The organism is Pseudoalteromonas sp. SR45-4 (assembly GCF_014163535.1).
Lineage (GTDB): Bacteria > Pseudomonadota > Gammaproteobacteria > Enterobacterales > Alteromonadaceae > Pseudoalteromonas > Pseudoalteromonas nigrifaciens.
On record NZ_JACJDO010000004.1, the window covers coordinates 34,179 to 74,585 of the forward strand.

General features: G+C 39.9%; 36 protein-coding genes and 10 tRNA genes. 28 read left to right on the forward strand and 18 right to left on the reverse strand.

Annotated features, from left to right (window positions below):
• Positions 1 to 38 precede the first annotated feature (38 nt).
• The 11 genes from H5058_RS03005 to lolB all read right to left on the reverse strand — a co-directional run bounded on the left by H5058_RS03005 (position 39) and on the right by lolB (position 5,966).
• Positions 39 to 123 (reverse strand) — tRNA-Leu (locus tag H5058_RS03005).
• A 92-nt stretch (positions 124 to 215) separates the two neighbouring features.
• Positions 216 to 292 (reverse strand) — tRNA-Met (locus H5058_RS03010).
• Between the two features lie 5 nt (positions 293 to 297).
• Positions 298 to 372: transfer RNA gene (locus H5058_RS03015), tRNA-Gln, on the reverse strand.
• Positions 373 to 408: 36 nt separating this feature from the next.
• Positions 409 to 493, reverse strand: a tRNA-Leu gene (locus H5058_RS03020).
• Between the two features lie 65 nt (positions 494 to 558).
• Positions 559 to 635, reverse strand: a tRNA-Met gene (locus H5058_RS03025).
• A 319-nt stretch (positions 636 to 954) separates the two neighbouring features.
• Positions 955 to 2,046, reverse strand: a complete 1,092-nt coding sequence (gene ychF / locus H5058_RS03030) for a redox-regulated ATPase YchF (RefSeq protein WP_011327737.1) — start codon at positions 2,044 to 2,046, stop codon at positions 955 to 957.
• A 52-nt stretch (positions 2,047 to 2,098) separates the two neighbouring features.
• Positions 2,099 to 2,683: an aminoacyl-tRNA hydrolase gene (pth, locus tag H5058_RS03035; protein ID WP_011327738.1), complete on the reverse strand. Its 585-nt coding sequence runs from the start codon at positions 2,681 to 2,683 to the stop codon at positions 2,099 to 2,101.
• Positions 2,684 to 2,701: 18 nt separating this feature from the next.
• Entirely contained in the window at positions 2,702 to 3,316 is a 615-nt protein-coding gene (locus H5058_RS03040) for a 50S ribosomal protein L25/general stress protein Ctc (protein WP_182676834.1), read from the reverse strand.
• A 170-nt stretch (positions 3,317 to 3,486) separates the two neighbouring features.
• Entirely contained in the window at positions 3,487 to 4,434 is a 948-nt protein-coding gene (locus H5058_RS03045) for a ribose-phosphate pyrophosphokinase (protein WP_011327740.1), read from the reverse strand.
• An 87-nt stretch (positions 4,435 to 4,521) separates the two neighbouring features.
• The gene (ispE, locus tag H5058_RS03050; RefSeq protein WP_011327741.1) at positions 4,522 to 5,376 is read right to left on the reverse strand and encodes a 4-(cytidine 5'-diphospho)-2-C-methyl-D-erythritol kinase; all 855 of its coding nucleotides are present in this window, start codon (positions 5,374 to 5,376) and stop codon (positions 4,522 to 4,524) included.
• Between the two features lie 2 nt (positions 5,377 to 5,378).
• Entirely contained in the window at positions 5,379 to 5,966 is a 588-nt protein-coding gene (gene lolB, locus H5058_RS03055) for a lipoprotein insertase outer membrane protein LolB (RefSeq protein ID WP_182676836.1), read from the reverse strand.
• Positions 5,967 to 6,049: 83 nt separating this feature from the next.
• Here lolB and hemA point away from each other — a divergent pair, with 83 nt between their 5' ends.
• The 11 genes from hemA (at position 6,050) to rlmM (ending at position 15,919) form a co-directional block, all read left to right on the forward strand.
• On the forward strand, positions 6,050 to 7,306 hold the full coding sequence (gene hemA / locus H5058_RS03060) for a glutamyl-tRNA reductase (protein ID WP_182676838.1): 1,257 nt from the start codon (positions 6,050 to 6,052) through the stop codon (positions 7,304 to 7,306).
• A 6-nt stretch (positions 7,307 to 7,312) separates the two neighbouring features.
• Positions 7,313 to 8,398 (forward strand): peptide chain release factor 1, encoded by a 1,086-nt coding sequence (gene prfA / locus H5058_RS03065; protein WP_011327744.1) that lies wholly within the window; start codon positions 7,313 to 7,315, stop codon positions 8,396 to 8,398.
• 5 nt (positions 8,399 to 8,403) lie between these two features.
• A complete protein-coding gene (gene prmC, locus H5058_RS03070; protein WP_182676840.1) occupies positions 8,404 to 9,243 on the forward strand; it encodes a peptide chain release factor N(5)-glutamine methyltransferase in 840 nt (279 codons plus the stop codon).
• 83 nt (positions 9,244 to 9,326) lie between these two features.
• Positions 9,327 to 9,701: a SirB2 family protein gene (locus H5058_RS03075; protein WP_179808147.1), complete on the forward strand. Its 375-nt coding sequence runs from the start codon at positions 9,327 to 9,329 to the stop codon at positions 9,699 to 9,701.
• A 149-nt stretch (positions 9,702 to 9,850) separates the two neighbouring features.
• Positions 9,851 to 10,681 carry a tetratricopeptide repeat protein gene (locus H5058_RS03080; protein ID WP_182676843.1) on the forward strand — a complete coding sequence of 277 codons (831 nt, stop codon included), beginning with the start codon at positions 9,851 to 9,853 and terminating at the stop codon, positions 10,679 to 10,681.
• Between the two features lie 14 nt (positions 10,682 to 10,695).
• On the forward strand, positions 10,696 to 11,949 hold the full coding sequence (locus H5058_RS03085) for a DUF819 domain-containing protein (protein WP_011327748.1): 1,254 nt from the start codon (positions 10,696 to 10,698) through the stop codon (positions 11,947 to 11,949).
• A 9-nt stretch (positions 11,950 to 11,958) separates the two neighbouring features.
• Entirely contained in the window at positions 11,959 to 12,813 is an 855-nt protein-coding gene (gene kdsA, locus H5058_RS03090) for a 3-deoxy-8-phosphooctulonate synthase (protein ID WP_011327749.1), read from the forward strand.
• A 108-nt stretch (positions 12,814 to 12,921) separates the two neighbouring features.
• Entirely contained in the window at positions 12,922 to 13,818 is an 897-nt protein-coding gene (locus tag H5058_RS03095; protein ID WP_011327750.1) for a transcriptional regulator GcvA, read from the forward strand.
• Between the two features lies 1 nt (position 13,819).
• Positions 13,820 to 14,455: an alpha/beta family hydrolase gene (locus H5058_RS03100; RefSeq protein ID WP_182676845.1), complete on the forward strand. Its 636-nt coding sequence runs from the start codon at positions 13,820 to 13,822 to the stop codon at positions 14,453 to 14,455.
• Positions 14,456 to 14,824 carry a DUF423 domain-containing protein gene (locus H5058_RS03105; protein WP_041454382.1) on the forward strand — a complete coding sequence of 123 codons (369 nt, stop codon included), beginning with the start codon at positions 14,456 to 14,458 and terminating at the stop codon, positions 14,822 to 14,824.
• A 9-nt stretch (positions 14,825 to 14,833) separates the two neighbouring features.
• On the forward strand, positions 14,834 to 15,919 hold the full coding sequence (gene rlmM / locus H5058_RS03110; protein ID WP_011327753.1) for a 23S rRNA (cytidine(2498)-2'-O)-methyltransferase RlmM: 1,086 nt from the start codon (positions 14,834 to 14,836) through the stop codon (positions 15,917 to 15,919).
• A 72-nt stretch (positions 15,920 to 15,991) separates the two neighbouring features.
• On the opposite strand, the gene cysZ is transcribed toward rlmM, so the two are convergent.
• Positions 15,992 to 16,705 (reverse strand): sulfate transporter CysZ, encoded by a 714-nt coding sequence (cysZ, locus tag H5058_RS03115; protein ID WP_182676878.1) that lies wholly within the window; start codon positions 16,703 to 16,705, stop codon positions 15,992 to 15,994.
• A gap of 352 nt (positions 16,706 to 17,057) precedes the next feature.
• Here cysZ and H5058_RS03120 point away from each other — a divergent pair, with 352 nt between their 5' ends.
• The 17 genes from H5058_RS03120 (at position 17,058) to msrB (ending at position 37,288) form a co-directional block, all read left to right on the forward strand.
• On the forward strand, positions 17,058 to 17,411 hold the full coding sequence (locus tag H5058_RS03120; protein WP_011327756.1) for a YkgJ family cysteine cluster protein: 354 nt from the start codon (positions 17,058 to 17,060) through the stop codon (positions 17,409 to 17,411).
• A 569-nt stretch (positions 17,412 to 17,980) separates the two neighbouring features.
• Positions 17,981 to 19,546 (forward strand): BCCT family transporter, encoded by a 1,566-nt coding sequence (locus tag H5058_RS03125; protein ID WP_182676847.1) that lies wholly within the window; start codon positions 17,981 to 17,983, stop codon positions 19,544 to 19,546.
• A gap of 1,354 nt (positions 19,547 to 20,900) precedes the next feature.
• Positions 20,901 to 21,071 (forward strand): hypothetical protein, encoded by a 171-nt coding sequence (locus tag H5058_RS03130; protein WP_167376930.1) that lies wholly within the window; start codon positions 20,901 to 20,903, stop codon positions 21,069 to 21,071.
• Positions 21,072 to 21,272: 201 nt separating this feature from the next.
• Entirely contained in the window at positions 21,273 to 21,716 is a 444-nt protein-coding gene (locus tag H5058_RS03135) for a hypothetical protein (RefSeq protein WP_011327760.1), read from the forward strand.
• Between the two features lie 374 nt (positions 21,717 to 22,090).
• Positions 22,091 to 24,004 carry a biosynthetic arginine decarboxylase gene (gene speA, locus H5058_RS03140; protein WP_011327761.1) on the forward strand — a complete coding sequence of 638 codons (1,914 nt, stop codon included), beginning with the start codon at positions 22,091 to 22,093 and terminating at the stop codon, positions 24,002 to 24,004.
• Positions 24,005 to 24,006: 2 nt separating this feature from the next.
• The gene (gene speB, locus H5058_RS03145) at positions 24,007 to 24,930 is read left to right on the forward strand and encodes an agmatinase (protein ID WP_011327762.1); all 924 of its coding nucleotides are present in this window, start codon (positions 24,007 to 24,009) and stop codon (positions 24,928 to 24,930) included.
• Between the two features lie 233 nt (positions 24,931 to 25,163).
• On the forward strand, positions 25,164 to 25,373 hold the full coding sequence (locus H5058_RS03150) for a DUF1656 domain-containing protein (protein WP_011327763.1): 210 nt from the start codon (positions 25,164 to 25,166) through the stop codon (positions 25,371 to 25,373).
• On the forward strand, positions 25,373 to 26,233 hold the full coding sequence (locus H5058_RS03155; protein WP_086997979.1) for an HlyD family secretion protein: 861 nt from the start codon (positions 25,373 to 25,375) through the stop codon (positions 26,231 to 26,233). Before H5058_RS03150 ends, H5058_RS03155 begins: the two co-directional genes overlap by 1 nt.
• Positions 26,233 to 28,284, forward strand: a complete 2,052-nt coding sequence (locus H5058_RS03160; protein ID WP_089367979.1) for an FUSC family protein — start codon at positions 26,233 to 26,235, stop codon at positions 28,282 to 28,284. The genes H5058_RS03155 and H5058_RS03160 overlap by 1 nt, the downstream gene beginning before the upstream one ends.
• A 67-nt stretch (positions 28,285 to 28,351) precedes the next feature.
• On the forward strand, positions 28,352 to 29,083 hold the full coding sequence (locus H5058_RS03165) for an RNA methyltransferase (protein ID WP_182676849.1): 732 nt from the start codon (positions 28,352 to 28,354) through the stop codon (positions 29,081 to 29,083).
• Positions 29,084 to 29,136: 53 nt separating this feature from the next.
• A complete protein-coding gene (locus H5058_RS03170) occupies positions 29,137 to 32,550 on the forward strand; it encodes a chromosome segregation SMC family protein (protein WP_089367981.1) in 3,414 nt (1,137 codons plus the stop codon).
• A 68-nt stretch (positions 32,551 to 32,618) separates the two neighbouring features.
• The gene (zipA, locus tag H5058_RS03175; protein ID WP_182676852.1) at positions 32,619 to 33,365 is read left to right on the forward strand and encodes a cell division protein ZipA; all 747 of its coding nucleotides are present in this window, start codon (positions 32,619 to 32,621) and stop codon (positions 33,363 to 33,365) included.
• Positions 33,366 to 33,446: 81 nt separating this feature from the next.
• A complete protein-coding gene (gene ligA, locus H5058_RS03180) occupies positions 33,447 to 35,468 on the forward strand; it encodes an NAD-dependent DNA ligase LigA (protein WP_089368944.1) in 2,022 nt (673 codons plus the stop codon).
• On the forward strand, positions 35,461 to 35,805 hold the full coding sequence (locus H5058_RS03185; protein ID WP_089367983.1) for a DUF3392 family protein: 345 nt from the start codon (positions 35,461 to 35,463) through the stop codon (positions 35,803 to 35,805). The genes ligA and H5058_RS03185 overlap by 8 nt, the downstream gene beginning before the upstream one ends.
• Entirely contained in the window at positions 35,802 to 36,317 is a 516-nt protein-coding gene (locus tag H5058_RS03190) for a DUF2919 domain-containing protein (RefSeq protein WP_011327771.1), read from the forward strand. The genes H5058_RS03185 and H5058_RS03190 overlap by 4 nt, the downstream gene beginning before the upstream one ends.
• A 2-nt stretch (positions 36,318 to 36,319) precedes the next feature.
• Positions 36,320 to 36,760 carry a hypothetical protein gene (locus H5058_RS03195; protein ID WP_011327772.1) on the forward strand — a complete coding sequence of 147 codons (441 nt, stop codon included), beginning with the start codon at positions 36,320 to 36,322 and terminating at the stop codon, positions 36,758 to 36,760.
• A gap of 87 nt (positions 36,761 to 36,847) precedes the next feature.
• Entirely contained in the window at positions 36,848 to 37,288 is a 441-nt protein-coding gene (msrB, locus tag H5058_RS03200) for a peptide-methionine (R)-S-oxide reductase MsrB (protein WP_089367984.1), read from the forward strand.
• Between the two features lie 5 nt (positions 37,289 to 37,293).
• On the opposite strand, the gene H5058_RS03205 is transcribed toward msrB, so the two are convergent.
• The 6 genes from H5058_RS03205 to H5058_RS03230 form a co-directional block, all read right to left on the reverse strand.
• Positions 37,294 to 38,934, reverse strand: a complete 1,641-nt coding sequence (locus H5058_RS03205; protein WP_011327774.1) for a tetratricopeptide repeat-containing response regulator — start codon at positions 38,932 to 38,934, stop codon at positions 37,294 to 37,296.
• A 269-nt stretch (positions 38,935 to 39,203) separates the two neighbouring features.
• A tRNA-OTHER gene (locus H5058_RS03210) sits at positions 39,204 to 39,295 on the reverse strand.
• 57 nt (positions 39,296 to 39,352) lie between these two features.
• Positions 39,353 to 39,443: transfer RNA gene (locus H5058_RS03215), tRNA-OTHER, on the reverse strand.
• Positions 39,444 to 39,966: 523 nt separating this feature from the next.
• Positions 39,967 to 40,042 (reverse strand) — tRNA-Val (locus H5058_RS03220).
• A 56-nt stretch (positions 40,043 to 40,098) separates the two neighbouring features.
• Positions 40,099 to 40,174 (reverse strand) — tRNA-Val (locus H5058_RS03225).
• A 150-nt stretch (positions 40,175 to 40,324) separates the two neighbouring features.
• Positions 40,325 to 40,400, reverse strand: a tRNA-Val gene (locus H5058_RS03230).
• Positions 40,401 to 40,407 lie beyond the last annotated feature (7 nt).

Below are 40,407 nucleotides of genomic sequence, written 5' to 3' on the forward strand. Positions count from 1 at the left end.
ACAAAGAATAATTGATAGTTTTATTTCTTATCAAGAAATGGTGCGGAAAGAGAGACTTGAACTCTCACAACCGAAGTTACTGGAACCTAAATCCAGCGCGTCTACCAATTCCGCCACTCCCGCATTACTTTGTGTTATTAAACACTAGGTAGTTATTTTAAACTCTTCATTGAGCTGCAATTTAACTCTTGCAGAGCCATTTCTAAAAGAAGAAATGGTGGCTAAGACGGGATTTGAACCTGTGACCCCATCATTATGAGTGATGTGCTCTAACCAGCTGAGCTACTTAGCCATTGTTGGCTGGGATACCAGGATTTGAACCTGGGAATGCCAGGATCAAAACCTGGTGCCTTACCGCTTGGCGATATCCCAACAAAAACAATTGATAGTTTTAATTCTTATCAAGAATGGTGCGGAAGGAGAGACTTGAACTCTCACATCCTAAGATACTGGAACCTAAATCCAGCGCGTCTACCAATTCCGCCACTCCCGCATTACTTTGTGTAATTAAACACTAGGTAGTTATTTTAAACTCTTCATTGAGTAACAAAAAAATAATGGTGGCTAAGACGGGATTTGAACCTGTGACCCCATCATTATGAGTGATGTGCTCTAACCAGCTGAGCTACTTAGCCATATTTTTTCGTTAGCACTTCATCGCTGAGTGCGGGGCGTATTATGCTGATATGGCCCAAATTCGTCAACACCTTTTTTGCAAAAAAACACTTAACTTGGTTTGTTTGCAGGAAAAGTAAGCTAAGCGGCTAAAATTTAGCATAAATGCTGTTTTTTTAGCTGCATTAAAAACACTAAACTTAAACTTATTCGCAGTTCTTCAATTTTGCTAAACAAATACAGACGTTAAAAAACCACAGCAGGTATTAAAGAAATAAAAAAGGCTCGTAAAAACGAGCCTTTAAAATCATCACCACACTAAATTTGGGTAATGTATATTTATACGTTGAACAAGAAGTTCATTACATCGCCGTCTTTTACAATGTACTCTTTACCTTCTTGGCGCATTTTACCTGCTTCTTTTGCGCCGCTCTCACCCTTAAAGGCAATAAAGTCGTCAAAAGCAATCGTTTGTGCGCGAATAAAGCCACGCTCAAAGTCGGTATGAATTTTACCTGCTGCTTGTGGCGCAGTTGCACCTACAGGAATAGTCCATGCGCGTACTTCTTTTACGCCTGCTGTAAAGTAGGTTTGTAATTGCAGTAATTCATAGCCACCACGAATAACAAGGTTAAGGCCTGGCTCTTCTAAACCAAGATCAGCCATAAACTCAAGCTTGTCTTCTTCATCTAGCTCAGAAAGCTCAGATTCAATAGCAGCACATACAGGAACAACAATCGCATCTTCTGCTGCGGCAATAGCGCGTACAACATCAAGGTATGGGTTGTTTTCAAAACCATCTTCAGCAACGTTAGCAATATACATTGTTGGTTTGATAGTTAAAAAGTTAATAGAGCTGATAGCTGCTTTTTCTTCTTTAGTTAACTCTAAAGAACGTAATGTTAAGCCTTCATCAAGGTGTACTTTTACTTTTTCAAGTACTGCATTTTGCTCTTTTGCGTCTTTATCGCCACCTTTAGCTTTTTTAGCATTACGGAACGATGCTTTTTCAGCGCTGTCCATATCGGCAAGCACTAATTCAGTGTTTATAACGTCAATATCATCAGCAGGGTCAATAGTGCCAGCTACGTGAATAATATTATCATCATTAAAACAGCGAACTACGTGGCCAATGGCGTCAGTTTCACGAATATTAGCTAAAAACTGGTTACCAAGACCTTCACCTTTAGATGCGCCTTTTACTAAACCGGCAATATCTACAAACTCCATACTTGTTGTAAGAATGCGCTGTGGGTTTACAATTTTAGCAAGTGCGTCTAGGCGAGGATCAGGCACTGGTACCACACCTGTATTAGGCTCAATGGTACAAAAAGGAAAGTTAGCGGCTTCAATACCCGCTTTTGTTAATGCATTAAAAAGTGTCGATTTACCCACATTAGGCAAGCCAACAATGCCACATTTAAAACCCATAGTAAGATACCTTGTTTAGATTCGTTTAAACGGCGAACTTGTACCCAAGTTACTAGGGTTTAAACGAATGTAGTCTGTTTTGTGCTTTTAACACACCATCTTTTGCAAGTATTTCCATGCAGCGTACCGCTTCATCAATGGCAGCATCCATTTTTTCTTGGTCTGCTTTGGCCGCTTTTCCTAGCACCCAACCAGTTACCATTTCACGATGCCCCGGATGACCTACACCAATGCGCAAGCGCATAAAGTCTTTTTGATTTGCCATTTTTGCAATAATGTCTTTTAAGCCATTATGACCGCCGTGTCCGCCGCCTTTCTTTAATTTGGCAACGCCAGGTTCTAAGTCTAATTCATCGTGGGCAACTAAAATGCTTTCCACAGGAATTTTGAAAAAATTAGCTAAACTACCGACCGCTTTACCACTTAAGTTCATATAAGTAGTGGGGATCAATAATTTGAATTCTTGATCTTGAATAATCACTTTACCTGTAAGGCCGTGATATTTAGGATCGTGTTTTAGAGTGCAGTTATAGCGTGCAGCGAGTTGCTCAATGAACCAAGCACCTGCATTGTGGCGTGTGTTTGCGTATTCGGGGCCTGGATTAGCCAGGCCCACAAGCATTTGAATAGAATTCAAGGTGTTAAGCCTTAAATATTATTCTGCAGCGTCTTCAGCTTCATCTTCAGTTGGAGCTGATTTGTTAGCTTTAACAATTAGGATAGACTGATCGTGACCAGGACCTTTTGCTAAATCTATTGATGAAACGCCAGCTGGTAATGCAACATCAGAAATATGTAGAGAATCGCCTGCAACTAATTTTGAAACATCTACTGTTACGAAATCAGGGATTGCTTTAGGGAAACAAGAAATTTCGATTTCAGTTAACTGACGAACAACAGTTGTACCAAGTTTTTCTACAACGTCTTCACCAACAAAGTGGATTGGAACAATAGTATGTAGCTTTTGGTTTGCATCGATACGTTGGAAATCAAGGTGTGTAACTTTAGGCTTGAAAGGGTGACGTTGAATATCTTTTAGGATAGTTTCAACAGACTCGCCGCCAATGTTAAGTGTAAGAATTTGCGTGTAAAAACCTTCGCTTTCTTGAGCTTTAATCACATCTTTATGTTCTAAAGTGATTGAAGTAGCTTCTTTGTTTGCGCCGTAAACGATAGCAGGCACTTTGTCTTCGCGACGTAGGCGGCGGCTCGCACCAGTACCAGTTTGCTCGCGAAGTTCTGCGTTATATACATAAGTTTTGTTTGACATAATAGTTTCCAATAATTAAAAGTATAGGGCCTTTGCGACCAAGGTCCCTAGCCAAAAGGCGCGCTATCATAACATCGCCCCCCAGCAAAATATATAACAGTTACGAAAAAAGCGCCAAAAGGCGCTTTTTTAAATTAAAGTTACTTAGCTTCGCTAAAGTAGATCTTTAATTAATGCTCAAACATTGCTGAGATAGACTCTTCGTTACTAATACGACGAATAGTTTCTGCAAGCATGTCGGCAAGTGTAAGTACTTTAACAATATTAAGTGCTTTAAGCTCTGCAGACAGTGGAATAGAGTCAGTTACAATAACTTCGTCAATCACTGAATTGCGCAAGTTTTCAGCCGCTTTTCCCGAAAGAATAGGGTGAGTAGCATATGCAAATACGCGCTTAGCACCGTGTTCTTTAAGTGCTTCAGCTGCTTTACATAATGTACCGCCGGTATCAATCATATCATCAACGATAATACAATCACGACCTTCAACATCACCAATAATATGCATCACTTGAGAAACGTTTGCCTGTGGGCGACGTTTATCAATAATAGCTAAATCGGTATCGTTTAGTAGTTTTGCAATAGCACGCGCACGTACAACGCCACCAATATCTGGAGATACAACAACAACGTCGTCAAAATGACGTGCTTTCATATCTTCAAGTAAAACAGGGCTACCAAATACGTTATCTACAGGTACATCAAAGAAGCCTTGGATTTGCTCAGCGTGTAAATCAACCGTAAGAACGCGGTCAACACCTACACTAGATAAGAAATCGGCAACGACTTTAGCGGTAATGGGTACACGGGCAGAACGTACACGACGATCTTGACGAGCATAACCAAAATAAGGAATAACGGCAGTAATACGACCGGCAGATGCACGACGTAGAGCATCAACCATAACGATAAGTTCCATAAGGTTATCGTTTGTAGGGGCACAGGTTGATTGTAAGATGAAAACATCCGATCCACGAACATTCTCATTAATTTGAACACTGATCTCACCGTCGCTAAAACGGCCAACAACAGCATCGCCTAATTCAATATATAAACGTTTTGCAACTTTTTGAGCTAACTCAGGTGTTGCGTTACCAGCGAAGAGCTTCATGTCAGGCACGGTAGGGTTCCTCAGGCACTGAATTTTTGGACTAACAGGCAATAATTAAACCACTGCGTGTTAACTTATGACTACTTGTACGTTACTTCAATCAAATATGGCGGCTAACTCCGTATGAGCGGGAGAAGTATTAACGCTTGATGCGATAAACCCCTGCCAAGTATGGGGGAGATTAGCAAGTACATCTTGTGCTTGAACTTGCGTAGCAAATTCTACAAAACAACATGAACCTGTTCCGGTCATCTTTGATGGAGCGTATTTTAGCAACCACTGCAGGGTTTTTTCAACCTCGGGACACAGCTTTTTCACTAAAGATTCGCAATCGTTAGTTAAAATATGCTGTTGCCAGTCTCCTGAAATTTTTGGCGTGTCGCGTTTTAGTTCAGGATGAGTAAATATTTTAGCAGTACTTACATGTTGATTAGGGAAGACCACACAATACCACTTTTGCTCAAGCATTACTTGTTCTAATTGCTCACCAATCCCATGCGCTATGGCGCTTTTACCATGTATGAATACGGGTACATCGGCACCTAGTTGTAAGCCTAAATGAGCTAATTCATCTAAACTGAGGGCTGTTTTCCACAACTTATTTAAGGCTAATAATGTGCTGGCAGCGTCTGATGATCCACCGCCAACACCGCCGCCCATTGGCAAACGTTTAATTAAATTTATTTTCACGCCTTGCTTTATTTTGCACTGTGTTTGCAATAATAAAGCCGCTTTATAGATAAGGTTGTCGGTTGTGGCTATGCCATTTGTGTCGCCGGTAACAATAATTGCAGGTAAATCGCTTAACTCAAAACTAAGTTCGTCGCCATAGTTTAAAAACGTAAACAGGGTTTCTAGTTCATGGTAACCGTCATCTCGGCGGCCATTAATATGTAAAAAAAGATTGAGCTTTGCCGGCGCAATAAGTGAAAATGAAGTGATATTATTCATGGTTAATTAAACTGCCAATCGTAGAGTTGAATTTTAATTTTAATTTTTTGATGGGTTAAGGTTAGTCTGCTGGGAAGCCAGTAGCCGCTTTTTTGCACAAAGCTAGCGTACTCAATTTGCCATTTTTTACCTGTACTATCAAACCATAATACGCTTTTAGCGCGGCCTAATTGATCAACCTTTAAAGTTTGGTCATCAATGGTGCCTTTTAACCAACTGTCGGCGTTATTTACCGGTAAAGCAAAACCGGTTAAACGTTTTAGTAATGCCGTTGCATTGGTGTCAAAATACTGCTCGCCATCATAGTTTAGTTCTGCCGTATTTGCAGTTTGTTTGAGTGACAATATACGTGTACCAATAAAAGTGGTGAGCACTAAATTATTGTTATTTTGGCTCTGTTGCCAGTTTAAGTTTGCAGATTGGCGCTCATCGGGGCTAATAAAAGCAAGTTTACCTTCTACTTGCCAAATACTTTGCTCGGCAAGATGTGTTTTCCAGTTTTCGTAAGTGGTTGTTTCTAAATTTCTTTTATGAGCGCAGCCGGCTAAAAACAAGAAAAACATAGCTAAAATAAAATATTGTCGAATCAAATGTTGCTCCTTACTTTCCATATTCCTGAGATTTTTGATAAAATTGCGGCCTTTAAAGTAGGGCTCATCAATATTTGGCAAATATGACCATAATCGCACTTGGTATTAATCACAAAACCGCTCCCGTAGAATTACGTGAAAAAGTGGCTTTTTCCCCTGAGCAAATTTCAGAGGCGCTACAGCAATTAAGTGGCCACGCCCATTTTAATGAGGCAGTGATTGTTTCCACCTGTAATCGAACTGAAGTGTATTGTAGCCTTGCACAGCAAAATTCCCAAACACTGTTGCAGTGGTTATCTAGTTTCCATGGTTTGGATGAACATGAACTGAGTAAAAACATTTACTGCCATGAAGGTAGTGATGCTATAAATCACTTAATGCGTGTAGCCTGTGGCCTAGATTCACTCGTACTGGGCGAGCCGCAAATTTTGGGGCAAATAAAGCAAGCGTATAACAGTGCTAAAACTCATAATGCTGTGGGCGTGACGTTTGATAGATTATTTCAAAAAACGTTTTCAGTTGCTAAGCAAGTACGTACTGAAACCAACATTGGTGCCAGTGCAGTGTCGGTTGCTTATGCGGCGGTTAATTTAGCTAAACATATTTATGGCAAGCTCGATAAAACCAATGTACTTCTCATTGGTGCCGGTGAAACAATTGAGCTAGTAGCCAAACATTTGTACCAAAATGAGCCGCAAAACATTACGGTTGCGAACAGAACCCTTGAGCGTGCACGTAGTTTAGCGGATCAAGTATCGGGTGATGTAATTGCACTTGCTCAGCTACCTGAGCGTTTACATAAAGCCGATATTGTTATTAGTTCTACCGCCAGCACACTGCCTATTATTGGTAAGGGTGTGGTGGAGCAAGCACTTAAACAGCGTCGTTATAAGCCTATGTTGTTTATTGATATTGCGGTTCCTCGCGATATTGAAAGCCAAGTGGGTGAACTTGACGATGCTTATTTATATTCTGTTGATGACTTACAAACCATTGTTAGCGAGAATATGAGTGCCCGAGAAGAAGCCGCTGAGCAGGCTGAAGTTATTATTACCGAGTGCACTAAAGAGTTTTTAATGTGGATACGCTCACTCGATTCGGTGGATTTAATTCGCCACTATCGAAACGATGTACAAACAATAAAGTCCGAACTTGTAGAGCGAGCAGTGAGTCAGCTCAATACAGGTAAAGATGCCGAAAAAGTTATTTTAGAGCTGGCCAATAAGTTAACCAATCGCTTAATGCACGCGCCTACCCGTGCTATTCAAGATGCAGCGAAAAAAGGTGAAGTGGCTCAGTTAAACCAATTGAAAAAAATGTTAGGTATTGATCAGGAATAGCAGTTAATGAAAGAATCCGTTTATCATAAGTTAGAAATCTTAGTTGAGCGTTATGAAGAAGTACAAGCGCTACTAAGCGACCCATCGGTCATTCGTGATCAAAACCGCTTTCGTGCACTTTCAAAAGAATACTCAGATTTAGAAGAGGTAGTAAAAACGTTTTTAAGCTACCAACAAGCGCAACAAGATGTAATAAGCGCAGAAGAAATGCTGAAAGATTCAGACCCAGATATACGTGAAATGGCGCAAGAAGAATACAAAGAAGCTAAAGCACAAATACTGACCATAGAAGATGAAATTCAAGTATTAATGCTGCCAAAAGATCCTAAAGACAATAATAACGTGTATTTAGAAGTGCGAGCGGGCACTGGTGGCGACGAAGCGGCTATATTTGCCGGCGACTTATTTAGAATGTACAGCCGTTATGCCGAAACTAAAAAATGGAAAGTAGATGTGGTGACCACCAACGAAGGTGAGCACGGCGGCTATAAAGAAATAATTGCTAATATTAGTGGTGAAGGCGTTTTTGGTCAGCTGAAATTTGAATCTGGCGTGCATCGTGTACAACGTGTACCAGAAACCGAATCGCAAGGTCGAGTTCATACCTCGGCGTGTACGGTTGCGGTAATGGCTGAAGTACCAGAAGCTGAAGCAATTGAAATTAATTCGGCCGATCTTAAAGTTGATACGTTTCGTGCATCAGGCGCGGGTGGTCAGCACGTAAATAAAACCGATTCTGCTATTCGTATTACTCATATACCTACCGGTGTGGTTGTAGAGTGTCAGGATCAGCGCTCGCAACATAAAAACCGTGCTAAAGCTATGTCGGTACTTGCAGCGCGTTTGCAACAAGCTGAAGACGAAAAGCGTGATGCAGCAGAAGCCTCTGAGCGTCGTAACTTAGTCGGCAGTGGCGATCGCTCTGAGCGTATTCGTACTTATAACTATCCGCAAGGTCGTATTACCGATCACCGTATTAACTTAACCCTATATCGCTTAAACGAAGTGGTAGCCGGTGATTTAAGCTGTATTGTAGAGCCATTAATGCAAGAGCATCAGGCCGACTTACTAGCGGCCATGGGCGACGAGTAATAATAGTGACCCAAACCCTCGAACAAGCAATTGCTGCAGGCGCTAATTTATTAGCACCTAGCAGCGAAAGCGCTAAATTAGACGCGCAAGTTTTACTACTGCATATACTGCAAAAACCTCACAGTTACCTTTTTACTTGGCCAGAAAACACGCTTAGTACAGAGCAACAGCTGCAATTTGATACATTTTGCCAAAGGCGTTTAAATGGCGAGCCAGTTGCACATATTACAGGGCAACGTGAGTTTTGGAGTTTATCGCTAGAGGTTAATGCCACCACTTTGATACCGCGTCCAGATACCGAAATCTTAGTAGAGCAAGCGCTTGAAATGGCGGTGCCAAGTAATGCAAAGGTACTCGATTTAGGCACAGGCACTGGCGCAATCGCGTTAGCACTGGGGAGCGAAATGCCCACTTGGCAAATTACTGCAGTAGATAGAGTAAGCGATGCTGTTGCACTTGCTACACGTAACCAGCAGCGATTAGCCATTAATAATGTGCAAGTAAAGCAAAGTAATTGGTTTAGCGCGCTTGATGGTGAAAAGTTTGATTTAATTGTATCTAACCCGCCGTATATAGAAACAACCGATATACATCTTAAGCAAGGTGATGTGCGCTTTGAGCCGCTCTCAGCACTTGTTGCCGATGATGATGGACTGGCTGATATAAAACAAATAATTACCCAATCACGTGACTATCTTCACGCTAAAGGTTATCTTTTGATCGAACATGGTTTTGAGCAAAGTGGTGCGGTTAGCCAGTGTTTTGCACTAATGGGATTTATAAATATTAAAACAGTGAAAGACTTAGGCAATAACGATCGCGTTACACTTGCACAGTGCTCTTAAACTAAATTACAGCAGTGTAATATTTGCGCTGCTTATTCGTTTTTAAAAATAAAAACATTTAACTAAACAGAAGTATTAAAACTATGGATTATTTAGCAGTTAAACATTCACACATGGCGATTGCGATGTTGAGTGTAATTTTATTTTATGTACGCTCATTTTCACGTATGGGTAGTGGTAAGTTGGCAAAAAATAAACTGGTGTTTATTGGCAGCCACGGCATAGACACTTTGTTACTTGTGTCAGCATTAATGCTAATGGGGATCGCTAAAATTAATCCGTTTGAGCAATATTGGTTACTAGAAAAAATAGTGCTAGTGATTATTTATATTGCCGTTGGTATTGTTAGCTCAAAACAAACAAAAACAGCACCCAAAGTAGCTTATACCATTTTTAACACTTTGGTTATTTTAGCTATCGGTTATTTAGCAACCGCTAAATCGGCACTGCTTTTATAAGTAATAAATAGTCCAATTGAGCTTTGTATAATTGTGTACAAAGCTCAACTATTTCTAAACATAAGTTCACATTCAAGCCCCTCTACATTGGTATCTAGCTTAAAAAGTAGGTAAACTACGCCTTCGTTTTCTAAAATGTTGTAGTATGAATGACCACCCTCGGGTTTGATGAACACGATGACTCTTATTTTGATGAAGCTTATGATGATTTTTTGCCACCGGCGATTTATCGTTGTATTCAAGCCGAATCTAAATGGGACCCTCAGATTGACTTAACGCCTAGCTATGAAATTTTAACTTCCTTTGAACAGGAAATAGATGCTTTGTGCCTGCAAACATCTGACGAACATGTGCGTTTAGATAAGCTACTAGATCGTTTTTATAGTGAATGGCTATTTAGTGCTTCTAGCTTAAAGGTGCCAGAGTACAAGTTAAATTGCATAAGCTATACATTAACTATGCGCAGTGGTTCACCAACAACACTTGCTATTTTACTCAGCCATTTTTTACAACATGCCAAACTAGACGCTTGCGTAAGTATTACCCAAGGTGAAATTGGTATACATGTAGCTATGAGTGATGAAGAAGGCTATACCATTGAGCCAAGCAGTGGCCAACAAAGCTGGTATATCATTCCTGAAAACGTTGATGAAGATAACGCCCAAGAGCAAGAGCCACTTGAGCTTATTTTTGACGACGAAGTATATAAATTATTTTTAGCCCAGCAAAAGTGGTCGTTTATTAGCGAAAATAAATTTGGTCATGCGTTAAACTGTGTCGAAATGCTGATGGATATAATTGGTGATGACCCTTATGAGCGACGCGACAGAGGGTATTTACTCAATCAGTTAGGTTGCCCTAAAATGGCACGTGACGATTTACAGTTTTTTGTAGATGAATGCCCAGACGATCCTGCAATAGAGATTATTCAACACCAAATAGAAGAACTAGAAGACAAAAATAATAAAACTCACCATTAAAAATAGGAATAACTATGGTTGAAGCCCAAACTGCATTAATTACTAACGATGCTGTGGTACTTGGTTTACTGGCTATTATTTTAGGGTTTGTGTTTAAAACCTCTAACAGCCAGCACCCAGGTTTTAAAGCATTTTATAAATATGTACCCGCTTTGCTGTTATGTTACTTTTTGCCCTCATTACTTAATACCTTTGGTATTGTTGATGGCAATAAATCAAACGTATATTACGTAGCGTCACGCTATTTACTACCAGCGTGTTTAATACTGCTGACTATAAGTATTGATTTAAAAGCCATTATAAACTTAGGCCCCAAAGCACTTATTATGTTTTTAACCGGTACTACAGGTATTGTTATTGGTGGCCCTTTAGCTATTTTAATTATGAGCGCAGTGTACCCAGAAGCAATTGGCGGACATGGCCCCGATGCCGTATGGCGCGGTATGACCACGGTAGCGGGTAGCTGGATTGGTGGCGGTGCTAATCAAGCATCAATGAAAGAAATGTTTGAAGTTGGCGGTGATATATTTTCGGCCATGGTGACGGTAGATGTCATTGTTGCTAACTTATGGATGGCCGTTTTATTATTAATGGCAGCGAATCATAAAGCCATTGATGCAAGAACAGGTGCCGATACCAGCGCCATTGAAGATCTTAAAAACCGGGTTGAAAAATATCATGCTGAGCATGCGCGCATGCCAACGCTTAACGATTATATGATGATTATTGCCATTGCCTTTGGTATTACCGGCTTGGCACATTTTTGTGCTGACTTTTTAGGCCCTTACTTTGGTGCTAATTTCCCATGGGCACAAGAGTACAGCTTAAACAGTAAGTTTTTTTGGTTAATCGTGATCTCAACCACTATTGGTATTAGTTTATCGTTTACTAAAGTACGCCATATAGAATCGTTTGGCGCGTCGAAAGTTGCTTCTACATTTTTGTATATTTTGGTTGCATCAATCGGCTTACACATGAATATAACGGCGATTTTTGAAACACCAATGTATTTTGTAATTGGCATTATATGGATGCTTACCCATGCGAGCTTAATGTTAATTGTAGCTAAACTAATTAAAGCACCGTTATTTTATATGGCGGTAGGCTCACAAGCCAACGTAGGCGGCGCGGCATCTGCACCCGTTGTTGCCGCTGCATTTCACCCGTCGCTTGCTCCTGTAGGTGTATTATTAGCGGTACTTGGCTATGGCGTAGGTACTTATATGGCTTATATTTGTGGATTAATGATGCAAGCAGTTGCACCATAAGGAATAAAAATGAACAACCAAATTATTAAAATTAATGACATAGAACTTGCAAACAACAAACCGTTTGTATTGTTTGGCGGTATTAATGTATTAGAGTCTCGTGATTTAGCCATGCGTGTTGCAGAGCATTACGTAGAAGTAACCACTAAATTAAATATCCCTTATGTATTTAAAGCGTCGTTTGATAAAGCTAATCGCTCATCAATCAACTCTTACCGCGGCCCGGGTTTAGACGAGGGTTTAAAAATATTTGAAGAAATTAAAAAAACATTTAATATTCCGTTAATTACCGACGTACACGAACCACATCAAGCAGCACCTGTTGCTGAAGTAGTTGACGTTATTCAGTTACCGGCATTTTTAGCCCGCCAAACAGATTTGGTTGTTGCTATGGCAAAAACCGGCGCAATTATAAACGTAAAAAAACCACAGTTTTTAGCCCCACACGAAATGCGCCATATTATTACTAAATTTAACGAAGCAGGTAATAACAACGTGGCACTGTGTGAGCGTGGTTCAAGCTTTGGATATAATAACTTAGTGGTTGATATGCTCGGCATGGACGACATGAAAGTAATGGCACCTGTTATTTTTGATGCTACCCATGCACTACAACGCCCAGGTGGCCGTGCAGATTCGGCTGATGGTCGTCGCGCCCAAGCAGCAGAGCTTGCTCGCAGTGGTATGGCACTTGGTATTGCGGGCTTATTTATAGAAGCACACCCAAATCCAAATGAAGCAAAATGCGATGGCCCATGTGCACTAGCATTGAGTAAATTAGAAGGCTACTTAACGCAAATGAAAGCCGTAGATGATTTAATTAAAAGCTTCGCACCGCTTGATACCAGTGCCAGCGATTTATAATTTATAACCTATATTAGGTAATATTTAAAAAGCGACTAAGGTCGCTTTTTTTACACCTTAAATATATAATTCCATGCATAAGAAAAACTAATTCAAAGCGTGGTTATCATGTCAAGACGGGTCCCTCCATTAAACGCGCTTAAAGCCTTTGAAGCAGCAGCACGTCATTTAAGTTTTACCAAAGCTGCAGAAGAGCTATATGTAACGCAAGCCGCTGTAAGTCATCAAATAAAAACATTAGAAGAACATTTAGGCTTAAAGCTATTTATACGCAGAAACCGCTCGTTATTATTAACCGAAGAAGGGCAGGGTTACTTTCTCGATATAAAAGAAATATTTACCCAACTAATAGACGCCACTGAAAAATTACTAGCACGGGGTGCAAAAGGCTCTTTAACGGTAAGCTTAACGCCAAGCTTTGCGATTCAGTGGTTAGTACCCAGATTAAGTTTATTTAATGAGTTACACCCAGAAATAGACGTGCGAATAAAAGCGCAAGATCTAGACGAAAACTCTTTAACCGACGATGTCGACGTTGCTATTTATTATGGCCGTGGGCATTGGAGTGGGGTGCAAACTTTTAAGTTACATACCGAGTATTTAGTGCCGCTATGTAGCCCGCTATTATTAAATGGCATTAAGCCACTTAATCAACCCAGTGATTTAGCGCACCATACCTTATTGCACGACACCACACGTAAAAATTGGAAAACATGGATGAAAACCGCCGGTGTGCGTAATGTGCAAGTTAACCAAGGGCCTATTTTTAGTCACTCATCTATGGTGTTACAAGCCGCAGTGCATGGCCAAGGTGTGGCTATAGGCAATAGTGTACTCGCTAAGCCCGATATTGACGCCGGACGATTAGTGATCCCGTTTAATCATAGTTTAGAGAGTAAAAACGCTTATTATTTAGTGCTGCGCGAGTCGCAAACAGAAATGGGTAAAATAGTGTCATTTAAAGAATGGATGCTGAGCTTAGTAGAGCAAGAACAAGAGTATTAATATGATTAAATGGTTTAAAAGTACGCAGCAGCCAGCTATAGCACAGTTTATTTTTGCCCATGGTGCAGGAGCAGGTAGCGACCATGAGTTTATGCAAAATATAGCACAACTCATTAGTGAGCAAGGGATTGATGTTGGCTTATTTGATTTTGAATATATGCAAATAGCGAAACAAACCAATAAACGCCGCCCACCCGATCGCGCACCTAAATTGCTTAGCTACTATGAGCAAATACTTAGCCATGCACAGCCAGGGTTGCCGTTATTTATTGGTGGTAAATCTATGGGGGGGCGAATGGCGTCAATGCTTGCCTGTACTAGCGAGCATGCTATTTTAGGTGTATTAGCGTTTGGTTATCCGTTTCATCCGCCAGGTAAGCCAGAAAAACTACGCACCGATCACTTTGCTGATATAGGCTGCCCATTTTTAGTATTACAAGGTGAGCGCGATACGTTTGGTACTCGTGAGGAGCTAGCTACTATGTTAATGCCCAAGCAACCAGAATATTGCTGGCTACCCGATGGCGACCACTCACTAAAACCGCGTAAAAAAAGTGGCGTTAGTGAGGCGCAAAATCGAGCAACTGCAGTGCAAAGTGCTGTGCGCTTTATAAATAAGTATTCGAGAGAGCAATAAATGATTAAATTATTTTTAATGACCGGGAGCTTTTTTTGTATGCTGTCGGTAATGTTAGGGGCATTTGCCGCCCACGGTTTAAAAAGCCGACTGTCGGAGTACTCATTAGGTGTGTTTAAAACCGCGGCCGAGTACCAAATGGTGCATGGATTGGCGCTAATAGCTGTGGCGGTGTTAATTAAGTGGGGTATAAACCTCAATTGGGCTGGCGGTTTTTTTATTGCGGGCACACTGCTTTTTAGTGGCAGTTTATACTTACTTGCCATAACAGGCATGAAGTGGCTAGGCCCAATAACCCCATTGGGTGGTTTATGCTTTATTATTGGTTGGATTGTTATTTTAGTGCAAGTTGCACGATTTAAGTTTTAAAGGGTTAATATGTCTAGTGTTGTAATTTACTGTCGTAGTGGGTTTGAAAACGATGCCGCTGCTGAAATAACGTTCCACGCTGCCGAGCAAGGTTTTGCCGGTTATGTTAAAGCAAAGCCAAATACCGGTTATGTTATTTATGAGTGTTTTGACGCGCAGCATGGCGACGAAATAATTAAAAAAGTCGATTTTAAAAACATGGTGTTTGCTCGTCAATGGTTTGCCGGTACGCTGATCGAAAACATGCCAGTAGAAGATCGTGTAGGGGCCGTTGTAGAGGCTGCTAAAGATTTTACCTTGTGCTCTGAGCTTCGTGTAGAAACCCCCGATACCAATGAGGGCAAAGAGCTTTTAACCTTTTGTAAAAAAATATCAACACCCCTTAAAAAAGCCCTCGAAAAACGTAATATTGTACTGCGCGAGCCAAAAGCAAACCGCCCAGTAATGCATGTACTGTTTTTAACTAACAACACCGCTTATGTGGGTTACTCGTATAGCTTTAATAACTCGCCATTTTTTATGGGTATTTTGCGTTTACGTATGCCAAGCGATGCACCAAGCCGCTCTACTTTAAAATTAGATGAAGCATTTAATGTGTTTATTCCAGAACAACAACGTGAGTCGCGCGTTGCAGCCGGCATGCGCAGTGTTGACTTAGGGGCGTGCCCAGGTGGCTGGACTTATCAGTTAGTACGCCGTGGTATGTTTGTAAGCGCGATAGATAATGGCCCAATGAACGACGATTTAATGCAAACAGGGCAGGTAAAACATTTTAGAGCCGATGGTTTTAAATATCGCCCAGAAAAACGCAACATTACTTGGTTAGTATGCGACATGGTAGAAAAGCCAACTAAAGTAACCAGCCTAATGATTGACTGGGCAGTAAATGCATATGCTAAAGAGCTTATTTTTAACTTAAAGCTGCCAATGAAAAAACGCTTTGATAGTGTTTACGAGTGTTTAAGCATGATCAGAGCTGAACTAGAAAAATACGGTATAAGCTATGAGTTACAAGCTAAGCATTTATATCATGATCGCGAGGAAGTGACCGTGCATTTAAATGTGACCAAAGTGCCACAAAGCTTGTATAGCTAATGATGAATTAGTAAATAACCAGAGTTAAGGTTAAATAAAAAATGGGTCAAGTGACCCATTTTTTATTTCATATTATTGAGTTCGGTATTGGCTGCGAAAGTTATCAACCCATAACTTGGTGCCACCACAAACAGCAACAGGCATTACAATTAAATTTACCAACGGAATGGCTGTTAGCAACATTACTGCAAAACCAAACCCGTACGATAAACCTTGCTTGCTTTGTAAATCGGTTTTCATTTGCTTAAAGCTGATTTTATGATTATCGAACGCGTAATCTTGGTATTGCACGGCAAACATCCAACACGAAAAAAGCACCCACAGTATTTGCCCTATAACCGGCAACACCCATAACAATATAAAAAAGCCAATGGCGCGGGGAAGGTAATAGCAAAGTTTTGTCCACTCTCGGCCAAGCATGCGTGGCACATCTTTTAATAATTCAGCCAAGCCATCATCATTAATTTTTTGACCTGTTAAATGCAACTCAACTTTTTCACTGAGTAAACCATTAAAAGGTGCGGCAATAAAGTTTGTGATTACAGTAAATAACATACTGTAGCTAAACAGCACTATTAACAGGGCAATGGGCCACATTAACCACTCAAGCCAGCTTAACCACTCGGGTAGCATATTATTTATGTAGCTAAAACTGTCGCTTAACCAGCCAAATAAAAAAAACAACGAGCTACCAAAAAGTAAAATATTAATTAACAACGGAATAAACACAAAACGCTTTAATCCCTTTTGAGTAATTAATTTAAAACCCGAAAAAAAATACTCCATACCTTGTATGATCTGCACAACTACCTCAAAAAATATTTTTCATTTACACTAGTATAAATAGCTGAGTAATTTTAAACAGTATTTTTAGGTAACAAAGTGTTTAAGTAAAATAATAACAACAGCCAGCTTACTACTTTATTCATCCTGCTTAATAAATAATATTTAGTTTATAAGCTGTGTATATTAGCGCTATGGCGTAACTAAATGCTAACTTAGCTTGATTTTTGGGCAGTGCAAAGCGTACTATAGCTGATCTAGCCACTCTAGGCTTAGGCATCGCTTTGATGCGTTGTGGAGAAATTAGTAAAGTTGCCGCGTCAGTGCGTTGCAAAAATAAAGGGTATAAATAGTGATGTACAAAAATCAGGAAGTAATTTTACGATTACGCGCTAATATTCCAGCGTTTGAATGCGTAAAAGGATGCCACGACTGTTGCGGGCCAGTAACAACGTCTTCAGAGGAAATGTCGCGCTTACCGGTAAAAACAGATGCCGAGCATGAAGCGGCGTTAAACGAGTTCAATTGTGTACATCTTGGTCCCAATGGCTGCACTGTATATGACGAGCGTCCATTAATTTGTCGCTTATTTGGTACTACGCCAAGAATGCCTTGCCCGAATGATCGTCGACCAGATGAGCCTGTTGACCCTAAAATTGAGCGTGAAGTACATCACTTTATAGCAAACACGCGTCAAGTATTAGTGTAAGTATCGGTATTTATTAAAGTAATAGAGCGCTTATTAAGCGCTTTTTTTATGTATGTTATACGCGTTGCTAATAATTTAAAAACCATCAATAAGTTTATTCAAAACACTCTCTTAGTTATTTTACAAAAATACTATCAATACATATTAAATTTATTACGAGATTAATTATGCATTTGACTATTAATATACTTAGCCTTATGCAGCTTGTTTTACAGCTACACTTTTGCATCTCTTTATTTATATTGCCATTTCTGTTTGCCCAGTTCCTTCAAAATTGTTGTTTTATATTTGTTTATTATTAAAAATAGCTGTAAGCAAGGCTTTGCTATTGTGTAAATTCACTATTAATAATTAGAGTACCGTTGGATTAGGTTGCTGAAAAGGGTAAAATATTCACAAATTGGCAGTTAAGATATTTGTTATGGCATTTTCTAAACTCGAAATAAAGCAAGATCAATAGGTAATTTAACCTTTTGATTAGCGTCGCTTCATTGTGTAATTTCGTATTTAGGGTGGGTGTTGTGGTATGTCGCTATGTCGGTAACTAAAAATCCATCAGGAGACGATAAATGAGTACCACTGGAGTAACAAAACAACATGAGGATGAGCATTCATCTACAATAAAGTATTTGGCAGGGGTTGATATACCGGTATTTTTAATCAGTGGTGGCATTCTTGTGCTATTTGCTGTGCTAGCACTTTATGATATTGATTTGATGTCGGGTTGGATCAATACCGCCTTTGCTTTTTCTACTAAAACGTTTGGTGCCTTTTGGCAAATATTATTGCTTTCGACCTTTATAATTGGGTTGTTTTTAGCCTTTGGACGTACCGGGAAAGTGGTATTAGGTGGCTTAAAAAAGCCAGAAATTACTACCTTTAAGTGGATCAGCATTATTATGTGTACACTCCTTGCTGGTGGCGGGGTGTTTTGGGCTGCTGCTGAGCCAATGGCACATTTTATTTCGCCGCCGCCAATTTTTGGTGGTGAATCAGGCACTAAAGAGGCTGCATTTAATGCTTTAGCGCAAAGCTTTATGCATTGGGGTTTTTTAGCCTGGGCTATTTTAGGCAGCCTGACTGGCATAGTGTATATGCATTTACATTACGAAAAAGGTTTACCGCTTAAGCCGCGTACTTTGTTGTATCCGGTATTTGGCGATCGCGTAATGAAAGGCGCATTTGGTGCTATTGTCGATTCGTGTTGTGTTATAGCTGTAGTGGCAGGCACGGTAGGCCCTATTGGCTTTTTAGGCTTGCAAGTAAGTTTTGGTTTAGAAAAACTATTTGGTATTCCAGATACTTACACCACTCAAGTGGCCATTTTATTTAGTTTAATTGCAATTTATACTCTATCTGCCGTAAGTGGTGTTACTAAAGGAATTCAATTACTCAGTCGCTTTAATGTAATTTTAGCCGTGGCGTTAATGCTGTTTATTTTGCTGATGGGGCCTACTGCCTTTATTTTTGATAGCTATATTCATTCGTTTGGGCTTTATATTAATAACTTTATTCCTATGGCCACCTTTCGTGCCGATTCCGCTTGGTTAGATTGGTGGACAGTATTCTTTTGGGGCTGGTTTTTAGGTTACGGACCTTTAATGGCTATGTTTGTTGCACGAATTTCGCGCGGCCGTACTATTCGTGAAATGATCACGCTTATCTCAATAATTGCTCCTGTTATTACTTGTTTTTGGTTTACGATAGTGGGTGGTTCAGGAATATTTTTTGAGTTAGCAAACCCGGGTGTTATTTCAGAACCCTTTGCGGGCTTAAATTTACCCGCTGCGCTGTTGGCCATTACTGAGCAGCTGCCTATAGGCTTTGTTATATCGGTGTTGTTTTTAATTTTAACCACAATATTTGTAGCAACCACGGGTGACTCTATGACCTACTCGGTATCTATGGTAATGACAGGTAACGATCATCCGCAAACACCCATTAGAGTGTTTTGGGGCATTATGATGGGAGTTATGGCAGCAATATTAATTTCGATAGGTTCAGGTGGTATTTCTGCATTGCAGTCGTTTATTGTAGTAACCGCCGTACCAGTATCTTTTGTGTTGTTACCATCACTTTGGACGGCTCCACAAATTGCGAAAAAAATGGCTACTGAGCAAGGTTTATATAAATAATACAGCTTATGTTAGAGCATAAAAAAGGGCGCCAATGTTATTGGCGCCCTTTTTTGTTATTACTTAGATTTTCTCTTTCTTGGTTTTGCAACTTCAACAGTATTTGATTCTTTCAGTTTACGTTTTTCTTTTAACGATAAAGCGGGTTTTTTCTTATCATTTTTAGACATATTCACCACCTAAACAATAAATAATAGATTAATTTAAAATGCTTTTTTCACAAACTAAAACCCTAACAACAATCAAGGTAAGTTACCTCCAGACTTTGTCGAAAATAAACGTTAGTTACTTATAAATTATTCGCATTAAAAGTGGAGCGGGGTTAGTTTCTTTCTACCGATAAGCCGGCTGATCCACGTTCGGCTTCATCGTAAATAACCACCGCAGCTCACTTTATTTGCCTAATTAAAGGCATAGCTAATAACATTAAAAGTTAGCGTTACTTAAAGTAACTTAAGCCTTTCTCTTTTTCCTTGGCTTTGCTACTTCTGTTGTATTCGATTCTTGTTTTAACTTACGTTTTTCTTTTAACGATAACTGTGGTTTTTTCATATCATTTTTAGACATATCATCACCTATTAATAAATAACAAATTAATTACTTCTGCTTTTAGTAAACTAAAAATTAAAGAAACAATATCAATCGGCTATTCACCTCCTTTAATAAGATTAAATAATTACTGATCTTCGTTTATATTGCTTAAAACTAAACGAAGAAACTTTATGCTTTTACTGTATTTAATAACCAAATTTGCCACACGCTAAACAATAGCGCATAAATAATATTGATAATAAAAACACAGTAATATTTAAATCTCACTTTAATCTAGGCGATAGAGAGCTTGCCGAGAATGGCCTAAATTAAAAGTTAAATTAAAAATTAATAGTAAATTCTGTGAAACAGATGGACGCAGAGAAGCGTCCGCTTAAGCGGGGAATTTTAGGGCGAAGCTCCCCAAACAAATAATATAATTAAATAAAAAAATATATGTTTTCATAGCTCCAATATAGCAGCTTAAATAATAACTTCAAGCTCTCTTAGATGCTTTAATTAAAGATTAAATTTATGGGTTAAATAACCATTATTTTTAAACTGAAAGCAGTACTCATTTAAGTATTAATTTAGTTAAGGTATTGTTTTAAATTGGTTTATATTCTACGCGTTTGGCTTGTAAGGGGGCGGTAATATTAACCAACACTTTTAAAGAGTATGACAGCCTTGAATGTAATACGTAATTATAGCGGAAAAATATTTTTAGATTATTTAAAAATGATTACGTAGCAATACTTTAAGTTATTTGTTAAAACTATTAAATTATTATCCTAGGTATAAATGTGAGTATAAGGAGTATTTTATGTCGAAAAAAGTAGTAACTTTTGAATACGAAAAAGAAACAAAAAACAGTGTTCGTTACAAAGAAGTCCCAGATGAAGGCGTTGCCCCTATTGTTGGATCTTTGTATGTTCAGAAGTGGTTTGCTGGGAATAGCAAAACGCTTGAAATAACGATAGATAAAAAAGACTAATTAGCGGCATTATTTTTGCGCCATGTGTTTGTTTAGGTAAAAGCGACTAATAAATACTACGTTTTATTTAAGGGCGCATAATATATTTTTAAACTAATAAAGTTGCTTATAGCGTATTATAGTAGCTCATTTATTATTAATATTAGGCTTAAGTAAAAGTACGCTAGCCTCACAAATTTGATTAACAAGGAAGTTGTATAGATGAAGTATTTTGTTTTAATTTCTATTTTAATTCTTAGTGGGTGTACATCAACACCTAAAGTTATATCTAACTCGGATATAACCAGCACTATGAATTTAATTGCCCTCACCGAAGAAGTCGCTCCTGCAGGAATAAAAGGCGTATTTAAGTTATCAATAAAGGCGGCGGGCATTCAAAACAGTGGTATCTATTTAAATACAGAATTGGATTATAGAGATAGAAGAAATGTGAGTGTCGCTATTCACCCTAGAACAGTAAATGCTTTTATAAAAAAGTATGGAACTTCGCCCGATTTATATTTTATTAATAAAACAGTTGAAGTTACGGGCGAGGCTAAACGTATGATAATTGATTTTTACGCTATGGGTAAAAAAACAGGAAAGTACTATTTTCAAACGCATATAAATATAACATCACTCAATCAGATAAAAGTATTGGACTAGGTGAGTTATTAAATAAGCTATAATTTGTCGGGTGGCGCTGCGTTTATCCGACTTTAGCTTGTACCCTGTTTTTATTTTAATATCGCTAATATTGGCTTTTCAAGCCGCAATTTAGCAACTAATTTTACGCTATATATCTGCAATCCTTAATAACAAAAGTTGTAATAAAAGCCGTATATTAAGCGCAATTTAGATTCTTCCTTTATGTTACCTGCCTCTGAGGCGCTATGATCTTTAGCGTTACTTTGTTTCTAATTTTTAACATTAAAATTTACTCGTTACGAGTAAAAATTCTTGTTGGACTTAAACCGCTATTTTTCTTTTAATGCGCGCAATTAGCCAGTTCGGCATTTCTAAATAAAAGAGAAAGATAAATGAAAGAAACAACATCACTAGAACAAGCTCGTACGAGCTACAATGTTCGTCATTGGAGCCAAGGTTTTTTTGGTATTAATGAACAAGGTGATGTATATGTTGCCCCTAAAGCCGATGCGCCAGAGCAAACTATTGCACTGACGGACATTGCTAAGCAACTAGAAGATAAAGGCTTAAGTTTGCCTGCATTAGTACGTTTTCCGCAAATATTACATCATCGTGTGCACAGCTTATGTGCTGCATTTAATACCGCGATTGCAGATTACGGCTACCCTAAAGATTATTTATTAGTTTACCCAATTAAAGTAAACCAACAGCGTGAAGTGGTTGAAGAAATTGTTGCCAGCCAAGCACAACTAGAAAAAAAACAACTAGGTTTAGAAGCAGGTAGCAAACCAGAGTTATTAACCGTACTTGCATTGGCTGAAAAAACCAGTGCGGTGATTGTATGTAACGGTTACAAAGACAAAGAATATGTACGCTTAGCGCTAATAGGCGAAAAGCTAGGCCATAAAGTATACATAGTGCTTGAAAAGCTCTCTGAACTCGACATGGTTCTTAGCCAAGCTAAAGAATTAAATGTAAAGCCACGCATTGGTATTCGCGTGCGCTTGGCATCGCAAGGTAAAGGTAAATGGCAAGCAAGTGGCGGCGAAAAATCAAAATTTGGTTTATCGGCATCACAAGTTTTGCATGTGGTTAATCGTTTGAAAGAATCGGATCAACTTGATTTAGTCCAGTTGGTGCATTTTCACTTAGGTTCGCAAATGGCGAATATTCGTGATGTACGTTTAGGTGTAAGCGAAGCAGCACGTTTTTACTGCGAGTTACGTAAACTAGGTGCAAAAATTGAGTGTCTTGATGTGGGCGGTGGTTTAGCTGTTGACTACGATGGTACTCGTAGCCAGTCACATAACTCAATGAACTATAGCTTAGCTGAATACGCTAACAATATTGTGTACACCATAGGCGACATTTGTAAGCAGTATGAACAGCCGTTTCCAACTATTATTTCGGAGTCGGGGCGGGCATTAACCGCGCACCATGCTGTGCTTATTTCAAATGTGATTGGTACTGAAAGTTATACACCTGAAGAAATTGAAGCACCGGCTGATGATGCCCCGCAGTTACTTAAAAATATGTGGATGTCGTGGCAGCAATTGCATGTATTAACTGATGACCGTGCATTAATTGAGATTTATCACGATAGCCAAGGGGATTTAGCCGAAGCACATAATCAGTTTGCAATGGGGTTACTAAACTTAACCCAGCGTGCGTGGGCTGAGCAAACAAATTTACGCGTGTGTTATGAGCTTAATAAGCACATGGACAACAAAAACCGTTTTCATCGGCCAATAATTGACGAGCTTAATGCACGTTTAGCCGATAAGTTTTTTGTAAATTTCTCGTTGTTTCAATCACTGCCAGATGCGTGGGGAATTGATCAGGTGTTTCCGGTGTTGCCATTAAGTGGCTTAACCGAAGCGCCAAAAAAACGTGCAGTATTACTGGATATTACTTGTGATTCTGACGGTGCACTTAATCATTATGTTGATGGTCAAGGCATTGAAAGTACACTACCAGTACCTGAGTTTAGTGCAGATAAACCATATTTAATGGGGTTTTTCTTGGTGGGTGCTTATCAAGAAATATTAGGTGATATGCATAATTTATTTGGCGATACGCACAGCGCTATGGTGAATATGGATGAGCACGGCGTAGCCAGCATTACCGAAATAAACCAAGGCGATACAGTAGCCGATATGATGCGTTACGTGCATTTAGACGTTGAGAGTTTTCAGCAGTCGTATCAGCAGTTGGTAAGTAGCAAAATTGCAGAACACGAACAGCAAAGCGTTTTAGACGAATTGCAAAATGGCCTTGATGGCTACACTTATTTAGAAGAGCTATAAGTATGTCGACTTTGTTTGATCATCCAGATCACTCATTGTATTCCAATGGGATGACCTTTTTACGTTGTCCTATGGTGCAAAATATTACCGCGATTGACGCTGATGTAGTAGTGCTTGGTTTACCATTTGATATGGCGACCTCGGGCCGCCCAGGTGCACGTTTAGGCCCAGACGCGATTCGTCGTGCATCGGTGCATTTAGCGTGGGAAGGCACTAAGTATCCATGGACGTTTCCATTATTTGAGCATTTAAAAGTGGCCGATGCTGGAGACTTTACTTATCCGGTAGGCGACGCTGAGTATTTTACGGCGCAGCTTGAACAAGCCGCGAGTAAAATATTAAGCCAAGGTAAAACCTTGTTAGGGCTAGGTGGCGATCATTTTGTGACTTTACCATTGCTACGTGCGCATGAAAAACAACATGGCAAAATGGCTTTGGTGCACTTTGATGCCCACACAGATACTTACAGTAATGGCTCACGCTACGACCACGGTACCATGTTTTATCATGCACCAATGGAAGGGTTAATTGATTTAGAGCACAGTATTCAAATTGGTATTCGCACCGACTTTGATCAAAGCAAGCATGGGTTTGCAGTGATTGATGCCATGCAAGCCAACGATTTATCGGCAAACGATATTGCTGCGCAAATAATTGCGCGAGTAGGCGATTTACCGGTTTATTTAACCTTTGATATTGATTGCCTTGATCCTGCGTTTGCACCTGGTACAGGCACTCCCGTGTGTGGTGGTTTAACATCAGACAAAGTGCTTAAAATATTACGTGCTTTAAAAGGCATTAATATGGTAGGTATGGATGTAGTAGAAGTATCGCCAGCGTATGATCAAAGTGAAGTAACCGCCATTGCTGCAGCAACCATTGCGCATGAGCTTTTGCACTTATGGGCATATAAAAATAAGTATTAAACTAAAGAAAATACTAATGAATAGGGCACCCTTAAAGCGTGCCCTATTTTTTTGCGTCCCATAAAAGTAGTATAATTTTTTAGTCGTGTTTATTTAATACCGTTATGCAGTAATTTGGTGTTATTTAACCTGAATTTAGGTTATTTACATATCATTCTATTATAAGCTCGTCAGGCTCAGTCTATACTGAGCTTAATTATCCACTTATAAAAACTAAAATAGGATACCTTTTTATGCTTCAGGCTGTTGTTTTAGGAGGGCTAGAATTTAGTCCTTTGGTTGTTTATTTTCCCATAGCATTTTTATTAACAGCGCTGAGTCGTTTTATTTTGCACCGTTTAGATTGGCACGATCGCATTTGGCGGGTTGCCTGGTTTGAGGTGTCTTTATTTGTATGTTACTTAGCATTAACCGTATATTTATTAAGTGGAAGAATAATTTAATGGCCAAATATTTACGTATTTTAGTTACAGTACTGGTTATTTTTATGGCCGTATTTGCAGGGCGTTGGGTATGGAATGATTACATGCATACACCATGGACCCGCGATGGCCGCATTAGAGCCAATATAGTTACGGTAGCGCCAGATGTGTCTGGTTGGGTAACTCATTTAAACATGATTGACGGGCAAAGTGTAAAGCAAGGGGATCTGCTTTTTAGTGTTGATGCTAAGCGTTATCAGGCAGCGCTAGAGCGCAGTAAAGCCAGTACCGAAAATGCATTATATACCTGGGAGCTTGCTAAGCATAAATACGAGCGTCGAATAGCATTAAACAGCCAACAAGCAATTAGTGAAGAAAGTTTAGAAGCAACGCGAATTAATACAAAAATAGCAAAAGCAAACTATGAACTCGCTAAAACAGAACAAGCAGTAGCGCAGTTAAACCTTGATAGAACCCAAGTTGTTGCACCTGTGTCGGGTTACATAATTAACTTAGATTTACGCCAAGGCAATTATGTTGCTCAAGGCGTGTCGGTATTTGCCATTGTACAAGCAGACTCTTTTTATGTAACCGGCTACTTTGAAGAAACCAAAATCCCTCTTATTCATTTAAAGCAACACGCAAATGTAGCTTTGTTAAGTGGTGGTAAACCTTTAACTGGTCAGGTAATGAGTATAGGTAAAGCAATTGCTAATACTAATACGCAAAGTAATGGCCAGCGTTTACCACAAGTTCAGCAAACCTTTAACTGGGTACGCTTATCGCAGCGCATTCCGGTGGATATTAAATTAGACGCGTTTCCTGCAGATACTCAGCTTAGTGCCGGAATGACCGCAACTATTCGACTTGTTGAGCGCTAATGGAGGCTGTGCTGCGTAACCTGTTTTTACCTAAAAAGCAGGCTGTTATTTTTGCACTAAAAGGCGTAATTGCTATGGCAATGGCGCTTACAGTTGCTTTGTTTCTTAATTTAGATCGCCCTTACTGGGCTTTAGTTTCAGCGGTGTTTTTACAAATACGCCCAGAGAGTGGCTTAGTGGCCGAAAAAGCTCTGTGCCAAATAGTAGGCACTGTTATAGGCGGCTTGTTTGGCATATTACTATTAACGCAGCTCATATCTTACCCTTACTTAGCACTGGGCATACTGGGGTTGTGGCTGGGTATTAACTCAACGTTATCGGCTTTGGTTAGGCAAACAAATTTTATTTATGGGTTTGCTATGGCGGCGGTTACCGCCGAAATTATAGTGTTACTGGTAATAGCAAGCCCTACCACCGTAAGTAGCCAAGCTGTATTTAGTATTGCCCAATCGCGTATGAGCGAAATTATAATTGGCTCAATTTGCGCCGGCATTGTGAGCCATTTATTTTGGCCAGTAAAAGTGAAAAATGGGCTGCAAATTCAGGCAAAGTCATTAATAAACCAAACCCTTAATTACCTAGTTACTGAGCTAAACATACAAGGCTCGCACGAAGAACGACACCAGCAAATAGATGGCATTTTGGCAACCTTAGGCGCAGTTAACGAAGATTCTAGCGCGGTGCGTTACGAAGGCCCTAAAGGTCCTGGGCGCGCTCGTGCAGCAAATCAACTGTCGCAAAAAGTATTATCTTTACTGGCGTTAATTCAAATATTTGGCCGTTTACAACGTAGCCATACAAAATTGATGAGCCCGCTACTGACTCAATTATTTACTCAGCTCAAACAGGTTTTAGCAAATATAGCGCAAGCAAACAGTGTTGATGATTGCATAGAACAAGTAAAAAACTTGCGCCGAGAGTTAACCGAATATCGTGCGAATAACAGCAGTGAGCTGCCCTTTGAATCGCATATGCTCAATGTTAGTGTTGATATAACCACAGAGTTAACAGTGTTGCTGCGTGCTTATCGCGCCCTTGAAGAGCGCGATACAAGGCTGCTAAATGCACCTAGCACAGTAACTTACCGTGATCCGTTAGCGGCAATAATTGTTGGGTTTCGCACCGTTATGGTGTTTTTTATTGGCGCGTGTATTTGGGTAAGCACAGGATCGCCGGCAGCAATAATGATTATGATTTTACCGGTGATATTTTCAATTATGTTAGCGCGTTTTCCACTCATTGTTTTGCGTGTGGTGTTAAAGCGGATAATGATTGGAGTTGTGGTTGCTAGTTTTGTCAGTATTTTTTATGCACTTAACTTATTAGCCTACAGTGGTGGGCAATTAGAAATACTCATATTGGTATTAGCTGGCCCTTACTTTATTGGTTTATTACTACTTGCCGATAGAGAAACCCTGCCTTACGGATTAGGCTTTTGTATACCGTTTTCTATTTTGGTGAGCCCAAGTACCGATATGAGCCGAGCATTTTCAATTGATTATACGCTGAGTGCGGCAATGGCTATTTTTACTGGGGTAGCTATTTTATTTTGGGTTTTTCATTTAATTACAGGGCCAAGCGCCCAGTTATTAGTGCATAGAATTTTTAAAGCAACCCATCAAGACCTGCTCGATATTAATAAACACAGTGCGCCTATTGTTTGGTATAACCAGCGGATGGCCGACCGATTATTACGACTCACTCATTACGACCAAGGTTCGCAGTCTCGCGCTATTACTGACTTGGCATTAACCGCATTAAATTTAGGCCACGCAGCAGTGCGATTACGCTCTGTGTGCGAAAACGTAGCAGGTAAAGATCTAAAATATTTTGCACTGTGGCAGCATGCTCTTGCCGATGCATTTTTGCTGGCAAGTAAAGGTCAAGTTGATCAGCGGTTTAAACATGCATGCGACGCGTTATATCAAGAGTTAGTGTGTATATTAGGAGAGTCGCAGCAGGTTGAGGCAATACAAGGAATGTTTATGCGGATTAACTTAACCTTTGAGCGCAGCGCCAATAGTATTAAGACCCCAAACTCACTACTTTAGCTATTTTTCGAGTTCAGAAGTCGGTATGAGATCTGCTATACTGTGCGCATCATTTTATGGGGCTGTTATGATTTCAAAAAACCAACTCAAACTTATTCGCCAACTTGGCCAAAAAAAGTACCGCAAGCAATTTAATCAATACCTTGTACAAGGTGAAAAAAACGTACTTGAGTTATTAAACAGCCCATTAAAGGCGGTTGATATATTTGCTACCGAGACATTTATAAATACCTATCAAGCACAGTATCTGGGTATTAATTTTATTTGCGCCGAGGAAGAGCTGCTAACAAAAGCAAGTACGCTGGTTAGTAACAATGCCGCCATTGCTATTGTAAATATGCCACAAGCAGCACAACTACAAACCAGTGGCTTAATATTAGCACTTGATGGTGTATCTGATCCGGGCAATTTAGGCACTATTATTAGAGTTGCTGATTGGTACGGTATTAAACATATTGTAACCAGTACAGATAGCGCCGATGCATACAACCCTAAAACAATTAGTGCCACTATGGGCTCGTTTGTAAGAGTGTCGGTAAGCCAAGTCGATTTGCCTGCGTATTTAGCCACATTAAAATTACCAATTTATGGTGCCTTTTTAGACGGGGAAAATGTGCACAACACTCAATTTACAGGTTCAGGCGTGTTATTAATGGGCAGTGAGTCGCACGGTATACGCGAAGCGTGTGCCAAATTAGTAACTGATAAAATAACCATACCGGCTTTTGGTCAGGCTGAGTCGCTGAACGTGGCTATGGCAACCGGTATTATTTTAGATAATTTTAAACGCCAAGCTTAAAACTAAAGCAAGGTTAATGTTTATAACCAATAATATTCGGTAATAACAAAAAGATGCGCTTAAGCACTATAAAATTGGCAGGCTTTAAATCGTTTGTAGAGCCAACTAAAATTCCATTTCCTGATCAAATGACCTGTGTTGTAGGCCCTAATGGCTGCGGCAAGTCTAATGTTATTGATGCAGTGCGCTGGGTGCTTGGCGAAAGCTCGGCTAAAAATTTACGTGGCGACGCCATGGCCGATGTCATTTTTAATGGCTCAACTAATCGTAAAGCTATTTCGCAGGCCTCGGTAGAGCTTACTTTTGATAACGACAAAGGCGACTTTCCTAATACCTTTGCCGATCGTAATCAAATTGCAATAAAGCGTTTAGTTACTCGCGATGGTCAGTCGTTGTATTTTTTAAATGGCAGTAAATGCCGCAAACGCGATATTACTGATATATTTTTGGGCACAGGCCTTGGCCCACGTAGTTACGCCATTATTGAGCAAGGCATGATCTCGCGCTTAATAGAGAGCAAACCGCAAGAACTTAGGGTGTTTTTAGAAGAAGCCGCAGGAGTATCTAAATACAAAGAGCGCCGCCGCGAAACGCAAACTCGAATAAAAAGCACCCGTGAAAACTTAGAGCGCTTACTCGATGTACGCAAAGAGTTACAAAGTCAACTTACTAAGTTAGCGGTGCAGTCGGTTGATGCTAAAAAATACCGCGAGTTAAAAGCGCAAGAGCGAACGTTAAAAGGGCAAATTGCCGTTTTAAAATGGCAAAAACTACACCAACAACAACTCGAAAAAAGCCAACAAATAAATAAATTAAATGAGCAAGTTACGTTTTTTAAAACGGCTCATTCTGGTCACGACGACGTACTTGCAAGCTTAGAAACCCAAGTACAAGCCTCGCAAGAAAGCGTAAGTGATGCGCAACAGCAACAACATGTAATACACACTGAGCTTACGCGATCTGAGCAACAACAAATAAGCATAAAGCAACAAATTCAAACGCTTAAACAAAATCAGATTAAACTACAGCAGCGCCAAACGCATAGTTTAGAGCTTAAAACGCAGCAGCAAACAGTGTGCGAACAACTAGAACACGCTTTGCAGCAGGCAATAGAAAACAACTTAATGCGCAACGAGCAAGTAAGTGAGTTAAGCCAAGAGCTTGAGAGTGCTTTAGAGCTAAAGCAGCAACACACTGAGGATTGGCAATCGCTTAGCGAGCAACTGCAGCAACTTAATAATAAGTTGCAGATGCAAGCAAATAATATTGAGCAAACTCAGCAGCAAAGCAAACACGTTAATGAACAAAGTGAGCAGTTAAATAAGCAAATTACACACCTAAAAAGTAGCGATGTTGAACAGCAGTTAGCTTCTCAAAAACAACAAAGGCAAGTGCTTACTCAAGAGTTAGCAACTAAGCAAACGGCGCACAGTAAAGGCCAAATGCTGCTTTTAGAGCAAAGTTCGCAGTTAAACAATGCCGAGCAGCAATATCAGCAACTTAGCCAGCAAGCTAACGAGCTAAAAGCCAGTATCGCAGGACTAAGCAGTACATTAGGGCTAGATAATGAGAGCGAGCACCACAACACCTTATTTAACCAATTAAAGGTTAAAGACGGGTTTGAGCACTGTATTGAACAAGCACTTAAATCGCTTGAGCATTTAAATGTAAGTGAGCAGTCGGCAAATAATAGTGTGTGGCATATCGCATCAACAAAAAGCAATCAGGCAAATGTAAAAAATAGCTTAGCGGCATTTATAACTCAGGGGGTTTACCCTGAAGTATTGAGCCGTATTGCTTATAGTAAAAGCGGCGAACTTAAAGCATTAGAGGATAATTTTTATATTGCCGTAATGGATGAAACCGCCGCTTTGCATGGTCGGAACTGGCATATAAGCTCAGATCGAAATGCTGAAAACTCATTACTGGTAAAGCACAAGCAATTGCAGCTTAAAACAGCGCAGCTAAAAAATGTAGAGGGTGAGTTACAACTCGCAGCCCAAGTGCTTGAGCAGCAAAAAGCACTGCAAAGTGAGCTTAGTACGCAGCAAAGTGAACTTAAAGAAACCATACATCAGCTGGCTCAAAATATTGCCGTAGCGAGTACGCGCAACGATATGTTAAAAGAGCAAGTAGCGCAGTACCAGCAGCAATTGCAACAGTACCAAACGCAACAACAGCAATTGGTTATACAGTTAGCACAAATAAAAGGGGTGCTTAAAGATCAAACAGTGCAGTTTGAAACACTTAAGCAGCAACAGTTAAGTTTAAGCAGTGATCTTGCTACTGCAAATAACAAGCGCACCCACAGTGATACAAATTATAGCCAAGTATTAGCTAGGCTTGAGCAATATAAAACGCAAGCCCATCAAGCAACGCTTGCAGAGCAACAGTCACGTAGCGAGTGGCAATTAAGCCAAGCTAAACTAAGCCATGCAGAGCAAGCGCATTTAAGTGCAGAGCAGGGTGCAAAAGAATTACACGATCAATTAACCCAGCTGCTAATACCCGAGCAAGAACTACTTGAAAAAATAGCCCAGTTACTTAAACAGCATGCGCAAGGCGAGAAAAACTTAAACACATTACAAAATAAATTAAACCAAGCAAAAGAGAGCTTAAGCACGAAGCAAGCGAGTCTTAAAAGTTCACAAGGTGAGCTGGTGGCGCTACAAGAGCAGCATCAAAAATTAAGCATAGAAGAGCAAAGTTTATTAATAAAAGCACAGTTGGCGCTTGAACCGCTAGAAGAGTTAAAGCAAAACCTAAAGCAGGTGCTTGATGAGTTACCAGAAACACTCATTATAAGCACAGCACAAAATAAACTCGCAGATATTGTTAATCAGTTGGAGCGCTTAGGTGCGGTAAATTTAGCCGCTATTGATGAGTTTGATCAAGCCAAAGCGCGCAGCGAATATCTTGATAATCAATTAGATGACTTAACAAAAGCGCTGAGTACCCTAGAAGGGGCTATTCGTAAAATTGATATAGAAACCAAAACTCGCTTTAAAGCGACCTTTGATCAAGTTAACCAAGACTTTGCAAAGCTATTTCCAAAGGTTTTTGGTGGTGGAAGTGCTTATTTAGAATTAACCAGTGACGATTTACTCGAAAGTGGTGTTAGTATAATGGCACGACCACCAGGTAAAAAAAATTCAACAATTCATTTGTTAAGTGGTGGAGAAAAAGCGCTGAGCGCATTATCATTAGTGTTTTCTATATTCAGGCTCAATCCAGCTCCATTCTGTATGCTGGATGAAGTAGATGCACCGCTAGATGATGCCAACGTGGTACGTTTTTGCCGTTTGGTTGAAGAAATGTCACAATCGGTGCAGTTTATTTATATTAGTCATAATAAAATTGCGATGGAAATGGCTGGTAGATTAACAGGTGTTACCATGGCTGAGCCAGGTGTATCGCGCGTAGTGGCTGTAGATATTGAACAAGCTGTGCAACTTGCACAGGCATAGTTAAATTAAACGTATTAGGTTTTAACTAATACACAGGTTTAGGCATATAAAATAAAAAAGGTGAGGGGATGGCCGAAGAATTAAGATGGGTTTTAATCGTGATCAGTGTATTTGTCATAGGTGGCTTATTAGTACACGGTTTATGGTCAGTGCGAAAAAAAGACAACCCAGAAATACCTGCTAACGAGCGGGTCGAACCACAACACACAGCTCACTCTCATTCGCCAAGTGCAGAGCCCGCACAGAGCGTTGCCTTTGAGCAAGAAGAACCACAATTTGGTGAACTAAATTTTGATGCCAACGAGCCGCAAACAGATACTAGCGTGCCAGAAGTGCCAATTGAAGATGACCTTAGTGTAATTGAGGCAGAGCATGACCTTGAGCCAAGCGAAGAGCCTGCAGAGGTTTCAGACTTTGTGATTGTGCATATTCAAATGCCAGATGGAATGAGCATGCAAGGCAGTAAATTATTGCCCGCGGTAAACACCTTAGGGTTTAAATACTCAGAGGAAGGCTTTTTTAATCGTCATTTAGATCCAGCAGGCCAAGGCCCGGTATTATTTAGACTAGTAAATATGTATAACCCAGGTACCTTCGATATTGATAATATGGAACAATTTAGTACCGCAGGCGTTAGCTTATTTATGACCTTACCGTGTGAAGGTGATGGCTTAGCAGCATTTAATATGCTGCACAGTGCAGCTAAAAAGCTTAGCGACGAATTTGGTGCGCAAATTTTAGATGCGCAGCGTGAAGAAATGACCGTAGATCGCGTTCGTCAATATGTTGAACAGGTACGTGCATTTTCTGCGTAATTAACGCAATAGGTTAAATTTTTATAAGCCACTGGGCGTTGACTCGTCAAAGTGGCTTTTTTTATGTTTTTTGAGGTCAAAATGGCAAGCAGCATTAGTGAGCAAATAAACCATCTTCGTAGTACGCTTGAACAGCACAGTTACAATTATTATGTACTTGATACCCCCAGTATTCCTGATGCTGAATACGACCGTTTATTACAACAACTCAGCGCACTAGAAACTCAGCACCCAGAATTAATAACTGCCGACTCACCAACCCAAAAAGTGGGCGGTGCTGCGCTAAGTAAATTTGAGCAAGTAGCGCACCAAGTGCCTATGTTATCGCTTGATAACGCCTTTAGCGAAGATGAGTTTATTGCCTTTAATCGCCGTATAAAAGAGCGTTTAATGAGTACCGAAGAGCTTACTTTTTGTTGTGAGCCAAAACTAGATGGCTTAGCTGTGTCGATTATTTATCGTGATGGCGTACTAGTGCAAGCCGCGACCCGAGGTGATGGGTTGACGGGAGAAAATGTAACTCAAAACGTTAAAACAATTCGTAATGTGCCACTTAAATTACGAGGTAGCGATTATCCTGCTGAACTAGAAGTGCGCGGCGAAGTGTTTATGGATAATGCAGGCTTTGAAAAGTTTAACATTGAAGCTGAAAAACGTGGTGAAAAAGTATTTGTAAACCCACGCAACGCCGCCGCAGGTAGCCTGCGCCAGCTTGACTCTAAAATTACGGCTAAACGCCCACTGATGTTTTATGCCTACAGCACAGGTCTTGTAGCCGACGGTAGCATTGCAGAGGATCATTATCAGCAATTAGAAAAATTGACTGATTGGGGGTTACCACTTTGCCCTGAAACAAAATTAGTAGAAGGCCCACAAGCTGCACTGGCTTATTATACTGATATTTTAACGCGCCGTGGCGAGCTTAAATATGAAATAGATGGCGTGGTAATAAAAATAAATCAAAAAGCCTTACAAGAGCGTTTAGGCTTTGTAGCACGCGCTCCGCGTTGGGCTATTGCCTATAAGTTTCCGGCCCAAGAAGAAATAACCAAATTACTCGATGTAGAGTTTCAGGTGGGGCGTACGGGAGCAATTACACCCGTTGCACGCTTAGAGCCGGTATTTGTTGGTGGTGTTACTGTATCAAACGCTACCTTGCACAATGGCGATGAAATAGCGCGCTTAGGCGTAAAAGTGGGCGACACGGTAATTATTCGCCGTGCAGGGGACGTAATTCCACAAATAACGCAAGTAGTACTTGAGCGCCGCCCTGATGATGCCCGCGATATTGAGTTTCCGGTAACTTGCCCAATTTGTGACTCCCATGTAGAAAAAGTAGAAGGTGAAGCCGTAGCGCGTTGTACTGGTGGTTTAGTGTGCCCGGCGCAACGTAAACAAGCGATTAAACACTTTGCATCGCGCAAAGCACTCGATATTGACGGCCTTGGCGATAAAATTGTTGATCAACTCGTCGACAGAGAGCTGATTAAAACCCCTGCAGATTTGTTTATTTTAAAGCAAGGACATTTTGAATCGCTTGAGCGTATGGGGCCAAAGTCGGCTAAAAATTTGGTTACTGCGCTTCAAGACGCTAAAGCGACAACGTTGGCTAAGTTTTTATACTCATTGGGTATTCGTGAAGCGGGTGAGGCAACCACACAAAATATAGCTAATCATTTCTTAACCCTTGAAAACGTAATAAATGCCAGCATTGATAGTTTAACTCAAGTAAGTGATGTGGGCGAAATAGTAGCAACCCATGTACGTAGCTTTTTTTCCGAACAGCATAATTTAGATGTTGTAAATGCGCTGGTAGAACAGGGTATTAATTGGCCTGAACTTACTCCACCTTCAGCGCAAGAGCAGCCATTAGCTGGCCTTGTTTATGTGCTTACCGGTACCTTAAACACATTAAACCGTAATGACGCCAAAGCACGTTTGCAGCAGTTAGGTGCTAAAGTGTCGGGTAGTGTGTCGGCTAAAACCGATGCGTTAGTAGCAGGCGAAAAGGCCGGCTCTAAACTAACTAAGGCACAAGACTTAGGTATAGATGTACTGACAGAAGAAGATTTAATTAATTTATTAGAGCAACATAATGGCTGATTTATTAAATATATTAAATTCACTTTTAATTAACGTAGGGCAGTGGCTGCATAGTTATTTATATCATTTATCTATGCTGATAATGGTGTGCTTAGTGTCTTTATACGCAGGCGATATTATAAAGCTAACCAAAGGGCTGGTTGCACGTCGTCATTTTATAGTAAGAGTGCTGTGCTTTGTATTGATCACCGCCTTTGGATTTGGTTTTGTGGTTGTGTGGCTTAGCCCGCTACTGATTAAGGCGTTATTGTTTTTTGGCACTAAGTGGTTAGGTGTTACCTTGTTAGCAGCATTTTTTATATTGGGCACTATTGCCGATAGGAAAAATCAATTATGAGCCGCTATGGCCCAGAGTACTGGGATAAGTACGGCAGTTACCGTACACCCATCGCCTTTCATTTAAGTGTGCTGGTATTGTTACGAGCTTACTTTATTTGGATAGTGGCAGGGTTAAGCCGACGCCCAGAATTGGATTTGATGTCGATATTTTTTAAATCTAAAAACGATTTTTTTATTGCTATTGCCATTGGCGCTATAGCCATAGTACCAATTATTTTATTTTGTTTGCGTCGACCCCGCGAGTCTCATAAAAGTAGTGAACGCTTAGCTAAGATTTGGCGTTATATGCGCTGGCCTCTTATTTTGTGTGCGGTAATAGACTTAACTTGGTTAAGTATTCAAGCGGCTCATAGCTATTATCATTTTTCGTTATTTTTAGCGATTCAAATGGTGGTTGTATTATGGGTGCTGTGGTACTTAGCTAAAAGTCGTTATTTAACAGTGTTTTTTAATGATTGGCCTGAGCCTACCGAAAAAGCCGCAGCAGAAAAACGCCTTAATAAGGATTAAAAGTGGACGCTATAAATAAAAAAATAGCGGTGGTGGTGCTGTTTATAGGTGTGGCGCTTAGTGTGCTAATGCTAACTACAAAGCTTACAGAGCAGCCTTGGTTTATATTTTTATTTGTCTTATGGGTATTTGTTTTTTGCTCTTGTTGTTACCGATTAACCCCACTGTTTAAAACACGAAACCAAGTTAATGATTTTATTAAGCGCGATGCAAAACATTTAGTATTGTTTAGCTTAGCGGGATTTTTTGATAAAAAATCTGGCCCGCAGTGGTTAGCAATTAAAAATATTAAGCACCTTTCAACCCGCAATAATGAACTGCTAGTACACAGCTACCAGCAAACGCAATTTAGTATTAGTTTACCTGCGTCAAAAGTAGAGCTAGATGCTTTTTTACAGCAGATACTGACTAATTCAGAAAGACGAAGTATTACATTTGATTAAGTTGATCTTAAGCAAATGTAATAACGTAATAATTAACCAATAGAGCTAAATACGATTATAGCTAAGCAAGCATTTAAAGAGGCTGTTATGTTGAAGTGGAATGATGTTATTAATTTTGCCAATAATGGCAATCCAACGCCGCCGAAAAAGGTTATTAAAACCGACGCTCAGTGGCAAGAGTTATTATCTGAAGATGCCTATTACGTTACTCGTAAAAAAGGCACTGAGCGACCGCACAGCTCCGGTAGCTGCACATTGTTAGAGCCAGGCAAGTATATATGTATATGTTGCGATAACTTATTGTTTGACGCAGATGAAAAGTTTGATAGCGGTACGGGTTGGCCTTCGTTTACAAAACCCGCAACAATAGAAGCTATTGCCTATATTAGTGATAACACTCATGGGATGCAGCGTATTGAAGCAGTATGTAATGTGTGCGATGCGCACTTAGGTCATGTGTTTCCTGATGGCCCATTACCGACTGGCCTGCGATACTGCGTTAATGCCGCGTCAATGAAAAAGCTTTAACGCGTTTAGTCGGCTTGAATATCTAGCTGCATATCTTTTGCTTTATGCAAAATTTTATTTAAACGCTGCGCCTGATCTGCAGGTAGTTTAGCTTTGCTCAGTAAGGCGTAGCATTTTTTAGCAAGCCCCATATTAAACGAATCCCCCCCTTGTTGCTTGGTCGAATCAAACAAGCACTGTAATAAGTTAAGTGCGATACTCTGATTACGAGGCATCACCCTAAATGCTTGAGTAAACGCTTCTAGTGCCGTATTTAATTGCCCTCTATTAAATTGATTCACAGCATGGTTGTTTAACTCTTTAGGCCCCATTTTAATATCACGACGCTCGCTTTGTTGTTGTTGAATATAACGTAAATAGGTTGTGTCGCTTACACTTGGATGACGCTGGCAATGCGTAATTATTTGGGCAAATAAATTTTGGGCTTTTTGATGAAAGCCAAGTTCGTGAAATGCTTTTGCTTTATCGAGTGCGCCGTCTACAGAGCGAATTTGTGTATCATCTTCATCAAGCTGCTCTATTAGTCGCTTAGCTTTTTGGTGTTCATCTTTTAAGTAGTGTAGGCGTGCGTTTAATACATCGATTTGCGCCTGGTTTACATTATTAGGAAACTGCTTTTTTAAATCATTAATATATTGATTAGTTTGGCGAGAAATTCGTTGTATTTGATCCGTTTGATCTGTGGTTAGCGCAAAGTCGATACCGGCACGCGCCGCATTTAAATAAATATCTGGGCTATCGTGAATTGAGTATTTTGCATAGCTTGCAATATCTTTTTGGGTTAAATAGCTCTTTTCATAATCGTGATTAATTAACGATACATTACTCAAAGACTTTTGACGCATAATATTAAGAGGAGCAATATCCGCAGCCTGACTTAAAAACTCTTGTGCGAGCTCAAATTGATTAAGTTTTATTTCTAAACGACCTAATAAATCAAGCGCGATTAAACGAGTTTCGTTGCGCTCTAACATGGTTTTAAGCATGCGTTGGGCTAAAATATGTTCATTATTTTCTATCAGTGCTTCTACTAAACCTACTTTAGCCCATGCAAATTTTTGGATATCGAGTACCGACTTAAAAAAGTCTTTGGCCTCTTGGTTACGATTAAGGCGTAGTAGGGCATCACCTTTTAATCGCAGTAAAATAGGGCTGTAGTTGTTGTTTTTATTTAATGCTGCACTTATGTACTTAAGTGCTTTGGAATCATTACCGTCATCAATAAAGTTGTAAACTGTTTGTAAATCACGTTTACGTTTTAAAATACGCTCTATACGTATTTTAAGCTCTTGTGCTGTAAATGGTTTAACCAAAAAATCATCGGGTTGTAATTCAAGAACACTATGTACAAGCGAGCCACTTGTTTCTGCAGAAATAAAAATAAACCCAGTGGAGCTTTTAATTAACTGCTTTATTCGCAATTCCTCATAAAGCTGATAACCATCTTGATGCTTATTTAGATTGAATGAGCATACAATTAAATCAAATTGCTCGTTTATACACTGCTCTTTTGCCGAGTTAGCATGATCTGCAAATCGTAACTGTCCAAAGCCAAGCTTTTCTAGCGATTGTTTCATATAGCTTTGGGCGAGCGGTTGCTCCTCCACTATAAGTATTTTGGCTGTTGAATAGATCTTTGTTGGCATTTGGCTTAACAGTGATTACGTGTAACACAGACTATAATCAACAGTTTAGCTGCTTACAAGGGAATTTAGGTTATTACTCAACTTTATTAAGTACTTAATATGCATTCATAGGCTTATATGTGGTGGGTAATACTTAGCTTGATACCAGCGACCCTCGCCATTCGTTATAAAGGGCGGCGATGCTCTTTTTCTTTCAACTGAGCTAATTGCCCAAAAGGACTTTTATATTATTTTAGTATTTAATGGAGATATTAAGAAGTGTTTATATGTGGTGGGTAATACTTAGCTTGATACCAGCGACCCTCGCCATTCGTTATAAAGGGCGGCGATGCTCTTTTTCTTTCAACTGAGCTAATTACCCAAAAGGACTTTTATATTATTTTAGTCTTTAATGGAGATATTAAGAAGTGTTTATATGTGGTGGGTGATACTGGACTTGAACCAGTGACCCTCGCCATTCGTTATAAAGGGCGGCGATGCTCTTTTTCTTTCAATTGAGCTAATTGCCCAAAAGGACTGATATATTATTTTAGTATTTTATGGAGATATTAAGAAGTGTTTATATGTGGTGGGTGATACTGGACTTGAATCAGTGACCCTCGCCATTCGTTATAAAGGGCGGCGATGCTCTTTTTCTTTCAATTGAGCTAATTGCCCAAAAGGATTTATATATTATTTAAGTATTTGATGGAGATATTACGAGATACTAAGAAGTGTTTATATGTGGTGGGTGATACTGGACTTGATGCCAGCGACCCTTGCCATTCGTTATAAAGGGCGGCGATGCTCTTTTTCTTTCAACTGAGCTAATTTCCCAAAAGGACTTATATATTATTTTAGTATTTTATGGAGATATTAAGAAGTGTTTATATGTGGTGGGTGATACTGGACTTGATGCCAGCGACCCTTGCCATTCGTTCTAAAGGGCGGCGATGCTCTTTTTCTTTCAACTGAGCTAATTGCCCAAAAGGATTTATATATTATTTAAGTATTTGATGGAGATATTCCGAGATACTAAGAAGTGTTTATATGTGGTGGGTGATACTGGACTTGAACCAGTGACCCTCGCCTTGTAAGGGCGATGCTCTCCCAACTGAGCTAATCACCCACATATAAAATAGGTATAACGCTTAATTAAATGCTTTAAACATTTAAACTGTAATTTGGTGGGTGATACTGGACTTGAACCAGTGACCCTCGCCTTGTAAGGGCGATGCTCTCCCAACTGAGCTAATCACCCAAATTACATTATTAACTATCAAGGGTGATAGTTAACACTGGACTTTAACCAGTGAACACTGCCTTTACTTGTAAATAGCGGCGATGCTCTCTTTTTTCTAACTGAGCGAATTACCCATTTAGATTTTTGTAATATACACCATTTTAAAAATGGTGGGTCGTACTGGACTTGAACCAGTGACCCTCGCCTTGTAAGGGCGATGCTCTCCCAACTGAGCTAACGACCCATATTAC

Excerpts from the sequence above, each read along its gene's own strand:
- H5058_RS03080 (WP_182676843.1), top strand. The coding sequence starts at position 9,851 with ATGACCACCCTCGGGTTTGATGAACACGATGACTCTTATTTTGATGAA.
- H5058_RS03190 (WP_011327771.1), top strand. The coding sequence starts at position 35,802 with ATGAGCCGCTATGGCCCAGAGTACTGGGATAAGTACGGCAGTTACCGT.
- speA (WP_011327761.1), top strand. The coding sequence starts at position 22,091 with ATGAAAGAAACAACATCACTAGAACAAGCTCGTACGAGCTACAATGTT.
- H5058_RS03160 (WP_089367979.1), top strand. The coding sequence starts at position 26,233 with ATGGAGGCTGTGCTGCGTAACCTGTTTTTACCTAAAAAGCAGGCTGTT.
- H5058_RS03205 (WP_011327774.1), bottom strand. The coding sequence starts at position 38,934 with ATGCCAACAAAGATCTATTCAACAGCCAAAATACTTATAGTGGAGGAG.
- ispE (WP_011327741.1), bottom strand. The coding sequence starts at position 5,376 with ATGAATAATATCACTTCATTTTCACTTATTGCGCCGGCAAAGCTCAAT.
- H5058_RS03150 (WP_011327763.1), top strand. The coding sequence starts at position 25,164 with ATGCTTCAGGCTGTTGTTTTAGGAGGGCTAGAATTTAGTCCTTTGGTT.
- H5058_RS03165 (WP_182676849.1), top strand. The coding sequence starts at position 28,352 with ATGATTTCAAAAAACCAACTCAAACTTATTCGCCAACTTGGCCAAAAA.
- prfA (WP_011327744.1), top strand. The coding sequence starts at position 7,313 with ATGAAAGAATCCGTTTATCATAAGTTAGAAATCTTAGTTGAGCGTTAT.
- kdsA (WP_011327749.1), top strand. The coding sequence starts at position 11,959 with ATGAACAACCAAATTATTAAAATTAATGACATAGAACTTGCAAACAAC.
- H5058_RS03085 (WP_011327748.1), top strand. The coding sequence starts at position 10,696 with ATGGTTGAAGCCCAAACTGCATTAATTACTAACGATGCTGTGGTACTT.
- H5058_RS03170 (WP_089367981.1), top strand. The coding sequence starts at position 29,137 with ATGCGCTTAAGCACTATAAAATTGGCAGGCTTTAAATCGTTTGTAGAG.
- zipA (WP_182676852.1), top strand. The coding sequence starts at position 32,619 with ATGGCCGAAGAATTAAGATGGGTTTTAATCGTGATCAGTGTATTTGTC.
- H5058_RS03130 (WP_167376930.1), top strand. The coding sequence starts at position 20,901 with ATGTCGAAAAAAGTAGTAACTTTTGAATACGAAAAAGAAACAAAAAAC.
- speB (WP_011327762.1), top strand. The coding sequence starts at position 24,007 with ATGTCGACTTTGTTTGATCATCCAGATCACTCATTGTATTCCAATGGG.
- hemA (WP_182676838.1), top strand. The coding sequence starts at position 6,050 with ATGACCATAATCGCACTTGGTATTAATCACAAAACCGCTCCCGTAGAA.
- msrB (WP_089367984.1), top strand. The coding sequence starts at position 36,848 with ATGTTGAAGTGGAATGATGTTATTAATTTTGCCAATAATGGCAATCCA.
- H5058_RS03075 (WP_179808147.1), top strand. The coding sequence starts at position 9,327 with ATGGATTATTTAGCAGTTAAACATTCACACATGGCGATTGCGATGTTG.
- H5058_RS03100 (WP_182676845.1), top strand. The coding sequence starts at position 13,820 with ATGATTAAATGGTTTAAAAGTACGCAGCAGCCAGCTATAGCACAGTTT.
- H5058_RS03125 (WP_182676847.1), top strand. The coding sequence starts at position 17,981 with ATGAGTACCACTGGAGTAACAAAACAACATGAGGATGAGCATTCATCT.
- cysZ (WP_182676878.1), bottom strand. The coding sequence starts at position 16,705 with ATGGAGTATTTTTTTTCGGGTTTTAAATTAATTACTCAAAAGGGATTA.
- H5058_RS03185 (WP_089367983.1), top strand. The coding sequence starts at position 35,461 with ATGGCTGATTTATTAAATATATTAAATTCACTTTTAATTAACGTAGGG.
- H5058_RS03095 (WP_011327750.1), top strand. The coding sequence starts at position 12,922 with ATGTCAAGACGGGTCCCTCCATTAAACGCGCTTAAAGCCTTTGAAGCA.
- H5058_RS03105 (WP_041454382.1), top strand. The coding sequence starts at position 14,456 with ATGATTAAATTATTTTTAATGACCGGGAGCTTTTTTTGTATGCTGTCG.
- H5058_RS03040 (WP_182676834.1), bottom strand. The coding sequence starts at position 3,316 with ATGTCAAACAAAACTTATGTATATAACGCAGAACTTCGCGAGCAAACT.
- H5058_RS03120 (WP_011327756.1), top strand. The coding sequence starts at position 17,058 with ATGTACAAAAATCAGGAAGTAATTTTACGATTACGCGCTAATATTCCA.
- H5058_RS03155 (WP_086997979.1), top strand. The coding sequence starts at position 25,373 with ATGGCCAAATATTTACGTATTTTAGTTACAGTACTGGTTATTTTTATG.
- ligA (WP_089368944.1), top strand. The coding sequence starts at position 33,447 with ATGGCAAGCAGCATTAGTGAGCAAATAAACCATCTTCGTAGTACGCTT.
- H5058_RS03135 (WP_011327760.1), top strand. The coding sequence starts at position 21,273 with ATGAAGTATTTTGTTTTAATTTCTATTTTAATTCTTAGTGGGTGTACA.
- ychF (WP_011327737.1), bottom strand. The coding sequence starts at position 2,046 with ATGGGTTTTAAATGTGGCATTGTTGGCTTGCCTAATGTGGGTAAATCG.
- rlmM (WP_011327753.1), top strand. The coding sequence starts at position 14,834 with ATGTCTAGTGTTGTAATTTACTGTCGTAGTGGGTTTGAAAACGATGCC.